The 57,362-nt window shown below is 45.5% G+C and carries 55 protein-coding genes and 1 other RNA gene (2 of these 56 only partly in view); 25 read left to right on the forward strand and 31 right to left on the reverse strand.

Annotation, left to right across the window (positions count from 1 at the left end):
• The 3 genes in view from EYQ95_RS04535 to EYQ95_RS04545 are tightly spaced (at most 9 nt apart) and all read right to left on the reverse strand, a layout consistent with a single transcriptional unit that may run on beyond the window.
• Nucleotides 1-571, reverse strand: the 5' portion of a protein-coding gene (locus EYQ95_RS04535; protein ID WP_111913895.1) for an enoyl-CoA hydratase/isomerase family protein. 572 nt of this gene lie to the left of the window's left edge; the window shows 571 of its 1,143 coding nt (coding positions 1-571); its start codon is at nt 569-571; its stop codon lies beyond the left edge, outside the window.
• 8 nt (nt 572-579) lie between these two features.
• Nucleotides 580-1,737 (reverse strand): acyl-CoA dehydrogenase family protein, encoded by a 1,158-nt coding sequence (locus tag EYQ95_RS04540; protein ID WP_111913894.1) that lies wholly within the window; start codon nt 1,735-1,737, stop codon nt 580-582.
• Between the two features lie 9 nt (nt 1,738-1,746).
• On the reverse strand, nt 1,747-3,249 hold the full coding sequence (locus EYQ95_RS04545; RefSeq protein WP_111913893.1) for a CoA-acylating methylmalonate-semialdehyde dehydrogenase: 1,503 nt from the start codon (nt 3,247-3,249) through the stop codon (nt 1,747-1,749).
• 139 nt (nt 3,250-3,388) lie between these two features.
• On the opposite strand from EYQ95_RS04545, the gene EYQ95_RS04550 reads away from it, so the two are divergent.
• The 3 genes from EYQ95_RS04550 to EYQ95_RS04560 all read left to right on the forward strand — a co-directional run bounded on the left by EYQ95_RS04550 (nt 3,389) and on the right by EYQ95_RS04560 (nt 5,669).
• Nucleotides 3,389-4,312 (forward strand): AraC family transcriptional regulator, encoded by a 924-nt coding sequence (locus tag EYQ95_RS04550; protein WP_111913892.1) that lies wholly within the window; start codon nt 3,389-3,391, stop codon nt 4,310-4,312.
• Complete coding sequence (locus tag EYQ95_RS04555; RefSeq protein ID WP_111913891.1) at nt 4,305-4,580, forward strand: DUF1289 domain-containing protein; 276 nt, start codon at nt 4,305-4,307, stop codon at nt 4,578-4,580. Before EYQ95_RS04550 ends, EYQ95_RS04555 begins: the two co-directional genes overlap by 8 nt.
• 69 nt (nt 4,581-4,649) lie before the next feature.
• Nucleotides 4,650-5,669: a GNAT family N-acetyltransferase gene (locus EYQ95_RS04560; RefSeq protein ID WP_111913890.1), complete on the forward strand. Its 1,020-nt coding sequence runs from the start codon at nt 4,650-4,652 to the stop codon at nt 5,667-5,669.
• A gap of 19 nt (nt 5,670-5,688) precedes the next feature.
• Here EYQ95_RS04560 and kdsB read toward each other — a convergent pair whose 3' ends face one another.
• The 5 genes from kdsB to EYQ95_RS04585 form a co-directional block, all read right to left on the reverse strand.
• Complete coding sequence (kdsB, locus tag EYQ95_RS04565) at nt 5,689-6,459, reverse strand: 3-deoxy-manno-octulosonate cytidylyltransferase (RefSeq protein ID WP_111913889.1); 771 nt, start codon at nt 6,457-6,459, stop codon at nt 5,689-5,691.
• The gene (locus EYQ95_RS04570) at nt 6,456-6,656 is read right to left on the reverse strand and encodes a Trm112 family protein (RefSeq protein WP_111913888.1); all 201 of its coding nucleotides are present in this window, start codon (nt 6,654-6,656) and stop codon (nt 6,456-6,458) included. The genes kdsB and EYQ95_RS04570 overlap by 4 nt, the downstream gene beginning before the upstream one ends.
• The gene (gene lpxK / locus EYQ95_RS04575) at nt 6,631-7,683 is read right to left on the reverse strand and encodes a tetraacyldisaccharide 4'-kinase (protein WP_111913887.1); all 1,053 of its coding nucleotides are present in this window, start codon (nt 7,681-7,683) and stop codon (nt 6,631-6,633) included. Before lpxK ends, EYQ95_RS04570 begins: the two co-directional genes overlap by 26 nt.
• Complete coding sequence (msbA, locus tag EYQ95_RS04580; protein WP_111913886.1) at nt 7,680-9,428, reverse strand: lipid A export permease/ATP-binding protein MsbA; 1,749 nt, start codon at nt 9,426-9,428, stop codon at nt 7,680-7,682. Before msbA ends, lpxK begins: the two co-directional genes overlap by 4 nt.
• Nucleotides 9,429-9,489: 61 nt before the next feature.
• Nucleotides 9,490-11,886 carry a DNA internalization-related competence protein ComEC/Rec2 gene (locus EYQ95_RS04585; protein WP_111913885.1) on the reverse strand — a complete coding sequence of 799 codons (2,397 nt, stop codon included), beginning with the start codon at nt 11,884-11,886 and terminating at the stop codon, nt 9,490-9,492.
• Nucleotides 11,887-11,903: 17 nt separating this feature from the next.
• Between EYQ95_RS04585 and EYQ95_RS04590 the strand changes: the two genes are divergently transcribed.
• Nucleotides 11,904-12,434 carry a DUF2062 domain-containing protein gene (locus EYQ95_RS04590; RefSeq protein WP_111913884.1) on the forward strand — a complete coding sequence of 177 codons (531 nt, stop codon included), beginning with the start codon at nt 11,904-11,906 and terminating at the stop codon, nt 12,432-12,434.
• Here the strand turns inward: EYQ95_RS04590 and EYQ95_RS04595 are convergent.
• The 3 genes from EYQ95_RS04595 to EYQ95_RS04605 are packed head-to-tail and all read right to left on the reverse strand — an operon-like array spanning nt 12,431 to nt 15,595.
• Entirely contained in the window at nt 12,431-13,681 is a 1,251-nt protein-coding gene (locus EYQ95_RS04595) for a lipoprotein-releasing ABC transporter permease subunit (protein ID WP_111913883.1), read from the reverse strand. The genes EYQ95_RS04590 and EYQ95_RS04595 overlap by 4 nt on opposite strands.
• On the reverse strand, nt 13,681-14,361 hold the full coding sequence (lolD, locus tag EYQ95_RS04600) for a lipoprotein-releasing ABC transporter ATP-binding protein LolD (RefSeq protein WP_111913882.1): 681 nt from the start codon (nt 14,359-14,361) through the stop codon (nt 13,681-13,683). The genes EYQ95_RS04595 and lolD overlap by 1 nt, the downstream gene beginning before the upstream one ends.
• Nucleotides 14,354-15,595, reverse strand: coding sequence for a lipoprotein-releasing ABC transporter permease subunit (locus EYQ95_RS04605; RefSeq protein ID WP_111913881.1), 1,242 nt, complete (start codon nt 15,593-15,595; stop codon nt 14,354-14,356). Before EYQ95_RS04605 ends, lolD begins: the two co-directional genes overlap by 8 nt.
• Before the next feature lie 105 nt (nt 15,596-15,700).
• On the opposite strand from EYQ95_RS04605, the gene EYQ95_RS04610 reads away from it, so the two are divergent.
• The 3 genes from EYQ95_RS04610 (at nt 15,701) to EYQ95_RS04620 (ending at nt 21,023) form a co-directional block, all read left to right on the forward strand.
• Nucleotides 15,701-16,285 carry a PilZ domain-containing protein gene (locus tag EYQ95_RS04610; protein ID WP_111913880.1) on the forward strand — a complete coding sequence of 195 codons (585 nt, stop codon included), beginning with the start codon at nt 15,701-15,703 and terminating at the stop codon, nt 16,283-16,285.
• Nucleotides 16,286-16,353: 68 nt separating this feature from the next.
• On the forward strand, nt 16,354-19,842 hold the full coding sequence (gene mfd, locus EYQ95_RS04615) for a transcription-repair coupling factor (protein WP_111913879.1): 3,489 nt from the start codon (nt 16,354-16,356) through the stop codon (nt 19,840-19,842).
• Complete coding sequence (locus EYQ95_RS04620; protein WP_165831906.1) at nt 19,842-21,023, forward strand: CsiV family protein; 1,182 nt, start codon at nt 19,842-19,844, stop codon at nt 21,021-21,023. Before mfd ends, EYQ95_RS04620 begins: the two co-directional genes overlap by 1 nt.
• Nucleotides 21,024-21,230: 207 nt before the next feature.
• Here the strand turns inward: EYQ95_RS04620 and asnB are convergent, their stop codons facing one another.
• From asnB to acnA, 5 genes are all read right to left on the reverse strand, one after another.
• A complete protein-coding gene (asnB, locus tag EYQ95_RS04625; protein ID WP_111913877.1) occupies nt 21,231-23,243 on the reverse strand; it encodes an asparagine synthase (glutamine-hydrolyzing) in 2,013 nt (670 codons plus the stop codon).
• 38 nt (nt 23,244-23,281) lie between these two features.
• The gene (locus tag EYQ95_RS04630; protein ID WP_111913876.1) at nt 23,282-24,352 is read right to left on the reverse strand and encodes an aspartate carbamoyltransferase; all 1,071 of its coding nucleotides are present in this window, start codon (nt 24,350-24,352) and stop codon (nt 23,282-23,284) included.
• Nucleotides 24,353-24,472: 120 nt separating this feature from the next.
• The gene (locus EYQ95_RS04635) at nt 24,473-25,903 is read right to left on the reverse strand and encodes a sodium:solute symporter family protein (RefSeq protein WP_111913875.1); all 1,431 of its coding nucleotides are present in this window, start codon (nt 25,901-25,903) and stop codon (nt 24,473-24,475) included.
• The gene (locus tag EYQ95_RS04640; RefSeq protein ID WP_111913874.1) at nt 25,900-26,388 is read right to left on the reverse strand and encodes a hypothetical protein; all 489 of its coding nucleotides are present in this window, start codon (nt 26,386-26,388) and stop codon (nt 25,900-25,902) included. The genes EYQ95_RS04635 and EYQ95_RS04640 overlap by 4 nt, the downstream gene beginning before the upstream one ends.
• 128 nt (nt 26,389-26,516) lie before the next feature.
• The gene (gene acnA / locus EYQ95_RS04645; protein WP_111913873.1) at nt 26,517-29,240 is read right to left on the reverse strand and encodes an aconitate hydratase AcnA; all 2,724 of its coding nucleotides are present in this window, start codon (nt 29,238-29,240) and stop codon (nt 26,517-26,519) included.
• Between the two features lie 209 nt (nt 29,241-29,449).
• Here acnA and EYQ95_RS04650 point away from each other — a divergent pair, with 209 nt between their 5' ends.
• The 4 genes from EYQ95_RS04650 to EYQ95_RS04665 all read left to right on the forward strand — a co-directional run bounded on the left by EYQ95_RS04650 (nt 29,450) and on the right by EYQ95_RS04665 (nt 34,419).
• Nucleotides 29,450-30,730, forward strand: coding sequence for an ectonucleotide pyrophosphatase/phosphodiesterase (locus tag EYQ95_RS04650; protein ID WP_111913872.1), 1,281 nt, complete (start codon nt 29,450-29,452; stop codon nt 30,728-30,730).
• Complete coding sequence (gene tesB / locus EYQ95_RS04655; RefSeq protein WP_111913871.1) at nt 30,727-31,584, forward strand: acyl-CoA thioesterase II; 858 nt, start codon at nt 30,727-30,729, stop codon at nt 31,582-31,584. The genes EYQ95_RS04650 and tesB overlap by 4 nt, the downstream gene beginning before the upstream one ends.
• Nucleotides 31,585-31,659: 75 nt before the next feature.
• The gene (locus EYQ95_RS04660; protein ID WP_111913870.1) at nt 31,660-33,780 is read left to right on the forward strand and encodes a protein-disulfide reductase DsbD domain-containing protein; all 2,121 of its coding nucleotides are present in this window, start codon (nt 31,660-31,662) and stop codon (nt 33,778-33,780) included.
• Between the two features lie 15 nt (nt 33,781-33,795).
• Nucleotides 33,796-34,419, forward strand: a complete 624-nt coding sequence (locus EYQ95_RS04665) for a redoxin domain-containing protein (RefSeq protein ID WP_207916216.1) — start codon at nt 33,796-33,798, stop codon at nt 34,417-34,419.
• Nucleotides 34,420-34,455: 36 nt separating this feature from the next.
• Here EYQ95_RS04665 and EYQ95_RS04670 read toward each other — a convergent pair whose 3' ends face one another.
• A complete protein-coding gene (locus EYQ95_RS04670; protein WP_207916217.1) occupies nt 34,456-34,854 on the reverse strand; it encodes a thiol-disulfide oxidoreductase DCC family protein in 399 nt (132 codons plus the stop codon).
• 74 nt (nt 34,855-34,928) lie between these two features.
• On the opposite strand from EYQ95_RS04670, the gene EYQ95_RS04675 reads away from it, so the two are divergent.
• Nucleotides 34,929-35,819 carry a DMT family transporter gene (locus tag EYQ95_RS04675; RefSeq protein WP_111913868.1) on the forward strand — a complete coding sequence of 297 codons (891 nt, stop codon included), beginning with the start codon at nt 34,929-34,931 and terminating at the stop codon, nt 35,817-35,819.
• Here EYQ95_RS04675 and EYQ95_RS04680 read toward each other — a convergent pair whose 3' ends face one another.
• From EYQ95_RS04680 to EYQ95_RS04695, 4 genes are all read right to left on the reverse strand, one after another.
• Nucleotides 35,820-36,917: a low specificity L-threonine aldolase gene (locus EYQ95_RS04680; protein ID WP_111913867.1), complete on the reverse strand. Its 1,098-nt coding sequence runs from the start codon at nt 36,915-36,917 to the stop codon at nt 35,820-35,822.
• 23 nt (nt 36,918-36,940) lie between these two features.
• On the reverse strand, nt 36,941-37,855 hold the full coding sequence (locus EYQ95_RS04685; protein WP_111913866.1) for a M14 family metallocarboxypeptidase: 915 nt from the start codon (nt 37,853-37,855) through the stop codon (nt 36,941-36,943).
• A gap of 81 nt (nt 37,856-37,936) precedes the next feature.
• Nucleotides 37,937-38,341, reverse strand: coding sequence for a YchJ family protein (locus EYQ95_RS04690; protein WP_111913865.1), 405 nt, complete (start codon nt 38,339-38,341; stop codon nt 37,937-37,939).
• The gene (locus EYQ95_RS04695; RefSeq protein WP_111913864.1) at nt 38,338-38,544 is read right to left on the reverse strand and encodes a hypothetical protein; all 207 of its coding nucleotides are present in this window, start codon (nt 38,542-38,544) and stop codon (nt 38,338-38,340) included. Before EYQ95_RS04695 ends, EYQ95_RS04690 begins: the two co-directional genes overlap by 4 nt.
• 93 nt (nt 38,545-38,637) lie before the next feature.
• Between EYQ95_RS04695 and EYQ95_RS04700 the strand changes: the two genes are divergently transcribed.
• Nucleotides 38,638-39,021 carry a DUF423 domain-containing protein gene (locus EYQ95_RS04700; RefSeq protein WP_243618862.1) on the forward strand — a complete coding sequence of 128 codons (384 nt, stop codon included), beginning with the start codon at nt 38,638-38,640 and terminating at the stop codon, nt 39,019-39,021.
• On the opposite strand, the gene EYQ95_RS04705 is transcribed toward EYQ95_RS04700, so the two are convergent.
• A complete protein-coding gene (locus EYQ95_RS04705) occupies nt 39,018-39,959 on the reverse strand; it encodes a ChaN family lipoprotein (RefSeq protein ID WP_165831905.1) in 942 nt (313 codons plus the stop codon). The genes EYQ95_RS04700 and EYQ95_RS04705 overlap by 4 nt on opposite strands.
• A 73-nt stretch (nt 39,960-40,032) precedes the next feature.
• Here EYQ95_RS04705 and EYQ95_RS04710 point away from each other — a divergent pair, with 73 nt between their 5' ends.
• Nucleotides 40,033-40,650 (forward strand): fumarylacetoacetate hydrolase family protein, encoded by a 618-nt coding sequence (locus tag EYQ95_RS04710; RefSeq protein ID WP_111913862.1) that lies wholly within the window; start codon nt 40,033-40,035, stop codon nt 40,648-40,650.
• A gap of 15 nt (nt 40,651-40,665) precedes the next feature.
• Here the strand turns inward: EYQ95_RS04710 and EYQ95_RS04715 are convergent, their stop codons facing one another.
• Complete coding sequence (locus tag EYQ95_RS04715) at nt 40,666-41,145, reverse strand: DUF4199 domain-containing protein (protein ID WP_111913861.1); 480 nt, start codon at nt 41,143-41,145, stop codon at nt 40,666-40,668.
• 162 nt (nt 41,146-41,307) lie between these two features.
• On the opposite strand from EYQ95_RS04715, the gene ssrA reads away from it, so the two are divergent.
• From ssrA to EYQ95_RS04730, 3 genes are all read left to right on the forward strand, one after another.
• Nucleotides 41,308-41,660: a transfer-messenger RNA gene (gene ssrA / locus EYQ95_RS04720) on the forward strand.
• 437 nt (nt 41,661-42,097) lie between these two features.
• Complete coding sequence (locus tag EYQ95_RS04725; protein WP_111913860.1) at nt 42,098-42,307, forward strand: hypothetical protein; 210 nt, start codon at nt 42,098-42,100, stop codon at nt 42,305-42,307.
• A 15-nt stretch (nt 42,308-42,322) separates the two neighbouring features.
• Complete coding sequence (locus EYQ95_RS04730) at nt 42,323-42,802, forward strand: hypothetical protein (RefSeq protein WP_111913859.1); 480 nt, start codon at nt 42,323-42,325, stop codon at nt 42,800-42,802.
• A gap of 247 nt (nt 42,803-43,049) precedes the next feature.
• Here the strand turns inward: EYQ95_RS04730 and EYQ95_RS04735 are convergent, their stop codons facing one another.
• The 3 genes from EYQ95_RS04735 to EYQ95_RS04745 form a co-directional block, all read right to left on the reverse strand.
• Nucleotides 43,050-43,763 (reverse strand): ZIP family metal transporter, encoded by a 714-nt coding sequence (locus EYQ95_RS04735; RefSeq protein ID WP_111913858.1) that lies wholly within the window; start codon nt 43,761-43,763, stop codon nt 43,050-43,052.
• A gap of 97 nt (nt 43,764-43,860) precedes the next feature.
• On the reverse strand, nt 43,861-44,358 hold the full coding sequence (locus tag EYQ95_RS04740) for a TonB family protein (RefSeq protein ID WP_111913857.1): 498 nt from the start codon (nt 44,356-44,358) through the stop codon (nt 43,861-43,863).
• A gap of 129 nt (nt 44,359-44,487) precedes the next feature.
• Nucleotides 44,488-44,883, reverse strand: coding sequence for a hypothetical protein (locus tag EYQ95_RS04745; protein WP_111913856.1), 396 nt, complete (start codon nt 44,881-44,883; stop codon nt 44,488-44,490).
• A gap of 108 nt (nt 44,884-44,991) precedes the next feature.
• On the opposite strand from EYQ95_RS04745, the gene pnuC reads away from it, so the two are divergent.
• Nucleotides 44,992-45,741: a nicotinamide riboside transporter PnuC gene (pnuC, locus tag EYQ95_RS04750; RefSeq protein WP_207801066.1), complete on the forward strand. Its 750-nt coding sequence runs from the start codon at nt 44,992-44,994 to the stop codon at nt 45,739-45,741.
• On the opposite strand, the gene EYQ95_RS04755 is transcribed toward pnuC, so the two are convergent.
• Nucleotides 45,710-46,174, reverse strand: coding sequence for a histidine phosphatase family protein (locus EYQ95_RS04755; RefSeq protein WP_111913854.1), 465 nt, complete (start codon nt 46,172-46,174; stop codon nt 45,710-45,712). The genes pnuC and EYQ95_RS04755 overlap by 32 nt on opposite strands.
• A gap of 282 nt (nt 46,175-46,456) precedes the next feature.
• Here EYQ95_RS04755 and EYQ95_RS04760 point away from each other — a divergent pair, with 282 nt between their 5' ends.
• The 4 genes from EYQ95_RS04760 (at nt 46,457) to rmuC (ending at nt 49,475) form a co-directional block, all read left to right on the forward strand.
• Nucleotides 46,457-47,113, forward strand: a complete 657-nt coding sequence (locus tag EYQ95_RS04760) for a LiaF domain-containing protein (RefSeq protein WP_111913853.1) — start codon at nt 46,457-46,459, stop codon at nt 47,111-47,113.
• Nucleotides 47,114-47,235: 122 nt separating this feature from the next.
• Nucleotides 47,236-47,655, forward strand: a complete 420-nt coding sequence (locus EYQ95_RS04765; protein WP_111913852.1) for a hypothetical protein — start codon at nt 47,236-47,238, stop codon at nt 47,653-47,655.
• Complete coding sequence (locus tag EYQ95_RS04770) at nt 47,648-47,863, forward strand: helix-turn-helix transcriptional regulator (protein ID WP_111913851.1); 216 nt, start codon at nt 47,648-47,650, stop codon at nt 47,861-47,863. Before EYQ95_RS04765 ends, EYQ95_RS04770 begins: the two co-directional genes overlap by 8 nt.
• A 91-nt stretch (nt 47,864-47,954) precedes the next feature.
• A complete protein-coding gene (gene rmuC / locus EYQ95_RS04775; RefSeq protein WP_111913850.1) occupies nt 47,955-49,475 on the forward strand; it encodes a DNA recombination protein RmuC in 1,521 nt (506 codons plus the stop codon).
• Here rmuC and EYQ95_RS04780 read toward each other — a convergent pair.
• The 4 genes from EYQ95_RS04780 to grpE form a co-directional block, all read right to left on the reverse strand.
• Entirely contained in the window at nt 49,472-49,657 is a 186-nt protein-coding gene (locus EYQ95_RS04780; RefSeq protein ID WP_111913849.1) for a hypothetical protein, read from the reverse strand. The two genes, rmuC and EYQ95_RS04780, sit on opposite strands and share 4 nt — an antisense overlap.
• A 591-nt stretch (nt 49,658-50,248) precedes the next feature.
• On the reverse strand, nt 50,249-51,394 hold the full coding sequence (gene dnaJ / locus EYQ95_RS04785) for a molecular chaperone DnaJ (RefSeq protein ID WP_111913848.1): 1,146 nt from the start codon (nt 51,392-51,394) through the stop codon (nt 50,249-50,251).
• Nucleotides 51,395-51,486: 92 nt separating this feature from the next.
• On the reverse strand, nt 51,487-53,409 hold the full coding sequence (dnaK, locus tag EYQ95_RS04790; RefSeq protein WP_111913847.1) for a molecular chaperone DnaK: 1,923 nt from the start codon (nt 53,407-53,409) through the stop codon (nt 51,487-51,489).
• A gap of 93 nt (nt 53,410-53,502) precedes the next feature.
• Nucleotides 53,503-54,144: a nucleotide exchange factor GrpE gene (gene grpE, locus EYQ95_RS04795; protein WP_111913846.1), complete on the reverse strand. Its 642-nt coding sequence runs from the start codon at nt 54,142-54,144 to the stop codon at nt 53,503-53,505.
• Nucleotides 54,145-54,312: 168 nt separating this feature from the next.
• Here grpE and nadK point away from each other — a divergent pair, with 168 nt between their 5' ends.
• The 3 genes from nadK to bamE all read left to right on the forward strand — a co-directional run.
• The gene (gene nadK, locus EYQ95_RS04800) at nt 54,313-55,221 is read left to right on the forward strand and encodes an NAD(+) kinase (RefSeq protein WP_111913845.1); all 909 of its coding nucleotides are present in this window, start codon (nt 54,313-54,315) and stop codon (nt 55,219-55,221) included.
• 94 nt (nt 55,222-55,315) lie between these two features.
• Nucleotides 55,316-56,977 carry a DNA repair protein RecN gene (recN, locus tag EYQ95_RS04805; RefSeq protein WP_111913844.1) on the forward strand — a complete coding sequence of 554 codons (1,662 nt, stop codon included), beginning with the start codon at nt 55,316-55,318 and terminating at the stop codon, nt 56,975-56,977.
• 113 nt (nt 56,978-57,090) lie between these two features.
• Nucleotides 57,091-57,362, forward strand: the 5' portion of a protein-coding gene (gene bamE, locus EYQ95_RS04810; RefSeq protein WP_111913843.1) for an outer membrane protein assembly factor BamE. It continues 76 nt past the right edge of the window; only the first 272 of its 348 coding nucleotides appear in the window; its start codon is at nt 57,091-57,093; the stop codon falls past the right edge of the window.

Below are 57,362 nucleotides of genomic sequence, written 5' to 3' on the forward strand. Positions count from 1 at the left end.
CGTCGGTCGCATTAACTTGCGCAGCAGTAAGCCCCAAGAATAGTCCCATACCTTCAGGTAAACGGCTTAAAAACCATGTGCCGCCCACATCCGGGTATAAACCAATGCTAATTTCTGGCATGGCTAATCTTGAATGCTCGGTAACGACACGATGGCTAGCACCGTTCATTAAACCAATACCACCGCCCATTACGAAACCATGGCCCCAAACTACGATTGGCTTTTTATAGGTTCTGATTTTGTAATCTAAGCGATATTCTTTAGTGAAGAAGTCCACAACCTCTTCTACTGGTTTTGGCTTAGTAGTATCTGCGTTTTGCGCTTTGGTCGCATGGTACATTTGTACAATGTCGCCACCCGCACAAAACGCTTTCTCGCCGGCACCTTCAAGCCACACACAAGCAATATTGTCGTCTTCTGCCCAAGCGTCAAGTTGTGGTGACAAGAGCTTGATCATTTCAAGGCTTAAAGCATTCAAGGAACGCTCAGAATTGAGTGTTGCCACTCCAATCTTCTTCCCGTTCTGAGCGTCTATTGTTGCAAACTTTACAGCTTGTTCCTGACTCATCATTCCCTCGCTTATAACAGTTCAGCGGCACCGTCAGCTAATAATCGACGCGCAATAATTAAGCGCATGATTTCATTAGTACCCTCAAGAATTTGATGCACACGTACGTCGCGAACATGACGCTCTAACGGATACTCTTTGATATAACCGTAACCGCCATGAATTTGCAGTGCTTCGTTACATACTTGGAAACCAATGTCGGTAGCGAAGCGTTTTGCCATTGCACAGTAAGAGGTTTTATCAGCGTCTTCGCTATCTACTTTAAATGCAGCTAAACGCACCATTTGGCGAGCCGCAACAAGTTCTGTTGCCATATCAGCAAGCTTAAATTGCATCGCTTGGAATGCAGCAAGTGGTTTGCCGAACTGAGAACGCTCGTGCATGTAGTCGCGTGCAGTATTTAAAGCCGCTTGCGCAGTACCTACTGAACATACCGCAATATTTATACGACCGCCGTCTAACCCCATCATGGCAAACTTAAAGCCTTCACCCTCTTCGCCAAGTAAGTTTGCAGCTGGAATACGGACATTCTCAAAAGTAACCAAGCGCGTAGGCTGTGCGTTCCAGCCCATTTTTTCTTCGGCTTTACCGTAGTGAATACCTTCTGCGTCAGCAGGCACTACGAATGCTGAAATGCCTTTGGCACCTTCTCCACCGGTTCTTGCCATGACAACTAATACGTCAGTAGAGCCAGCACCTGAGATGAACATTTTCGATCCATTCAATACGTACTCATCGCCTTCTTTTTTAGCCGATGTACGCAAGCTTGCTGCGTCTGAACCTGCACCCGGCTCAGTTAAGCAATAAGAACCAAGCTTCTGACCCATCACAAGTTCTGGGCACCATTGCTCAGAAACTTCTGGCTTAGCGAACGAGCCAATCATCCATGTCACCATGTTGTGAATGGTCATCATGGCTGTAGTTGCGGTACAACCCATCGCTAGTTGTTCGAAAATTAAAGCACTGTCTAAGCGGCTCATTCCGAAGCCGCCAGCACTTTCTGGCGTGTACATGCCCATGAAGCCCATTTCACCGGCTTTGCGGAACACTTCAATCGGGAAATGATGCTCTTCGTCCCACTTACCCGCATGAGGCGCCATTTCTTTTTCAGCAAAAGCACGCGCTGTGTCTACAAACGCCTGTTGGTCGTCAGTTAAATTGAAATTCATAACTACCTCTTACTGCAATTTAATGGTCATGTTAGGGCCTTCGTTGTCGATTTCACTTTCCGGCCAACGCGCGGTGATGGTTTTAGTCTCGCTGTAGAAACGAATCGCTTGCTTACCATAAGCATGTAAATCACCGAAGAATGAGTTCTTCCAACCTGTGAACGAGAAGAAAGGTAGTGGCACTGGAATTGGAATATTAATTCCCACCTGACCTACCTCAACTTCGTGCTGATACTTACGAGCCGAAGCACCATTAGTGGTAAAGATTGAAGTACCGTTACCGTAAGGGTTGCTGTTCACAAGTTCTAACGCTTCTTCTAGCGTGTCTACTTCAACTGCACACAATACAGGACCGAATATTTCCTGTTGGTAAATAGTCATTTCTTTAGTCACTTTACTAAAGAATGTAGGTCCAACCCAGTTACCGTCTGGGAAGCCTTCAACTTTGCAGTCAGAGCCGTCAACCAAACACTCCGCGCCCTCTTCTTTACCTTTTTGAATAAGATCAAGCACGCGCTGTTTAGCAGCGGGGCTAATAAGCGGTCCGTATGCAGCGTTTTCGTCGTCCCAAGCGCCTGGTTTAACCTTTGCCAGCTCTTCCGCTAATTCTGGAATCCACTCTTTCGACTTACCTACAAACACAGCAACAGAAATAGCCATACAACGTTGGCCTGCTGCACCTACTGATGCACCAACCAAGTTATTTACAACGGTTTTCTTGTTCGCGTCTGGCATGATTACACAGTGGTTTTTAGCACCTGCGAAAGCTTGTACGCGCTTCAAGTTTTCAGTACCTGTACGGTAGATATACTGACCTACTGGCACAGAACCCACGAATGAAATTGCGCGAATTTCAGGGTGGTTCAATAGAAAGTCTACTTGCTCTTTAGCACCATGAACCACTTGTAAAACACCTTTTGGCGCACCCGCTTCAGCAAACAATTCCGCTAAGCGTGTTGGTGTCATTGGGTCTTGCTCAGATGGCTTCAAAATAAATGTGTTACCGCAAGCAATGGCCATTGGGAACATCCACAATGGAATCATTGCAGGGAAATTAAATGGTGTAATACCTGTGCACACACCTAGCGGCTGAATGTAGCTGTAGGTGTCGATGCCGCGAGCTACGTTTTCAGCGGTTTCACCCATCGTAAGCGCAGGAATGTTCGCAGCTTGTTCAACAACTTCAATACCACGCCAAACGTCACCCTTGGCGTCGTCGAATGTTTTACCGGTCTCTTTAGCAAGAATTTCAGCAATTTCGTCGTGGTGTTCTTTCAACAATGCTTGGTAGCGCATCATTACACGCGCACGCTCTGAAACAGGAACTTCTTTCCAAGTTTTGAATGCTTCTTTCGCACTTGCAAAAGCACGCTTCATTTCGTCGTCTGTCGCTAACGGCGTTTCACACAGCACTTCTTGTGTTGCGGGGTTAGTCACTGGAATAGACTTGGTCGATGCGGATTCAATAAATTCGCCGTCGATAAAAAGCTTTACGCGTTGTTGCTGACTCATTTTTCGTTCCTTTCTTAGAAAGTAAAAACACTTTTTTAACGTGAACGTATTAAATCAGAGGCTAGCGCACTTTAGAATCGATAAAATTGGCGCTACAATGGACAATATTGCTGCACAAAGCCATTACAAAAGGAGCTGCATGAGTCAACCTTCAAATTGGCCACTTCCGTCGGGAAGTTCCAGACTTATTTTGCCTCAGCCCCTATTGCAACAATTGCAACAGCACCCTTTGTCGCGCGATTTGTATCCTATTGCCTATGGTCACTATTTAGACGCTACCGGACACGTGGTAAGAAGAAATGTTCATACCGACTACTTACTTATTTTCTGTCATGGAGGACGCGGCAAGTTCCGTATAGGTAGGCACCAAGGCTATTTAGTGCCCGGGCAAATACTTGTTTTACCTAAGGGAGTTAGCCACACTTACCAGTCAGACACGAACCAGCCATGGAGTATTTATTGGGCTCATTTTGACGGTGAACGCGTAGAGCAATTCATGGACTATATTGGTATTCCACTTAATTTAAAAAGTGCCTTCCAACGAAACTTCCGGCCCGTGATCACCTTAAGCAATTGGCGACCTCTTCTCGCTGAGGTTACTCAACTATTAAACCTCCAACATGATCGACTTTCGTTAGATAAAGGCATACTAGCCAGCTCCCTATTACGCAAACTGCTCAGCGAAATTCCTTTGCTAGCAAACAAAGAAAGTTCTGATAGAAATGAATTTGATTTAGAAGCATTAGACCGGTTTATGCGCGACAACAGTCATAAAACGCTACAATTAGAAGAGTTAGCGCGTTTTTCAGGGCTCTCGAAGTTTCACTTTAGTAAACGATTCAGAAAGGTTACCGGATTGTCACCATTGCAGTACTTTACGCACATGAAAGTTCAACAGGCTGCGCAAATGCTTAAGGAAGGCGAACACACAGTTCGGCAAATCAGCCAAACTTTAGGGTTTGACGACCCCTACTATTTTTCTCGATTATTCAAAAAGCATACAGGTTCTGCACCTCAACACTATCGTAAAAAACAACGACTAGAGGAAGCAAACAATGAGTGATCAACCTCTAGAACAAATCGAGATGTTCAAGCTACCCAACCCTTGTATAGGCGTATGTGAGTCTGGTCCAAAAGGCTACTGTAAAGGATGTCTACGATCGCGCGAAGAACGCTTTGACTGGCATAACAAGCCAGAAGCCGAACGTTCAGAGATTTTACGAAAACTCAGTTTACGCCAGAAGCGAAAAGCAGCCTTTCTCGCGCAACTACAAGCACAGGAAGACCAACAAGCTGGAGATGACCAAGAACAGCTCGTTCTACCTTGGTAACTCTTTTGCAACTCGGCCCTCCTTTCTAGTATTCTCACGCTTCAAGTTGTTACAGGAGTATTCGCCACCATGGACATTAGAGTCGCAACCCACGAAGACGTTGATCACATTCATGCACTCGCAGAGCAGTGGTTGCTGAGCAACCAAGAAGCGCCCGAAAGAACTGGATTTTTGATTTCTAACTTCAGCAAAGAAACCTACCACCAGTACGTTGATTCAGCAGAGTACTTTTGGATTGCAGAAACAGACGGCACCATCGACGCTTTTCTTCTTGCCTACAGTCGCGACAGCATCAAACCCGAAGAAGTCATTAACTCTTGCCTAAGGTTCTCCGTTATCGAGGACTTTGTTCTTATCAAACAGATCTGTGCCAATCGTGACAGCAAAGTTAGAGGAGCAGCATTCAAACTCTACAATAAGCTATTCAAAGAGATGAGACAGGATTATGCACTTGCAGCCGTCGTTAATGAGCCTCTGAATACAAAGTCGATCGAGTTTCACCAAAGAGCTGGATTTAAACATCTTTGGGATTTAACGCCGCCTCCTGATTTTGATGGTGAAATACGTACCCGCTCAATTTGGTGCTTTAGTAAAAAAGGAAGCTTACCCGAAACACGAATGGCTAGAGGCAAAGGTTCTGAAGCACTGACTCAGTTGGTTGAGAAGTCTCAAACTGCAGCCGACCTATACATGCATGAAGACAACCTAAATTGGACCAAGCTTGGTATGCTTGTCACGTTTATGACGGCACTGTTAACGGCATTCGCCATTTTAATAGAGCGGGACATGGAAAGTACCGATCCTTGGATGGTTTCCATTCTGATTATATTCGGGTTGGTAATTAACCTAATGTTTTACAATAAGATTAAAAGTGGCTTAGCGTATTTAGATTTTCACAAAGCAAATGTAAGAGCGTTTGATCAGAGCCAATGCAATTTAGACCCTCATATGCCGCGTATTTTGCATCATGGAGCAGAGAAAACTAGTGCCACCGCCAAACTGCTTCAGTTTGTACCTATATTAAGCCTTGGTTTGTGGAGTGTTTGTTCAATTATGCTTTTCGCACGTTTTATAGTGCCCAACCTTTAATAGGTCGGGCACATTGAGTTTATTGACTGATTTGTTGACGAACCAGTTTTAGGTCATCCTCGGTATCTACACCTGCCGGGGGTGTACGTATTGCGTCGGCAACATGAATTTTCTCACCATGCCAAAGTACACGAAGCTGCTCTAACGACTCCGTGATTTCGATTGGGCTAGGCTCCCATTCTGCATAACGCGCCACAAATCCTGCTCTGTACGCGTAAATACCAATATGGCGAGCCCACGTCGATTCTATTACTTCTTGCGTTACTCCAGGAGCGGAACCCTGTTTGAAGCGCTCGCGATCATAAGGAATTGGAGCCCGGCTGAAGTACATTGCATAGCCCGATAAATCACGAACCACTTTTACAGCATTTGGGTTGAAAATTTCTTCAGCATCGGTGAGCGGTACAGCCAGTGTAGCCATCGGTGCAGAACGCTGTGCTTGCAGATTTTCTGCAACTTGATGAATAATCTCAGGTGGAATTAACGGCTCATCACCCTGAACATTCACCACAACTTCATTCTCTGCCAACGCCAACTTTTCAATAACTTCCGCAAGCCTCTCGGTTCCAGAAGTATGATCAGGAGACGTCATCATGGCGTGACCGCCTAAGTCAGTCACTACTTTGAATATACGCTCATCATCTGTCGCCACTACAACTTCAGCAGCGCCACTAGCTTCAGCACGTTCCATCACATGCTGAATCATTGGCTTACCGTTGATGTCTGCTAATGGCTTACCCGGTAATCTTGACGAGTTATAACGCGCTGGAATGATGACCGTAAAGCTCATGCCTTATCTACCTTTTCTAATTCTTCAGGTGAAAGTTCGGTTGCTTCAACCCTAATTAATGCAGGAATGCCATCGCGCACAGGATACGACAAACGTTCGCCTCTACAAATTAGAGACTCACGATTTTCTCCCCACACTAACTTTCCTTTGCATGAAGGACAGGCAAGAATACTAAGCAGGTTTGCCGGAACGCTCATTCGAGTTCACCTCTGACAGTTTTGTTTGGGTTTCTAAAACCCGAGCAATTAACGCTTCTTTAAAGGTTTCAGGAAACGCCATTTCAACTTTTAAATAATACCAATGCGGTCGAGCAAAAGACTTAACCTTTACGGCATCTTTTTCAGTCATAAGCACTGGAAACTGGTTGCTCACACGATAAAAATCTTGCGAGCTGTACTGGTAATGGTCTGGATACACGCGTGTTTCAGCAATTTGAATTCCTTGCTCGCGCACCGTATTGAAAAACCGCTCTGGATGTCCAATCCCGGCAATCACAATTGCTGTTTCGCCGTCTGGAACTTCAATTTCAGAGTCGTCGGTTACTCGGCGCCAGCCAACGCTTCTGAGCTCCATAGGTACGGCAGGCAAAGACTCAAGAGACTCAGAGAAGCTTTCCGAAGGCGAATTCAATAATACCCAGTCTACCTTTTGCAAACGCTTGACCCTTTCGCGCATAGGTCCTGCCGGTAACAACCATTGATTTCCAAACTCTCTACGGCCATCCACGACACTTAGTTCAATGTCGCGACCAAGTGCGTAATGCTGTAGGCCATCGTCGGCAACAATAACATTCACGTCGCATTGCTCTAATAAATGCTGCGCGGCTTTCTTTCTTACTGGATCTACAGCTACCGGAACACCGCTTAATTTATGAAGCATCGCTGGCTCGTCACCTACGCGGCTTGGGCAAGAAGCGCTAGTCACCAGTGCAGGGTATGGCCCTTCACTACCGTACCCTCGCGAAACTATGCCTGGTTTCAAGCCCGCTTGTTTGAGCAGCTCCACAATAGACAGCACAGTAGGTGTTTTACCTGTACCACCAACCGTTACATTGCCTACAACCACTACCGGAACGGGTGCCTTCCAAGTACGTTTGATTTTGCACCAGAACAAAAACCGGCGAAGTGCAGCCAGCACACTAAACACAAACGACAAAGGCACCAACGGGAATAGTTGCCACGCTAGTTTCTTTTCATACCACCAATGTTCAATTTTGTGACTCACTGAATACCACCGAACTGCATATTGTAAAGCTGCGCGTAAGCACCCTTTTGTTCCAGTAAACTGTCGTGTGTACCACGTTCAATGATTTGACCGTGGTCTAACACCAATATTTCGTTTGCTTGCTCAATCGTAGACAACCGATGCGCAATAATGAGTGACGTACGATCTTGCTGTAAGTTGTCGAGAGCTTTTTGAATATGACGCTCAGACTCTGTGTCTAATGCGCTAGTTGCCTCATCTAGGATAAGAATAGGCGCGTCTCTTAATAACGCACGAGCAATGGCTATTCGCTGACGCTGTCCGCCAGACAACATCACACCATTTTCTCCTACCATTGTTTCTAAACCATTCGGCAAGTTGTCTGTAAATTCATCGACGTAGGCTAGCTTCACCGCCCTCTCGATGTCTTCACGGGTTACTTCTTTACCTGCGCCGTAGGCTATGTTGTTGGCAATCGTGTCATTGAATAGCGTCACGTTTTGCGAAACGACTGCAAATTGCTTACGTAAAGACTTCAAAGTGTAGTCTTGGACGTTCTTGTCATCTACGAGTATTTCACCACTTTCAATGTCATAAAAACGGGTGAGCAAGTTTGAAACCGTTGATTTACCACTACCAGAGCGCCCCACTAACGCAACCGACTTACCCGCAGGAACATTAAACGAGATGTTTTTTAATGCTGCTTCTTCACCTTCTACATAACGAAACAAAACATTGTTAAAGCTTAAGTCACCTTTTACACGCTTCGCGTCGTATGTGCCTTGGTCTTGTTCTTTCGGCTGATCCAATACTTCGAATACACTTGCTGCAGCCGCTAAACCTCGTTGTAAGTCTGCGTTCACATTGGTTAATTGCTTCAACGGTCGTAATAGCATGATCATGCTCGTCAGTAGCGTAGTAAATGCGCCTGGAGTTAAGTCTTCAAGCATAGACGGGAAGCTTGCGATAAAGAGCACCATGGAAAGGCTCAGTGACGCTATAAGTTGAATAATTGAGGTGCTGATGGTGCGAATATTGACCAGTTTTAAGTTCTGCTGACGGGTAGACTGATTAATACCCGAAAACCGAGACGCTTCTTTTTCTTGCCCTTCAAACATTACAACAACTTTATGACCGTTAATCATTTGCTCTGCAGTTGTCGTTACGTTGCCCATTGCAGTTTGAATTTTGCCACTGGTATGCCTAAATTTGCGCGACACCACGGTAACCACCTTGCCAACCACCGGGCCAATCAGCAGAAACACAAGCGACAACTGCCAGCTGTGGTAAATCATTAACGACACAAGGCCTATTACGAACGCACCTTCACGAACCATGGTGAGAATGGCTCGGCTAGAAGCTTCAGCGAGCTGCTGAGTGTCGTAGGTTATTTTTGAGATCAGATCACCGGTCGACATTTTGTCGTGATAAGACACTGGAACGCGCATTAAGTGTTCGAACAATTCTTGTCTTAGGTTTGTCACGACATGAAAGCCCACATAGCTAAGAAAGTAGCTTGAAATAAAGTTAAAGAAGCCACGAAGAATAAACACGAAAGGAACGAATATAGCCCCATACACCAATATTTTCGGGTTACTTGCACCTAAGCCTTCGTCAATGAGGGTTTCGATATGGTAGAAGAAAAACGTGTCGACGCCCGCATAGCCAATCATACCAATGATGGCTAAAGCAAAAGCGAGCCGAAAAGGTTTGATGTACTGTACTAGACGACGAAAACTTCTTTGGCGTTGTGTATTAGAGTCCATGCAATTCGCTTATTTTTACGATCTGTTTTCATTGTACATTGTCTTGCGGTGAAATGACTAGCTACTCTGCGGGAAGTTGATGAAACCACGGTGTGTTTTCTAGCGGTCGTGCCAGTCTCACTTGCCACTCATTTTCTTTAAATAACAATGAAACCTGACCATGCCGCCCTGTGTCATAAAAGTCGATATTGCGATTAGCATAGCGCGCTAAAACTTCTTGATTAGGCATACCAAACTGATTGGCAAAGCCGCGGCTAACCACCGCTATGTCAGGGGCTACCGCGTCTAAGAACTCCGGCTGACTCGACCGTTTAGAACCATGGTGAGACACCAACAATATGTCATGCTTTAACATGTCTTGGTAACGCCCATATAGCCTTAACTCATTGATATAACCACTGTCTCCGGGAAGCAAAACCCGTTGGTTTTGATACTCTACAGATATAACGCAACTGTCGTTATTTTGACCAAACCTAGGGCCGGGTAATGGCGCTAACACGCGCACAGTCACCTCCTGCCAGCGCCAATGCTGGCCAAAATAACATCCCTGTGCGGCATTATTATTATCTAACCAAAGCGCATTAGGGAAAGCTTCCTGCAATGCGGCTTGTCCTCCGCTATGATCAAGGTGTTGGTGAGACACCACGCCCCAATCGAGAATTAAACCGCGGCGCTTTAGAAATGGAATAACCGTACTTGCGCCAGCACTGTAACCGGTATGGTACGCGGGTCCTGTATCAATAACTGCACTGCGGCCTCCTTGCTCAATAACGATAGCGTTCCCCTGTCCAACGTCTAACACATGAATAGCAAAAGCTGAGGAAGATTTGTTCAGTGCATACAGGGCGGCGAAGATAACCAAAGTAACAAACACAGCAACCTTATACTTAAACCGAAAGGGTAAGTAACAGCAAAGTACTGAAGCGAAGAGCCACCAACCCCAAAATGGATCCCATACCTCGAACCAAGCAAACTCTGCTGCTGCCACACGATCGAGTACCGAAAACATAGCTTGATAGACTTTATCTAATAACCACCACAGGGTATTGGCTAACTGGGGCCAAAACCATGAAGCGACGATGGAAATTAAAGTGATAGGAATAAGTAACGCGGTAAAGACCGGAATAAGTAATACATTGGTGACTGGAGCTAGCCAAGCAATACCTTGAAAAAACAAAATAGAAACCGGCAATAGCATAATCAGTAACATGACTTCGAAGCGCCAAAGTATTTGCCATTTGCGGACTAAGTTTTGACTTGAGGCTACGCGCTCGCGCCAATGCCAAACGAAAATGCTCAGCACGGCACAAATGGATAACCAAAAGCCCGTATCCAAATAAGCTAATGGGTCTAACCATAGAATCAGCAACACCGCATAAAACCATATTTTCAGCATGCCGCTGTGTTCACGGCTAAGCATAGCAAAACCCACCACTAAAATTAGTATGAGTGCTCGAAGGGTGGTTATAGGAAAGCCCGCTAGCGCGGCATAGAAAAAGGCTAAAGCAAAACCACTAGCAAAAATAAGTATTTTTCTTACCCTGTTGAGCAGTTCTGAGTGTCTATGAAAGTAGCTCCACTTCGATAGCCACCGAACGCTTACACAACGCTTGAGTAGCAAGATGCAAAATGTGAAAACCAAACTAAGGTGCAACCCAGAAATAGCGACAACATGCGAAAGCCCTGTTCTTCGCAAAGTATCCCACTGTTCGGTTGTTAACCACTGCCGCTCTCCTAGACCTAGGGCAAGGATTAAACCGGCATAACCGAGCTCGTCACGCTCTTGCTCTAATGCTTCAAATGCATGCTGCCGCATTGCAGCAACACTCAAAGCACGTGCTGAGCTAAGCTTTTTTCCTTCTGTAACCGAACCAAGTAAACGAATACGATGACGAGCTAGGTATTTTTGATAGTCGAATAATCCAGGGTTTAATGTTGCGGCACTCGGCTTTAAACGAGCCACAAACGACCATGTTTCTCCGGCTCTCACTTTTGGTCTTTCGTCTGCATACCAATACACCCTAACTTTGAGAGGGCAGGCACGGTTAGGTATCTGCCAGCTGGTTGGAGCTTGTGTTAAACAGCCATCGAGCCTAGTTCGCAAATCGTCACTTTCCGCCAACGACTCAACCTGAAGATGAATACGTGTAGGTTCGCGCCAATGTGTATGGTCAAGTTGCCAGGAAAATTGCATGGATAGATTGAAAATTACCCACGACATACCGCACAATACGCCACCCAACAGTTTGCAGCCGTCTATAATGTAAAAAGACTGCAAATTCAGCGGTGCAAAAACAAGCTTTGAAATAATGTGTGGCAGCTTTTGTAAAGCTACACACACTGTGGCTAATAGAAGTGCAACAGTTATACCCCATAATGGGCTCAACACTGGCATTAGGGGTGAACTCAGTAAACCACCTATTGTGCCAACAACCCATGGGAAATACGTTAATTTCATGAAGAGTTTGAGCGTCCATGCCTAAAAAGTTTATTCAAGGACTAATACCCGATCCGCGCAAGCTTCAATCTGTGAAGTCATTGCGTATTTTGGGGAGTTGGGTGCACAACCCGAACTATTGGCACTTGAATAGGCGCAGTGCATCAGGGGCTTTCGCGATTGGACTCTTCGTAGCGTTCTTACCTTTCCCGTTACATATGCTTATTGCTGCAGCCCTTGCAGTCATGACACGCGTAAACGTACCTTTGTCGGTCGCGTTAGTGTGGATCACTAACCCACTCACGATTACCCCTTTTGTATACGCTTCTTACAAAGTAGGAACGTTTTTACTGCAGCAACCGGGACAGTCTTTCCAATTTGAGATGAGTATCGCTTGGTTTACTTCAGGCATTTTAAACATTCTGCCAGCCCTCATGCTCGGCAGCATCGTTATCGGTTCTCTCGCGGGCTTAACGGGCTATATAGTTGTGCGCAGCATGTGGCGACATGCGGTGAGAAGTGCATGGAATGCTCGGCGTGAAGCACGCCGGTTACGGACTGAAGGTTAACGGTGTCGTAACGATTCCGCAGGAGCCACTTGCGCCGCTTTACGGGCTGGGTGAATCGTAGCAAGTAAGCTTGCGACAATAGCCACTACGGTTACAAATAAAACATCTTGCCAGGCCACTTGCGTTGGAATTCGGCTAATAAAATAAATATCCGCTGGCAACACTGTAGCTCCGGTCAGTCGTTCTATGGCGGCAACAAACGTAGGCAATTGAATAGCGCCAATAACGCCCACAAATGCACCTACAATAGCTCCTGGAATACCACTTAACGCGCCCTGCCATACAAATGTTTGTACCAAGGTTCGGTCTTTTATACCCATAGTTTTTAAAATAGCGATCGAGGCCTTCTTTTCCTCAACCTGCATCATGAGCGTTGCCACGATATTGAATGAAGCGACCACCATGACCAATACCAGCACCAAATACATTACCACTTTAACTAGCTCGATATCTCTATAAAGGTGACCTTCGGTTCTCATCCAGTCATGCATGTAAGCGTATTCATTGGTTTGATACCCCACTTCCGATACGGTACTTGGCGCAGAAAAAATGTCGCGAAGTTTAAGTCGTACAGCGTTGGCACTATCGTCGAGCTGTGTAACTTCTTGCCCTTTGGTTAAGTGTATAAAAGCAGTGCGAAAGTCTAACTCTCCACCAAATTGAAAATACCCCGCAACTTCAGCATTAAATCGTTTTGGTTTACTTAAGCGGCTACCTACCGAACGCTGTTCACCTAATTCAGGCAACATGAGTTGTAATGTTTGCCCTATTTCAATTCCTAATTGCTCAGCTAAGCCCTGACCAATCAGAATACCTTCGCTGTTATTTTGAAAGTTTTGCCAATGCGCTGCAGACACGTAACTTTCAATGTCTGAAACACGATGTTCCAACTCAAGGTCTATTGCACGAACTTGCACGCCATGAAACTGTTGGTTTTGTTGCAGCAACCCGGTAAATCGAATATTAGGTGCAGCCGCAATAACATTGCTATGTTGCTCAGCTGTTGCAACTACATTGCGCCAGTTCAATAAACCGCCTTGCACTGCTTCAACTTCAGCATGAGGAACAACCGCCAGTAGCTCGTTTTCAAGAGAAGCTTCAAAACCGTCCATGACCGATAGCAAAATAATCATGATCGCTGTGCCTAAACCAATTCCCACAGAAGAAGACCATGAAATAAAGTTTAAGTAACGATTACTACCTTTGGTTTTTCGAAAGCGGCGAGCTAGTTGCAACGGTAAGTTCATTAAGACGCCTCAACCAATGTACCGTGATCCATAGCCATAGTTCTCGGCAATGCGCGAGCCAATTCATAGTCATGGGTAACCACAATAAAAGCGGTTCCTAATTCACGATTAAGCTCTACCATAAGCTTGTAAATTAGTGCTGCGGTGTCTTCGTCTAAGTTACCCGTAGGTTCGTCCGCTAACACCAATTTCGGCTTGTTGACTAGTGCTCTTGCAATTGCGATACGCTGACGCTCACCACCAGAAAGTTGAGACGGTAAGTGATTTGCTCGCTCGCTTAACCCTACACGTTCTAATAAAGCTAATGCTGCTTGTTCCGCGTCTTTAGGATTTAAGCCTGCGATCAGCGCAGGCATAGCAACATTCTCCAGCGCGGTGAATTCATTGAGCAAATGATGGAATTGATACACGAACCCCAAATGCTGGTTACGCCAGTTCGCAAGTTGGTTGGTATTGAGTTTACCAATTTGCTCACCTGCAACCTGAAGTTCGCCAGAGTCAGCGGTATCTAACCCACCTAGCACATGAAGTAAGGTGCTTTTCCCAGAGCCAGAGGAGCCTACGATAGCTAACATGTCGTCGCTCGCAAGTTTCAAAGAAACGCCTTTCAGCACCGGCACTTCCCTTGCTCCATCGGCATATGTTTTGAATACATTGTTAATTTCGACCAAATTATTCATGCCGTAGTATCTCCGCGGGTCTTATTTGCGCAGCCCGAAAGGCTGGGTAAATGGTTGCTAATAAGGTGAGCACAATTGCTAAACCAAAAATTGTGAGAATTTGCACAATTTGAAAATCATACGGTAATGCTTCGCCTTGACCGAAAATAGACACACCCACAGCTGTCAAAATAGGATTTAACGACACGGTAATGAGTAACCCTAGAACTAGACCCACGGTTGCACCCACACCTCCTGTGTATACGCCTTGTAACATCAGCGTGCGATAAATACGGTGGGGTGTCATGCCCAAGGTTTGCAACACAGCAATGTCACCGCGTTTGTCCTGCACTAACATAACAAGGGCGGAAATGGCATTAAAAGCAGCTACGATAACAACCAATGTCAGCATCACCATCATCATGGTTTTTTCCATTTTTACTGCAGAGAACAAACGACCGTATCGCTTTTCCCAACCTTGCACACTCATGCCACTCATCTCTGCCTCTGCAAATGCTTGGTTCAACTGTTCGACTACCGCAGGTGCAGCAAATGCATCTTTCAAATAAAGGCGAATAGCAGTGACCTGCTCGGGTTCATAGCGAAACAGCCTACGCGCGTCTTCGCCATGTAAAAATATAATTTGCTGATCAACTTCCGAGCCAGCTGAGAACAATCCCACTACAGTAAAGTTTCTTTGCGCTGGAATAGCTCCTAACAATGTATATCGTTGGCCCTCAGCGGCCATTACACGAACACTATCGCCAATCCAAACATTGAGTTGGTTCGCTAAACTTCTTCCCAGTACAATGCCATATTCCCCGGGTTCAAGGTTAGTGAGGCGGCCTTGCACCATAGAGCTTTGTAAAATGCTTTGCGGTGGCTCAAGGTCCGGAAATACACCTTGTAGCCGAACGGGTTGCATGTTCTGGGTACCTTGAACTAAACCGTCAGCACTTAAAAAAGGAGACCAAGCTTGCACTTGCGCGGGAAACTCGACTGCCTGGGCTGTGCTTTGCCAGTTCTCTAGTCGCCCAGTATCAGCTTGAGAAATAGTGACGTGCGGAACGAGCCCTAATATTCTGGCTTTTAATTCATGTTCAAAGCCATTCATTACGGAACTCACAACAATTAATGCCATCACACCTAATGTAATGCCAAAAGTTGATACTCGTCGTATAAAAGCGGCAAAGCCTTTTTTTCTTTTACTTCTGCTATAACGCAGAGCGATAAATAATTCGGCTGGTTGAAACATGCAACTACCATGTAGAGCACCGAAAATTCGGATGCTTGCTAAAAACAATCCTTCAAGGATAATGACTAGAACGGTTTGACACAACAGAGAACTATGGAGTTTCCCATGAGCGACAGCGCATTAGCACGATATCAGGAGTTTTACTGCATTGCAGAAGCCGTGCCTGTAAGCGTTATTCCTGTTACTGCAGAGCAAGTTCCAGACAGCTTTGAAGTGTTTGAATCCGAGGTGCCAGAAGTGTTTCGGTTAGCCAACGATATTCGTGCTGTGGACCAAAACAGTGCCCAAGCACTTCGTGGTCTAGGTGATATTGCGAAAGTGATTCAAGACGTACTGCACCAGCAAAATACCAAATTAAATTTACTCCTCGGCTATGTACTGAGCCGTGAGGACGACAGCGATCACCGTTTCCAAACACTCGAATACGGTGGTGGAGGATTCAAAATAGAGGCTCCCGCGAATAGCTTTAAAGAAGGTGACCTAGCACAAGTTAAGCTATTTTTACGCGACATTGCAGCGGCAGTATATGCGTATGCCGAAGTAGCTGAAGTCACTGCAAGCGGCGAGCAACAGCAGGTCACGCTAGCTTTTAACCTCATTCGAGAAGACGACCAAGAAATTATTGTTCGCGCCAGTTTGCACGCACAAAGCCGCTTGCTGAAAAAACGCGCAGAAGATCGCAAAGGTTAAACCCTCAAGGGAAGTTTCTTGTATACTGTGGCGGTTTTTTCTAAGTCGAATCATAAGCTGTTGTCCTAATGTCTAAATATTCTTTATTTGAACCGCCAGTGAGTCAGTCGAAAGAGCTCGATATTACCTGGAAAAACCTCGTGGGTAGTAGTTTGGCACTTGCGATTAGTAGTGCCCTTAAAGCAGAGCAAAAGCCTATGGTTATTGTTACTGCAGACGCCCCTTCCGCGTACCGGTTAGAAAAAGAAATTAATTTCTTTTTAGGACAAGAAGACACGCCTGTTTGTGTGCTTCCTGACTGGGAAACCCTTCCCTACGATAGCTTTTCTCCGCACCAAGATATTATTTCCGACCGTTTAAGTATTCTTGCGCAAATGACCACGATGCGAAGTGGCATTTATATTGTTGCACTCAATACTTTACTGCACCGAGTTGCGCCCACCCATTTCATTACCGGCCATGCTTTAGCCATGAAAAAAGGCGACGTCAAACCCGCCGAGGACCTTCGTGCGCAATTAGAAAAAGCCGGATACAGGCATGTAGCGCAAGTTATGGAGCATGGTGAGTACGGTATTCGAGGATCAATACTCGACATATTCCCCATGGGTAATAAAACCCCATTTCGTATTGACTACTTCGACGACGAAATTGACAGCATTCGTATATTCGACCCCGAAACACAGCGCTCTACCGAAGAAGTACCCGAAGTTAACTTACTCCCGGCGCGTGAGTTTCCAACAACTAAAGAAAGTATTGAGCTATTTCGTAAGCAGTTCCGTGAACAGTTTGAAGCACAAAATGCGAAAGACTCGATATACCAGCAAGTGTCTCAAGGCATTCTGCCTGCAGGAATTGAGTACTATTTACCGCTATTTTTTGAAAGCACTGCAACTTTGTTCGATTACTTACCTGAGGAGTGTTTGCTGCTTACACAGGGCGACATTCAAGGTCAGCTAGCAAAACTTTGGCAAGACATTCGTTACCGCTACGAAGACCGTAGATGGGACAAATCACACCCCATACTTCCCCCTGAGCAAATTTACCTGCTGGAAGATCAAGTTAATGCTTCATTGGCGAACTTCCCGCGTATTCGTGTAGACCTCCCTGAAGGTACGCGCGCCAGAGGACCAAAAGAGTTCACGTCGACAGCAATACCCGAAATTAAAATTGATACTCGGCAAAAGCAGCCGTACGACAAGCTCAATAAAGCCCTTAAGTCTGCTGAAACACAGGGTAAGCGTGTTCTTTTTATAGCAGAGTCTGCAGGACGTAGAGAAAGTGTTCTTGGTTTACTGAAGCAGGCTGGTATACGTCCGCCTACATTCGGCACTTTTGAAAGCTTTTTGCAAGCAACCGTCCCCTTAGGTATTGCGGTGGGCCAGGTATCGCATTCATTCGCTACCGATCAGCTTCTGATTATTACCGAGACAGAACTACTTGGCGCGAGACCCGACACACGCAGACGCACCGACAGTTCACAACAGCAGAACCCAGACGCATTAATCCGCAACTTAGCAGAACTACGCATTGGTCAACCGATAGTCCACATTCAGCACGGTGTGGGCGAATACCAAGGGCTCACTACACTAGACACAGGCGGCGTAGCTTCAGAGTTCCTAACTCTCGGTTATGCCGACAACACTAGACTGTTTGTACCGGTCAGTAATTTACAGATGATTAGCCGTTACAGTGGGGGCGATCCAGACTCCGTACAACTGAATAAGCTAGGCTCGGACCAATGGGAGAAATCACGTAGGAAAGCAGCAGAGAAAGTACGTGACGTAGCCGCAGAATTATTAGACGTTTACTCTCAACGCGAGTCAAAGCCCGGCTATGCATTCATATTAGAACAAGAGGAATACCAAAAGTTTGCTGCGGGCTTCCCTTTCACCGAAACAGACGACCAAGTTCAAGCTATTCAAGCTGTACTTGAGGACATGCAACGACCTCGGGCTATGGATCGCCTCGTATGTGGCGACGTGGGATTTGGTAAAACAGAAGTGGCTATGCGAGCTGCATTCACCGCAGTACATGACCAAAAGCAAGTTGCCGTACTGGTTCCAACAACGCTACTAGCGCAGCAGCACTTTGAAAACTTCCGGGACCGTTTCGCAGACTGGCCCGTGCGTGTAGAGGTTTTATCTCGCTTTCGCTCGAACAAGCAGACCAAGGGTGTTTTAGAAGACCTAGAGAATGGCAAGGTAGACATTGTTATTGGTACGCACAAATTGCTGCAGAACGACGTTAAATTTGCCGACTTGGGTCTTTTGATTGTCGACGAAGAACACCGCTTTGGCGTTCGACAGAAAGAGCAAATTAAACGCCTACGTGCTGAAGTCGATATTCTTACGCTAACGGCTACGCCTATTCCTAGAACATTGAATATGGCGATGCACTCAATTCGCGATCTTTCAGTTATTGCTACCCCCCCGGCGCGCAGGCTAGCTGTAAAAACTTTCGTGCGTGAATACGACAAAGCCACTGTACGCGAGGCCATATTGCGTGAAGTACTGCGCGGTGGTCAGGTGTACTTCCTTCACAATAATGTAGAAACCATTGCGGCAACTGCCGAGCATTTACAAGAGTTGGTGCCTGAAGCGTCTATTCAAGTCGCCCATGGACAAATGGGCGAGCGCGAACTCGAACGTATTATGTCGGAGTTTTACCACCAGAAGTTCAATGTATTGGTGTGTACAACAATTATTGAAACAGGAATCGACATTCCGTCCGCGAACACCATAATTATGGACCGGGCCGACAACTTAGGCTTGGCTCAATTACACCAGTTAAGGGGGCGTGTCGGACGTTCTCACCACCAAGCGTATGCTTATTTACTTACGCCACATCCGAAACGCATGACCAAAGACGCAGCGAAACGACTGGAAGCTATTGCTCAACTGGAAGACCTGGGTGCCGGATTCGTATTGGCAACACATGACCTTGAAATTCGTGGCGCAGGCGAGCTTCTCGGTGACGAGCAAAGCGGACAAATAGAGTCTGTCGGGTTCAGCTTATATATGGAAATGCTGGAAGAAGCTGTTCAGTCACTACAAAAAGGTAAAGAACCCTCTCTCGACAAATTGCTTGAACTGCAAACCGAAATTGAACTGCGTATTCCGGCCTTGTTGCCTGAAGACTACATTCGCGACGTAAACACGCGACTTAGTTTGTACAAGCGGATTGCCGGAGCCGCGACTAAACAAGAGTTCGACGACTTGCAAGTTGAGCTTATCGACCGCTTTGGGTTACTACCCGAACCCGCGAAAAACTTGTTCCGTATTGGCGAATTGCGTGTTGTTGCAGTAAAACTGGGCATACGTAAAATTGATATCGGCCCGCAAGGCGGGGTAGTCGACTTTAATCCATCCACACCGGTAGAGCCTGGGTCTATCATTCAATTGATTCAAAAAGAGCCGCAAGTGTATGGTATGGAAGGTGCAACCAAGTTACGCTTAAGAAAAGAAACTGAAGATACGCAAGCAAGAATAAAACTGGTACAGTCTTTGTTAAGCGCACTTGAACAAGGTGCTGACGTTAGTTCACAAGGAGCTCAATAGTGGTTTCAAGGTATTTAAAAGTTGGGGTTTTCGCGCTTCTCGCTTCGTTGTCAGCAATACCGGCTGCACAAGCTCAAGAAGAGCCACTCGACGACGGCTACCGCTGGTTTGAAGTCGAAGTACTCGTTTTTAAATACAATGACCAAAACCCAAGTATTCAAGAGCAATACCCGCTTGAAATACGCCCTATTCGTGTGAACCGAGCTCGCTCATTAATTGGTGCAAAGCTTCGTCCACAACTCGATGGCTTATTGCACGCTTTACCCCGTTGTAGCTGGATGACCGACTTACCAGCAGGTGTAGGCGACTTAAACTGGCCTATTGAAAGCTACTCTATTGAACCACTACCGGATTTCACTTCCGACATATTCTGTAAGCTACACGAAGAGCGTATTGTTACCGATAATCTTTATCCAGCGCCTGCAGAGCGAATTGGTATGGAAGTTTACAATCCGACACCGGTGGTCGTAGCTGGCGAAGGTGGCGACGTTTTTACCACGCAAATTCCATTTTTAATGCCACAAGACAACTTGCGCTTCACTGAACTCAGAAACGACCTCGTTCGCAGAAATGCAGCAACACCAATACTTCATTCGAGTTGGCGCCAACCCGTATTCGGACGAACCACAAGCCGCCCACATCGCTTATTCGGTGGTCTTAACTTTACCCAAGACTTTGACTATTTAGGCTTCGCCAAACCTGAAGAGGAAACCGATTGGCTGTTCATTGACGAGTTAGAAAACGGCATTCAAGAAGCGAGCGAACCACTAACTCCAATTGAAGAACTTATTACCGCTATTGAACGCGGAGAGTTCAGGTTTGTTGGCCCTGCGCAAAATATTCGACGCTTGCCCGAACAACCTGACACTATGCCACAGAACCTGCCTCAAGATGTTTGGGAGTTCGACGGCCTTATGCAAATTTACCTTGTCGGAAATTACCTGCATATCGATGGCGAGTTTAACTTTAGAGAACCGGCCTCGTTCTCGCAGCAGTTTAGTAGCGCACAAGAGCAAGCCGAAGCGTTTTTAGAAGGTGAAATAGAAAGTATCGACTTCCTTAGAAGCTATTACCTGAATCAAGTAAAACGCGTGATTAGCCACGAAATACACTATTTCGATCATCCTAAATTCGGCGTTGTCGTAGAAATACGCCGCACCGAACGCTCCGCTCAAAACTAATAAAATGGGGTCAGAGCACTAAGTGCTCTGACCCCACCATTCAATTGAGAAAACCCCTTTTTGAACAATGCCTTTCATGCTTAAACGACTGTAAAGCGTACTTGCTTCAATATTTCCAGAAACGAAGCTTAAGGCTTTGCTACGTATGGGTTTGAGCTTTATTACAATGGGGTCAGAGCACTGAGTGCTCTGACCCCATTTTTGGGTTTAAGCGTGCCAACCTAATGCTTCAGCTCTTTTGGCAGCGTCTGCTGGGACATCTGTCGCCACAAAGAACTCATGCAAGATTTGAACGCCCAACATGTGGTTAATTACCGCGTCTAACTGAACTTGAATTTCAGCGGTAACGTTAGGGTCGTTATGAATCTCAAAAAGTTTTTCAACTTCTTCAAAGTCCAACAGCCCTGCACTTTCTACTTTTTCTTTGTTCAGGTATTTGTCGGCAAGCTTCTTCATTGCTTGCCACTTTTTCGGGTCGGTATGCGCCGGAGGCGCCATAAACGCAAACTTCTCTCGTTTATATAAGGTTTCCGGTAGCAAACCTTTCATAGCTTCTCGCAGCACCCATTTTTCCTTATTTCCACGGATACGTAGATGAGGAGGGATTTTAAACGCATGCTCTGCTAAGTGGTGGTCAAGAAACGCAGGACGAGCTTCCATAGAATTAGCCATATCTACACGGTCGCCACCCCAAGTTAGAATTTGCCCTTCCAACATGGTTTTAATCCAAACATATTGCGCTTTGTCGAGCGGATGACGCTCTTTAAGCATGTCTTCGTCTAACGTTTTCGCTATGGCACTACCTGCATCATACCCTTCAAGGTCACTCTGCCTAGTCTTCGCTATAAGCTTGTCGGCATAGCTAGAACAAGAGAGCCACGGCTGCACGCAACTTGGCGTAAAGCCCATTTTGTCCACAAACGCGTCGCTCACGAATTCTTCACGAGCAAGCATGGCTCCTTTGAAAAGTTTATTGTTCTTTTCTAATAACTCTTCCCACTCTTTGCGCTCTTCCGGCGGTAAATGGTCTAAACCATGTAAAAATAGGTCTTTACGGAATGCCGGATAACCGCCATAAAGTTCGTCAGAGCCCTCACCCGTCATCACTACTTTATATTTGGCTTCATTCACCTGTTGGCTCATTAAATATTTAGCAACGCCAAGGGTGTTATAAATAGTGCGCTCTGTATGCCACAGTGTTTGCTCGAAATGGCTATATAGGTCGTCAGCATTCAACGTCATAATATGATGATCAGCGCCGGTTGCTTCTGCCATTTCTTTTGCTATCGGTGTTTCGTCGTAGTCCGCTGAATCAAAACCTATCGTGAAAGCTTTAATTGGGTTCTGACTGGCAGCAGCGGCTAAACCTAAAATAGAACACGAATCTATGCCACCAGATAAATATGAGCCTACCGGAACGTCGGCGGTTAAGCGGTGCTGTACAGCCTCTAATAATTTCTCTCTAACACCTTGAACATAAGCATCTTCGTCTGGGTCACTGTCATGCTCATGCTCTAAAGGAAAGTCTACGTCCCAATATTTACGCTCTATGACACTCAATTTGCCGTTATTGCGCTTCACTGTCACCACATGCCCAGGAGCTACCTGTTTAATGCCCTCAAAAGCTGTCGTGCCAGGAACCATGACTTGAATAAGCTGATGATACAAACCTTCTGAAGAGAACTCGCGTTTCACTTCAGGGTGAGCAAAAAGCACTTTTAGTTCAGAACCAAAAACAATGCCCTTCTCTGTTTCTGTGTAATACAAAGGCTTAATACCAAAACGGTCACGTACTAAGTGCAGCTCGTCTTCTTGTTGGTCGTATAATGCAAAAGCAAATTCACCACGCAAGTCCGGCAACATATCAAATAAGCCTTTGCGGGGATAAAGTTCAATAACTACTTCAGAGTCACTTTTACTGGCGAAACGTGCGCCCTGGGCCGTTAATTCCGCACGAATACGTTGAAAGTCATAAAATTCGCCGTTGTGCGCGAGTAACAACCGGTTGTCTCGTGACAAGAACGGCTGTCGACCTCGATTCTCATCTAAATCGATAATAGACAATCGGGCGTGGCTAAAACCTACACCTGCTTCTGGTAATACTTTATAGCCATATCCGTCTGGCCCTCGATGATGCATGATCGCCGCCATATTGACCAAAACTTGCGGGGATATCATGTCTTTCGGATCTTGGTAAAAAACACCTGCAATTCCGCACATCTACTCTACTTCTCCTCTGTTGGTCATAACTGGATGCTTTAAACGACGTCAATAACTCGACCTGCACGCTGAACCATGCAAGTGAGTAACGCCATACGCATAAACACGGCACCTCTCGCCTGGCTGAAGTACCAGTTGTGAGGCGTATTATCCAAGTCTTTGTCGAGTTCATCTCCGCGGGCTAACGGGTGAAGAATAATTCCGTTTTCCTTTAAAGGTGATTTTGCGCTTAATGCGAATTTTGAACCGTAAGTTTCAAAGCCATCACCTTCCCAGGCAATCGCATTAATGTAAGTAATATCTAGGCTCGGTAAAACTTTGTTGAGGTCATGGCTAATAGACAGCTTTAAACCTTGCTGCTCTAATTCTTCACGTTGCTCCTCAGAGAAAAGATCTTTCTCATCCTTACAGTCTGTAATGATGACAACTTCTTTAAAACACTCTGAAAACACTGCGAGGCTTTTTAATAAACTTCTGACCGTACGCATTTTGCGAGGGTGGCCAATAACGCCCATTTTCAATTTGTCTTTCGCCTTGACCGGTCCTTCTAATAGGTCTGGTCGCCATTTAAATATGGCGTACATGTCGGCCATAGCCTGAGTTGGGTGCTCGTCGGTACCGTTTCCTGCATTAATAATAGGAATGCGTAGAGTGTCCATCATGAGTTCAATAGAGTCCGCATGATTGTCTCGAAGCACTACACAATCACCGTAGTTATTAAACATTTCCGCGACGTCTTCTAAGCACTCACCTTTCGCAATACCCGTAGTAGAACGGTCGGTAATCGACATAATGTCGCCGCCCAACCGATGCCAAGCACTTTCAAAGCTTAAACGCGTGCGTGTGCTGGGTTCGTAAAACGCGCTTATTAGAATTTTTCCCTGCAAAGGCGTACTGAACCGTAATGGGTTGCTTTCATATTTAGCAGCCAACCGAAATAATTGACGCATGGTGTCCTGACAAAATTGGTCAGAAGAAACCACATGCTGGTTAGAAAGTTTTAGGAGAAAGTCTCCGTCTTCTTGAATAGCTCTAAGCAGTGCCTTGGGGTGCGCGTCTCCGTACACGTCCGGGCGCTCGCGATCAAACGAGGGATCATTCACTGTCATAGGGTTACCAAATCTCTTTTGCCTTTACATCAATGAAAAACAACACTAACAAAATAAGCGGAGTTGCCGCAGACAGAATAAGCGCTGTTACTACAAGGGCTGTAAGCCCGGTTACAGAAATCATTTCGGAGCCTCCTCATTTAGCTGCTCCCAATTAAACTCGACAGGGTCGAGCTTGTAGCCAATCCAGGTTACTAGTCCTGAAATAGCACAAGAAGTTAATGCGGCTACATAAAAACCAATCATGAAATAGCACGCTAAACCAATCGAAGTACCTAGGAACATAGCTAATGCAGCAGTTCTCCCCGACACTTTCTTACTATATAAGCCCAAGACTATGGGCCAAATGGTGCTCGCTACGAACGCGCCGGTAAAGTTAAGTAGCGCACCTAACGTTGCCACTTTAGGTAAGCAAAGTAACCACGTTAATAAACCTAAGCCTAAAATGACCAAACGGTTCACTTTAAACAATTTTTTATCGGTTGCGCCCTTATCAATGTGTTTGTTGTAGATGTCTCTAGTCACTAAGTCTGAAGTTGCTGCAAGCAACGAGTCGAGGCTAGAGGCCAATGCAGAAAACACCACAATAAACACAATTACAGCACCTGCAGTACCTAACACGTGAGCCGCTACACTTGGACCAACCATATCTGCACTACTCGGGAAAATACCGAGTTGAGGAGCTGCTAGCGCAATAAACCCAGTCACGATAGGAATGGGTAGCCAAAGCACGCCTCCGAGCAGAAACGCTTTAAACGCCACTTTCTTCTTAAATGCTAACGCGCGCGACCACCAAACATTGGAGTGGAATATTTCACCTAAGCCAAAAAAGATATTATTAAACAAAAACATAATCGCGGCAGGAAATAGCCAGTTAAGCAGCTCTGGGTGTCCGGTCGTGAGTTCTTGATGAACAGGTTCAATACCGTTATTGATTAAAATAAGTACAGCAACTGCAACCACACCAATAATGATAATTAGAGCCTGAATAAAGTCTGTCGCAATAACAGCTCGCAACCCACCAAATAAAGTATAAGCCACGCAAATCAATAGTATCGCACTCATTCCAATGTGATAGTCGAGCCCGCTTAATGCTTGTAAAAGAATACCGCCAGCCATACCCAAACTAATCAACCAGCCCATGGCATACACAATAGAAATAACAATGAACACGTGCCACGCCCATTTGCCATAACGCAAGCGGATAAAGTCCCCACTGGTATATCCGTTAGGCAACAACTCGCGAATACGAGCTGAGAGCGGTGCAAAAAGGATTAGCCCCAGAGCAGCAAACGAGTAACCAATCATGCCCCATATACCGAATTGGTAGGTAAGCTGCGGCGCCACAAGTGTTGTATTACTCGTTACCCAAGTCGCCATGGCTGTAGCAGCAGCAAAGGCAAAACCTACATTGCGTCCTGCCAAAGCAAAGTCTTCATGAGACTTATTAGAACGCCCTAACACATAGCCAAAAACCACCCACAACACGCCAAAAATAGCGACAATGGCTAACCCTACATTACTGTTTAATGCATACTCGGTGGCAGTCATACACTCCCCTTCGATACGCTTTGGTCAGAGCTACGAGAATGCGCGTGGAGAATGAACACAACAAGAGCAATAAAAATAAGCGCACCCAATCCGAACAGTGTTAGCGCCCTGCTTAACGGGTAATGCTGAACGGTAACGGAAACTATATTACTTGTTTCACCACTCTGTGTGTCGCGCGCACGAAAGTAATACGTACCGTTAGAAAAGCCGCTCAAAGTAACTTGGCTAAAACTACCCAAAGGAGGATAGCGATCTTCGACAACGTCGAATGACTCACTTGCCGCGCGTTCAAACACGATGGTGTTAACGCTCGAACCTTCGCTGTTGACGGACTCAAGCTGATATTCAAGTTGGAAGTAGCCCTCTGACACAGTGCCACTTGGCCCTGTTAGAGTAATGGAGGTTGCGTGAGCCACGTTTATGCTCACACACAATAAAAAGGTGCAGACAAACCACAACACACTGCGTAATCCTGTCGCGACCATAATGGGTTCCGTACCCCGCCTTTGTGAGTGCTAAACAATCACCGTAACAAGCGCAAAATGCTTTTGCAAATGCGCCCCTAGTGAGCTAGAGGCGCATACTTGCGGTTATATAAAGCAATAACTTAGGTCTAGTTGGCGTTTTCAACCAACTGACGAAGTACATAGTGAAGAATGCCGCCGCTAAGGTAATAGCGCACTTCATTTGCCGTATCAATTCGACACTTCACATTAAAGCGCGTTTCTTTACCATCATCGCTTTTCGCGACCGCTTCAAATTCTTGCCCCGGCTTAATGTCTTTATTTAAGCCCAGAACAGAAATTTGTTCTTCACCGGTTAAGCCCAGGGTCTGTACACTCTCACCATCTGCAAATTGCAGCGGTAAAACACCCATACCCACAAGGTTTGAACGGTGAATTCGCTCGTAACTTTCAGCAATAACCGCCTTCACACCGAGTAGCCGCGTTCCTTTTGCAGCCCAGTCACGGCTTGACCCTGTGCCGTACTCTTTACCAGCAAGAACCACCAATGGCGTGTCATCTTGTTGGTACTTCATTGCCGCGTCATATATCGACATACGCTCTTTGCCCGGCATAAACAGGGTGTTTCCGCCCTCTTCACCATTCATCATTAAGTTTTTAATACGAATATTGGCAAAGGTGCCACGCATCATCACTTCATGATTTCCTCGGCGCGAGCCATAAGAGTTAAAGTCTTTAACTTCTACACCCTGCTCCTGTAGGTACTTACCGGCAGGGGCGTCTGGCTTAATCGCACCCGCTGGAGAAATATGGTCGGTAGTTATCGTGTCGCCAAATAACGCAAGAACTCTAGCGTTCTCAATATCTTTCGGTTCAGGAGCCGGCTTGTCGATTCCTTCGAAAAACGGAGGGTTCGCGACATAGGTTGAGTCGTCTCGCCATGCGTACGTTTCACTGTCTGGAATCGGTAGTTTTTGCCAATGCTCGTCACCGTCAAATACTTCGGCGTACTGCTTCTTAAACATCTGGCTGGTTACACTTTGTACCGCGTCTTGAATCTCTTTGTTACTTGGCCAAATGTCTTTTAAGTACACAGGGTTTCCGTCTTGGTCTTCACCAATAACGTCTTCCGTCAAGTTAATACGTGTTGTGCCTGTAAGAGCAAATGCAACAACAAGCGGTGGTGAAGCCAACCAGTTGGCTTTTATTTGAGCATGTATACGTCCTTCAAAGTTTCGGTTACCAGAAAGCACTGAAGATACAATCAGGTCGCCTTTATCAATAGCTTTCGCTACATCGTCAGGAAGAGGACCCGAATTACCAATACAGGTTGTGCACCCATAACCCACAAGGTCAAAACCAAGCTTGTCTAAATAAGTTTCTAAACCCGCTTCATGTAAATAATCTGTCACCACTTTAGAGCCAGGTGCCAGTGAAGACTTCACCCAAGGTTTACGCGTCAGCCCTTTCTCGACCGCCTTTTTCGCAACTAAACCAGCTGCCAACATAACACTCGGGTTAGACGTATTCGTGCAAGAGGTAATCGCAGCAATAACAACATCACCATGCGCTAGCTTGTGATCTGTGCCCTCAATCGGCACTGCGGTTGAGTCGTCTAGTTCAGCTTTGCTCAGCGACTCAGCGCCTCCCATCTCATCGTCTAAAGCAACACTTGAAGAGTTAAGCAATAAGTCAAAGCTGTCTTTCAAATTCGGCAGAGACACACGGTCTTGAGGACGCTTCGGCCCTGCTAATGAAGGTTCGACGTCTGCTAAATTTAAAGTTAGCGAGTCGGTAAATTCGGGTTCATTATCGTCGTTACGCCACATACCTTGTGCTTTTGCGTAGGCTTCAACGCGTTCTATTACTTCCTTGTCACGCCCTGACAACTCAAGGTATGTAATCGTTTCTTGGTCGATAGGGAAGAAACCACAAGTAGCACCATATTCTGGCGCCATATTCGCGATAGTTGCACGGTCGGCTAAAGGTAAATGTTTCAAACCTGGGCCATAGAACTCGACAAACTTACCTACGACGCCTTTTTTACGTAGCATCTGTGTAACCGTTAACACTAAGTCGGTGGCGGTAATGCCTTCAGATAAAGAACCTTCTAGCTTAAAGCCGATAACTTCAGGAATAAGCATTGAAATAGGCTGCCCCAGCATTGCAGCTTCGGCCTCAATACCACCAACACCCCAACCTAAAACACCTAAACCATTAATCATGGTGGTGTGTGAGTCGGTGCCGACTAGTGTGTCCGGATAAACATATTTCTTACCGTCTTCCTCCGAGGTCCAAGCCACTTGCGCTAAGTACTCTAAGTTCACTTGGTGGCAAATACCGGTACCCGGCGGTACAACACGGAAGTTATCAAATGCTTTTTGACCCCAACGCAGAAATTCGTAGCGCTCTTTGTTGCGCTCCATTTCAATGCGTACGTTTTCCTCGAAAGCATTTTCGGATGCAAACTTGTCAACCATTACAGAGTGGTCAATGACCAAGTCTACGGTAGATAGAGGATTGATTTTATTGGCAGGCAACCCTGCTTTAGCGACAGCGTCTCGCATAGCAGCTAGATCGACCACTGCTGGAACGCCGGTGAAGTCTTGCATAAGAACTCTCGCAGGACGGTATTCTATTTCCTGCTTCGAGCTTTTGTTTTTTAACCAGTCGACGACGGCATGAACGTCTTCCTTGGTTACGGTAGTTCCGTCTTCATGGCGTAATAGGTTTTCTAGTAGAACCTTCAACGACACCGGAAGTTTATCGACATTACCTAGCTTCTCCGCCGCTTTAGGAATGCTGTAGTAATGAAGCTTTTCACCTGCTACTTCGAGCTCAGAGTGAGTTTGAAAACTATCTTGGCTTGCCATGTTTTACTCCGTTTTCAACTATTAGTTAACTTATTAGCTTGGTTCAAGGTCGGAAAAATTCAAGGCATTCCCATAATTTAGTGTGTGAATGTGCGCTCACTTAAGCACTTGTCGTGGATTTAAACAGTTCGTCGTAAGCGGTCATGCAATTGTCAAATGGGTTAGTTATACTCGCCCTTTGTTGATCGAAGAGAAAAAGGTTTACTGGCATGAGAAATTGGATGTTCATCGCGCTTTTCGCGATAACGCTGCTGTCGATTTCTGGCTGTGCAGAACAAAACGAGGCGAATGAGCCACAACAACTTACACCTACACTTATATTGATATCAATCGATGGTATGCGCCACGACTATATTGATATGTACCAGCCCGATAACATTCAAGCGCTGGCTCAGCACGGTGTACGTGTAGGTATGTTAGAGCCTGTGTTCCCAAGTAAAACCTTTCCTAACCATTTTGCTTTAGTCACCGGGTTACATGCAGAAAACCATGGAATCATTGGTAACAATATCTACGATCCCGAATACCAAGAAGTGTTTGGTTTGAGTATCAAAGAGGCGAATCAGAATAGCCGTTGGTGGCAAGGCGAACCTATTTGGATTACCGCAGAACGCCAAGGCGTGACCAGCGCAACATACTTTTTCCCTGGCTCAGAAGCTGAGATCAACAATCACCGCCCTACTTACTGGCATGAGTACGATGGCAGCGTGTCTAACAGAGACAGGGTAGAAGGTGTACTTGATTGGCTACGACTACCAGCCGAAGAAAGACCGCAGTTTCTCGGGCTCTACTTCAGTGATGTAGATTCAGCAGGTCATGGCTTTGGGCCTGAGTCAGCAGAAGTAGCGCAAGCCATCGAGCATGTTGACGGTGAAATTGGCTATCTGATGCATGAATTAGAAGCTATGGGGATTGCAGACGAAGTTAACATTATGATTTCTAGTGACCATGGCATGTATGAAGTGAATCTTGAAAAACATGTTGTTGTCGACACAGCATTTGATCAAAGTCTTGCCGAGTACGTAACGTTTACTCGAGAGATTATTGGCATTCACCCACTACCGGGACAAACTGAAGCCATATACCAGCAACTACAAGAGAATATTCCGCCAAGCGCCGCTACCGTATATTACAAACGAGACATACCGGAGCGTTTTCATTACCAAGCAAATGCTCGTATTCCTGAAATCTTCATTCTCGCACAACCAGGCTACGCGCTCTTGAAACAACAATGGTTAGAGGATGCACTCGCCAATGGAAAGTACGGTCAACCTATGGGTAGCCATGGTTACGACAATGCCATACCAGAAATGCAGGGGATTCTCGTTGCTGCGGGACCTCAATTTAAGTCAGGCGAACGTATTGCTCACTTGCGCATGGTAGATGTGTATAATGTGATGAGCACTGTATTGGGCATATTGCCGGCACCTAACGACGGTGACCCAAACGTTATTCCATTGATGATCAACGAGAGAAGCTTGTCAGAATGAGTCAGGTATTAGACGATTTATTAAAACTCATGGAGCTCGAAACTATCGAGCAGGGTATTTACCGTGGTCAGAGCCAAGACCTAGGTTTTAGAGCATTGTTTGGTGGCCAAGTCATGGGGCAAGGCCTGTCAGCAGCGAAAGAAACGGTAGATGCTTCTCGAGGTGTGCACTCATTTCATAGTTATTTTTTGCGCCCAGGTGACGCTAATCATCCTATCGTTTATGACGTAGAAAACATTCGCGACGGAAAAAGCTTTTCCACGCGTCGCGTGCAAGCTATTCAATTTGGCAAACCGATTTTCTACATGACAGCATCTTTTCATGGTGAGGAACCAGGTTTAGAACATCAGTCCGACATGCCCGACGTGCCGGGTCCTGAAGAATCTATTTCTGACCTCGAAGTTCACCGAGAGCATGCAGAACTTATTCCAGAACCATTGCGTTCGAAGTTCACCAGCGACAAGCCTATTTTAATGCGTTTTGTGACCGCTTATAACCCGTTTAAACCTGAGGTTATGGAGCCGGTTCGTCACGTATGGATTAAGGCTAATGGCGAACTTCCTGACGACCAACGCATTCATCAGTATCTGCTCGCTTATGCGTCAGATTTTAATTTCTTACCGACTGCATTGCAGCCGCATGGCTTAACGTTTGCGAGCCCGAAAATGCAAATGGCGACGATAGACCACGCCATGTGGTTTCATCGCCACTTTCGTATGGACGATTGGCTGTTGTATTCCATCGACTCACCAAGTGCGAGCAATACACGAGGCTTAGTGCGTGGTCAGTTCTTCAATCGTAGAGGCGAGCTGGTGGCTTCTACAATTCAAGAAGGCTTATTACGTCAACGGTAATTGTGCGAAGGTATTCGAGACGATCTAAATAAAGAGCAGTAACGTAACCCAAAAAAACAACGACAAGGTGGTTCTGTGCCTAAGGTTCAATTGAAAGCAATTCTTCCATGGTTTAAGCAATGTTTCTCATTGGCGTTCCTGCTGTTACTCGCTCCGAGCCTTCTGTATGCGCAAACTAATGCCCAAGCCAGCTCAGAGCGCGTTGTACAACCTCATGTAAATGTGCAGCTTCACAGCGAGTTCGACACTATTTCAGCGGGACATTTATACACGCTTGCTATTGAACTTGAACAAGAGGAGAACTGGCACACCTACTGGATTAACCCAGGCGATTCCGGCGAAGCTACAAAAATAGAATGGCAAGGACCTGAAGGTTCATATTTCGACGGAATTCAGTGGCCTACAGTTAACCGATACGAAGTGGGCCCATTGATTAATTATGGTTTTTCCGACACAACCTATTTACTCACCGATTTCTCAATTCCATCTGAATACAATGAAGATACGGTAACTCTTACTACCCAAGTAAGCTGGTTAGTATGTGAAGATATTTGTATTCCCGGAAACGCAGAGCTGAGTGTTACGCTTAACGTAGGAATGCCTAGTATTTCTGAAGGTAACCGTGCGCATTTCATGGAAGCTCGCCGAAGCCTTCCTGAGCTATCAGACTGGAATGTGCAGTACGACATTCAAGACGGCCAAGTCAGTATTGTTGTAGAAGATGCTGACGCCGTTGCTATGGCACAAGAACAAGACTTTTACACCTTTGTAGGCGCTACCGACTTAGTAGAGCACAACGCAGAATGGCAGGTAGAATCCACCGACGAACTTCTTATATTGCGCCGGCCGTTAAATACATTTAACAGTGCACAACCCGAAGGATTTCCTGTTCAGTTTTCATCGAGCAACCGAACCTTAGAGGCTTATGCAGCTGAGGTTGTGGCACCCGAGCCAGCAACGACGAACAATAGCACCACTACTAGCATCACCTTTGTGTCTGCGTTCATTTTCGCTTTTTTAGGTGGCGTCATATTAAACCTTATGCCTTGCGTATTTCCTGTGCTTTCACTCAAAGCATTGGCTATGGCACAGCATCCAGAAAGCAAAGTTAAAGACGCGCTATTTTATTGCTTGGGCGTTATTTTAAGCTTTATCTTCGTAGCAGCAGTTCTTATCGCTCTGCGTTCGACCGGACAAGCATTAGGCTGGGGCTTCCAACTACAAAACCCTTGGTTCATCGCGGTGCTTTCATTCCTATTTGTCGCTATAGGCTTGAACTTATCGGGTGTATTTCAGGTTGCGACTTCATTGATGAGTGTGGGTCAATCGAGTACGCAAGGCAGTGGAGCTAAGCAGTCTTTTGCTACGGGGGTTCTCGCTGTTATTGTGGCAAGCCCGTGTACGGCCCCGTTTATGGGCGCAGCACTTGGTTTCGCCATTACCCAGCCGGTTGCTTTATCTTTAATCATTTTCTTCGCGTTGGGCTTAGGTTTTGCGTTCCCATTTTTACTGATTGGGCTTATTCCACAAATTGCAAAAGTACTTCCTAAGCCCGGGCAGTGGATGGAAAGCTTCAAGCAATGGATGGCGTTCCCAATGTATATCACTACGGTGTGGTTAATTTGGGTGTTTGGTCGTCAGACCGGCATGGACAGTACCGCTCTCCTTCTGTTGTCGATGATTCTTCTTGCAGCTTCACTATGGTGGTGGGGTCAGCTGCAGCAAAAGTCGAGTAAAGGTATTTGGGGTAAGTTGACGTTGTTGCTATTAGTTGTTGGTACGGTCTTCATATTCTGGCAATCGATGATTTGGCAACAAAGTAAGCCTGCAACAGAACAAGGTGAGGTTGAAGGCAGAAATTGGCAAGTGTGGTCACAACAAAGAATGGACAGCCTTATTGGTGAGCAGCCGGTATTCGTCAATATGACTGCAGACTGGTGCATTACTTGTCTAGCAAATGAGCGTGTTGCATTAAGTGTGGAGTCAACACAGAACCTGTTTGAAAACTATGATGTGGCTTACCTGAAAGGCGACTGGACCATGCAAGACCCAGCGATAACTGAATATTTAGCTGAGTTTGGTCGCAACGGTGTTCCGTTATATGTGCTGTATTGGCCCGGGAAAGAACCACAAGTCTTACCACAAATTCTGTCGCCATCTATTGTACGAGAACACATTGAAAATAATGCCGGTTAACAGGAGGTGTCTTTTATGAAATACATCGTTAAAACTTGGTTATTAGTTCTAATCACTAGCGCTTTTATGGTTATGTCTTTTGGCGCAAAAGCAAACCCTGAAATTGGTGCACCAGCTCCCAACTTCTCAGTAATAGACAGTCATGGCGTAACTCATAGTTTATCTGACTTTGCAGGTGAAACCGTGGTGCTCGAGTGGACAAACCACGATTGCCCCTACGTTCGCAAGCACTACGAGTCAGGCAACATGCAGTCTCTACAACAACGGTTTACCGAGCAAGGTGTAGTGTGGCTAAGTGTTATTTCTTCCTCGCCTGGTACGCAAGGTCATGTGAGTGCAGAGCAAGCCAATGAACTCACCTCCTCACGAAACGCAGCGCCTACAGCCGTATTGTTAGATGAATCAGGCACTATGGGTAGAGCTTACAGTGCTAGAGTTACACCGCACATGTATGTCATTGATAGTGAGGGCGTGTTGCAGTACGCAGGTGGAATCGACAGTATTCCTAGCGCTCGTCAGTCTGACATTGAAAGAGCTGAACCTTACTTTGCTAACGCGGCAGAACAGGTGTTAAGCGGTGAGGCTGTGTCGCGCCCTATTTCTCGCCCGTATGGTTGTTCAGTTAAATACAGCGACTAATATATTTCGACGGTCTATGTGAGTGTTGTCTGTCATCTACAGCTGACAACGCTCACATCGTGCTTTACCGGTAAAAATTTTAGAAAACGTATAGCGATGACGTGCAAAAAACATATAGGCCTTATCTGCAAACCAGCGTAGCAAGGGCCAGCGCAGCGGTGCAGTCATCCAGCCCTTACCAACTAGTGACCAAGCCCGGTGTGTAACGTCTAGGCCATAAAGCATTTCTCCGTTCTCCAGCCCATGAAGAATTCGGTTTGCGTCGTTAATATTAACTCTAGGAAAACGCTCGCTGAAGTCTGTTGCAAGAATATCTTCAAACTGAATTCTTTGCGCTTCGTCTTTCAATTTCAGTTGTGTCATTTCGCGAACGCATAAAGGACACTGACCGTCGTAGAAAATGATCAATTGTGGGTAAAAAGTATTACTCATCATACATCCCTAGTTCATTACTTCTTCATACAACTAAGTTAGAATACCCATATAACCCCTCAAACGATCAACCTTTCATGCATAAAGACAGCATTGGCCGTGGCATAGTGTTTATGATTCTTGCGATCTTTTGCTTCGCAATCATGGACGTATGCATGAAACACCTAGCGGGTCATTTGAGTACTTTTCAAGTCAGCTTTTTTCGCGGCTTTATGTCTTTGCCTTTTATTCTCATCTGGTTAGCTTCGCGTAAAACCTTACATCGAATGAAACCTAACCGGATTGGTTTGCACATATTACGTGGAATTATCTCTATAGCCTTTCTTGTTCTCACCGTAACAAGCTTAAGAGAGCTTCCTCTAGCCAACGCTTACGCTATTTTCTTTATCGCGCCGCTGATTATTACCCTACTTTCAGTACCTCTATTGAAAGAAAAGGTAGGTATACATAGGTACGGTGCAGTTGCGGTAGGCTTTGTCGGTGTACTCATCATGCTTAATCCAAGTGCTATGGGTTTTGCATCAGTGGGCGTCATTACCGGCCTATTGGCAACCTTTGGCTACGCGTCAGTCATGATTATGGTGCGCATTATGCACCGAACAGAAACTAGCGAATCACTCATGGTTATGTTTGTTTTAAGCTTGTCTGTGGGGTGTGGTTTACTCTCGATTGCCAACTGGCAACCTGTTACATGGACTGACGTCCCGTGGTTATTCATGCTTGGCTTTTCTGGTGCCATAGCTCAATATTTACTGACTGAAGCCTATCGGCAAGCACCACCTTCGGTGTTATCACCTTTCGAATATACAGCCATGATTTGGGCTATTGGCTTAGGTTACTTATTGTGGGGAGAATTACCTACAACAGCAGTGGTGATAGGTGCGCTTATTGTTATCGCTAGTGGCATTTATATTAGCCACAGAGAAACCCGTAAAAAAGCTACTCATACAGCGACCACAGGCCACTAGCTAAGATTGTAATAATTGAGCAAGGTGCTGGTGCCAAAACTTGACTGGTTTAGACATCGCGGCGCGCCCTACAGGAATTTCAAAAATCAGTGAACCGTTTTTCTTTTCTCGAGGTAGCGGCAACACTTGCACATGAGAAGCTTCCAACTGCTCGACCATTTTTGCCATCAGTTCTGGCTCATCCGCGTCCACGATTAAATGGAACATTGCCGCTTGCGGTACTGCTGGCAAAACTTCTACATTCGGTACAGTGTTCAAAGCTTGCGCTAGCTCTTTTGCGTAATGCACAGCGTCATCTACTGAATCTAGATTTTCTTCTAGACCTAACTTAGCGCTAAGTATGTATGGGTGTAACGAGAATAAGTTACCACCAGCGCGACGCTGCCATACTTTCGCCTTGTCAATGAACGCTTGCGTTCCAAGCAATACAGCCCCTGATATGCCTGCTAAATCTTTGTAGAAGCTTAAATAAAGCGAGTCGGCAAGCTCGCCAATTTCAGCAAACGACTTGCCATAAGCTGCTTTACAGTGCCAGAGCCGTGCTCCGTCGATATGAAATGCTATGCCCTGCTCTTTTAACCATCTGGATTGTTTAACCAAGTCTTCCCAAGGGGGCAACTGCCCACCTATTTCACGAGCTGGCAATTCAGTAACGACAGCAGCTATGCGTGCAGGATCTAGCGTTTTAATATCAGCAAGTTCAATGGGTGCATACGCTTCACCAATTAACTCGGCCTCTAAACCCCAGAGGTGCTCAAATGCGGCTTGTTCATGCAACACAAGATGTGACGTTGGATGGCAAGCAAAGGCCGGCTTGTCCTTTTGTGTGGCGTAAATTTTCAGTGCAATATTCTGCGCCATTGTGCCACTAGGCATAAAACACGCGGCTTCTTTACCGAACAATGTCGCCATGTCTTGTTCTAAAGACTCAATAAGCTCACCAGAGCCGTATACGTCGCTCTCGGTGGTATCTGTTGCAAAGTCTGCTAGCGCTTGCAGGTGCTGCTTTAGCGTGCGGCTCGGTTGGCGAAGCATAGAGTGCTGTGCTTCGCCGACGACACGCTGATATTCTGCTCTAAGCTTTGCTATAGAAGTCATAAAGAACGAGACGATTCCAATGGTTAAGCTAAATGAGAAAGTACGTAACGCACTCCACCAAGAACAGCTGCAACCTGTGCATTAACGCACTCTTCTGGCGACGCTTTTGGACTATCTGGGTAAACTTCTGTGGTCGACACATAGGGTGCGTTTGAAAGCCCCATACATAACCCGGCATTCGTTGCGTCATAGAAAATAAGCCCTGGAATCACCACAGGCTCACCAATCAGACGATCCTGCTCGTCTGCGGGAGCAATATGCGTCACCTGCTCTACCGAGTCTAAGATAGAGTGATGAAAGTCTACCTCTGGCTTTTTCGCATGCCCTACTAGGTAAAACCCGTCCGGTATATTCCAGTTGTCGTGAACTACGCCGTCTCGTGCCGCTAGTGCCGGACGAAACTCGCTGTTATCTGTGTCTGTAGTTTCATGCAAGTCGATGTGCATGATTAAACGAGTTGAAAGACTGTTTACATAAGCCATAGCATGTTTTGCTTCTGGCGTTTCGCCGCCGTTTTTGAAAGAGCGGTTAGGATCTTCGGCCGCTGGGTTCCAGCGGTTAATCGTTTCGTATCCCCAAGGGCTAATACAAGGAAGTACCACTACATTCACTTGCTCCCCTAGCATTTCCAAATCACGGTCAATAAACGCTAATGCACCATGAACACCGCTGGTTTCATAACCGTGAACACCACCGGTCACAAGAACGGTACTGCGCTCGTCTACCCATTTCTTGCTGCGCACCGCGAACAGAGGGTAGTCTTTGTCATAGTTCAAGGTACCGTATTGTTCGACCGTAAAGCGCGACTTAAAGCCTTCTATTGCGCTAATTACGTCTTCTTCATACAAACGCTTACGAGACTGGCTTTCTAGCCACTGCTTTTTTTCGGCTTCGCCCCAAGGCTCAAACGGTTTGCCAATCGGATACTCTTGCGCCATAGAAGACTCCTTGCTTATTACGTGCGTTGAATCGTTTGAGTAAGTATACCAATGATAACGCCAGATTAATGGTCAGCTTTGTTAGAAAATATGACCATCAATGTAAAACCAACAACCATTTTCAAATACAAAACGCGACTTTTCTTCTAAACAGGCTAACCCACCGCCCGTGTTTTCAGGTAGTCGATAATAGGCTTTGAAATGAACGAAACCTTCATCTCCTTCTTGAGCTGGAGCGCTGAATGGGCTTGGAGCCGGATGAGAAGTACTGAGAATGTCGAGCTTCTGCCAGTCGGGGTTATCGTCTAGGTTAAGCGTGGGTCGCGTCGACGGATGCCAAGTTTGCAAAAGGTAATTTACGTTTCCAACAACAAATGCGCTGTAACGCGAACGCATGAGTTGCTCTGGGGTTTGGGCGACCTCGCCTAAGTGAAGCCTCTCGCAACAGCCTTCATAATTATGGTTTGAACCGCATGGACAGATCATGACTCTTGCGCAATAGGCTTCTTAAGCAATAAAACTATGAGAACAATAATACCGATAGGTTGAAAAAGCCCTCCAATAAAGCCCAAAATCGTAACTCCCATTCTGTTTCGAACTTTCCCTTTCGATAAAAAATAGGTCAACAGTGTCGTTACAAGTGCAGAAATAAATAGAGTTTGACCTACTAGAGTGACATTTAAGTTCATAATGCATTTTTCCTTTGCGAATGATTTAATGGCATAAATTATCTTACCGCGGCCATTCAAACAAGAATTGTCGAGCCCAAAAAGGAACAAGCAATGCCGATGTTTAAAAGTTTTTTAGCCCTGGGTGCCATTTTCTTGGGACTAGCCGTCATACTTGGGGCTTTTGGAGCGCACGCACTCAAGAATCAAGTTGCCGAATCTTCCATTGCCACATGGCAAACTGCGGTGCTTTATCAGGTTATTCATGCCTTTGGCTTAGTTGTCATAGCCTTTATGTTCTATCACGTCCCACAAGCTAAATTCTTATTCGCCATAGGCACATTATTCGTTCTGGGTATTCTGATGTTTTCTGGCAGTTTGTACGGCTTAGTGCTAACCCAGTGGAAGTTCCTTGGCCCCATTACTCCACTTGGCGGTCTTTGCTTTATTGCGGGCTGGTCTTTGTTGGCTTGGTCGGCGCTTAAATTACCCGCTTAATTGGCTGTACTCCCTGCGCAGGCACTGCTTTCTTGAAACCCAGGAATGAAGTAAAACAGCTGGGCGGGGTCTAAACCACTATAAGTTGAGCCCACATAATCTTGTGGGTTTTCTGAAGCAGCTACCGGTACGAGCGCCAAAGTGCGCACGTTAATGTCTTCCGCCAGCCACACAGGTACACCGTAGTCGGTTCGTATTCTGCCCTTCTCTCCAATAAATACGTTAACGGCACTAGGAACCGTAGCCCCCATGATTTGCGCAGCAATAAACTGGTCGCGGGCAATGTGCACGTCCACCATCTCAGCCGCTTGCTCTTGCGTAAACACCTGGCAGAACTGACGGTAAATTAAGTTAGCTAAGTAATCACTGTGTCCTGCAGAGTAATGCGCCACTTCTCGCTGGGAAGTTCGAACTTTGTTTTTATTCTCGTTAGACATATCAGCGCCAATAACTCGAGAAGCATAACGCAACGAAGCCTCTAATATGCCCTCTACCTCGTTCCATTCGCCTACTTGCGGATTCCAATTAAGCTCTTGTTCATCAATGTTGCGTTCGCCTAAGTGCTCGTCGAGTAATTCTTGTTGCTCCGTGTTCATGACTTCTAAAGCAACAGCACCTAACCGACCACTTCTTCCTAAATGTTCTATAAGATAAGTGGCAATTCGTTCGTTGTCCGGGTGGCCTAAACTCTCGCCAATAAATAACCAGCCACCGTCAGGTAAAAAACGGTCGACTTGCTGCCAGGAAATATAGTTCTGAGTAACGGGGCTCCAAAATTTGCCAATCAACTCATTATTTTCGTGTTCTCGAGCTTCAAAGTTAAATGAGAGTTCCGGGCCTACGTTAGCTTCTGGCTCAGGCGGCTGGTGGGATGCGCAGCCAATAAGAAAGGTAAGTCCTAACGTAAATGTCAGTGCATTTTTAACGTTCCGAATCACAAAGTTCCTCTCCAAAGCCATAACTTGATAGCATATACTTGTCTGAAATCGTAATCAGTTCAAGGGGAAACGAGTGAATTACAATAAAGTGGTTTGTGTTGGTCGTAACTATGCAGCGCATGCAAAAGAATTGAATAACCCCATCCCTGTAGAGCCCATACTGTTTATGAAGCCTGCAACAACGTTAGTACCGCTAACCGACCCTATTCCAGTTTCCGCAATCGCGCAGCCCGTGCATTACGAACTCGAAGTTGCTGTTTTGCTCGGGAAAACACTGAAAAATGCAGACGAAGTGGACGCAAGCACAGCAATTGACGCTGTAGGTTTAGCACTAGACCTTACGCTACGCGAGCTCCAAAACGAACTAAAACAGCGCGGAGAGCCATGGGAAAAAGCCAAAGCCTTCGACGGCAGCTGCCCTGTTTCAGCATTTATACCGATCGACAATTTAGACCTTACAGCCTTAAAGTTTGAATTGAAAATAAACGATGAGGTACGTCAACAAGGCGATACCAGCGATATGCTCATCCCTATTGTGCAGCTTATTCAGTATGCTAGCCGCCACTTCACCTTAAATGCGGGCGATATTATTTTAACTGGCACACCTGCAGGCGTCGGTGCGTTAAATGTCGGCGACAAAATAGAGGCTACGCTCGAGAATAAAATTCACGAGCGCACCGAAGTAAAATAATTTACGAAAGAATACTTAATGTGGTTTCTGGCGTATAAAAATAGCAACGATAGCCGTTGTAATCACGCCCATCACGAATGCAAAAATAACCGACTGAAGCACGTAGCTGGAGAAGTTAAAGTATGCTTGCGCCTCTTCTAGGGTAGCCTGTCCACTGCTTACGGTGTAAGCAATCATATTGTCAAAGAAGTTGGGCGTGATAAACGTATGCGTTATCCACTGAGTTAATGGAGACAGCACCGCTACAACCAACGAAATAATCACACCTGATATAAATGCTTCTTTGTAGGTATAAGGCGCAGGACGATTATTACGAATAGAACGAAGCGCAAATACATACACAGCAATAGCCACAATCGCAAAACCGTTGGTGTAAATTACATGCTTGTCGATCATGTCATCATGTAAGCCAGCAACTCTCTCTATAACCATCCACACCAGCATGGCAATAGAGAAAATGACACCCCATTTAATTTCTTGTTGATACTGTTTCATAAGCAAACCTTGTTTTTGTTGTTTTCATAGCCATATATATTTAATGAAGCGAAACAATTATAGACGGTTTCCAACAAAACTTAGAAAAGTGCTTAAAACTAAGTGCTACGCATATTTCAGCGGAACTTTAACTTTGTTATACTGTCTGAGTAGTAACACCAAGGGGCTGATTTGGATTCGACGGGATACATAAAGCTTAAGGTGCATGCCGAGGTGAGGCTGGCCTCGTAAAAAGCCTCAAACTAATAGTTGCAAACGACGACAACTACGCTCTAGCGGCTTAATCCCGCTAGCCATCCACTCAGGCTTTGTCTGTAGGCAGAGGTTCGGATGGTCATCTATACAGGCTCGCATGGCGGCTTCGTCCGGAGCCAAAATGTTAAACTCAATCGGACTCGCTGCTTAAAAGCCTGTCGCTCGGCGTTTAAAGCAGTTAACTAAAAGAGACGACTAAGCATGTAGGACCGAAAGTGGCGGTATAGCGGACGGGGGTTCAAATCCCCCCAGCTCCACCAAATAAAATAACCCTGAGCCGAAAGGCTCGGGGTTTTTTATTTTCGGGTGAAAACTGGTGGGATTGTATTGAACCCACGTAGGGGGTTCACTAAAACGCCGGGAGCGTTTTAGCATCGAGCGCAAGCGAGACCCGCAGGGCGAAAGCCAAGGATGGCTTTCGTACAATCCCCCAACAAAGAGCGCAGCTCTTTTGGTAACAAGAAGGATGCAGACCCCCCGTTCGGGTTCACTAAAACGCCGGGAGCGTTTTAGTATCGAGCAAAGCGAGACCCGCAGGGCGAAAGCCATGGATGGCTTTCGTACAATCCCCCCCAGCAAAGAGCGAAGCTCTTTTGGCTCTCCTCAGTAATTCTTGATTCACAAAACCACATAGATATACAAACAACAAAACATTTGGTAGTTTACTTTTTAACCTAAAGGAAAAGGAGTAAACCACATGGACTCGAATGTTCTTATCGTCTTTTTTGGCCCTATTATTCTTTTAGCTGTTTTTATAGGGTTCTTATCAGCTCTACCCACGTATTTAATCGCCAAATCCAGGAGATTGGATGCGGCAAAATGGCTAATTGTTGGTATTTTTATTCCCTATATTTCTATCGCTCTCGCGCTTATTTGGCCTACGAACTATCAAAGCCACTCACAATAAGAAAAAGGATGTCTTATGCGAAATGCACAAAACTGTTTAGCCACTCTCTTCTCTTTTATCGTGCTCACCTTTTCTTACTCTGCTGTAAGTGAGCCTGCCGAATGTATTAAAATCACGGCTTTGAACTCTTTTGTTGTCGATCTTCACTCCGCTAATAATTTCTTCAATTGCACGAATGTAAGTGAAATTCCTGAAGGGAACGAAATCATCATCAATGTCGTTTCCACCAACCAAGAAATTCCATTTACGTTAGTGGTTTACGATATGGCAGAATACACGGCAAAAGAGATAGCCCGAGAAAGCTCCCCTTCTGGTGCAACAATACAATACGAATCAATTGTGCAGACATCAGATATAGGCTTTCGAATAGTCCCTGACTCGTCGGTTTCTGAAAACATTCGAATGACGGTTTCTTTAGGTATCTCAGAAAACAGTGGTGGTTTATTCTTTGTGAACCTTGACTACGCACCTCCTTATGCGGCTCAAGCGCACTAGACCAATCAGTGCACTTGAGCTCCAGGAGGGCACGAAATTCCTAAAAACTAAACCTAACAAGAAAGCGGCTTTCGTCTCTTAAGCCTTCACGGAAATTGCTACTCTCATAGCCGATGGAGAACCTTACCCAGAAGCACTACCAGCTCGCCGCGTACAACCTACCACCGTCGAAGTGTTTCATATTATTCATAATAGCCACGCAGATATTTCAGCACCTTTATCTGAGGCGATAAGAAACAACCTAAACCTAAACAACTAACATTTTGCCTAGAATACCAAGGCCAAAACCCGCCACAGCTCCCAATGGCGGGGCCCAATGATTCCGAAGACGAACCTGTGGTGCTATATCTTGAAATACGATATATAAAATTCCCCCCGCTGCAAACATCATGATGCCAGCAATTACGATGTGACTTTCCGCAAGTAAGGTATACCCCACAAGACCTGAAACTGGCCCCAAAAGTGCCATAAATGCGAATAATAAAATAATTTTGGGACCTTGCATTCCTGTAGATGATTTTATCTCTCGGTAGGAATTAAAGCCTTCAGGTAAGTTTTGTAAGGTAATAATAATCGCGAGCAATAAACCACCGGATGTAGACACCGTAAAGGTAGCCCCCAGTGCAATAGCTTCAGGAATGAAGTCAGCTAACATAGCCACCAGTTGCCCTGCGGATGTCTTTCTTTTCGCAAGGAAAATATCCAAAAACATGAATACAGCGCCACCGGAGGCAAAACATAGTAGCGCCAGCAGTTGATTTAGACTGTCTATCGACTCTGGTACCAACACGAGTGCAACAGCAGAAAGAAGAGCCCCTCCCCCAAACGCCACTACCGTATGACGAAGTTCATTTTCCAACCACCGCGGACGAATATGTTCAAAACACGCTAAAGCAGCTCCGGCAGGCATAGCGAGACCAGCGACTAAGGTCAGAACGAGGATAAAAGTAAGTTCATGCATAACCGAAAACCCAAAGTGATGGTTACTTTACTGTAGACATAAAAAAGGCAGTTGAAAAACTGCCTAATGCTTTATGATCACGGTGCGCTTCACATTATTACATTACACGTCTACCAATCGACTGAATAATATCTTCACCAGGGCAAGTAAATGTCTGTGTTACACGTGAACATGGTTGCTCATCGCTTTCCACACAAAAGTCGAAACGCGTTTGTGTTTTTACCGGCTCAGAAATAATGCCTTGTGGTAATTGTTGCCAAGCCCAATTTTGAATGACATCTTCAGCTGCTTGACCAAAATAGCGAGCACTCTCCGCAACAATCTGAATATGGGTTACTTCATTCTCAGGGGTAATAACGTACTCTACAGTTGCGCAGCCATTCACGGACCGCATTGCCGCTTGCTCAGGGTAGCGCGCAGGAAAGCGTAGTAAATCGCCCCATTTGCTTTTCAGCAGTTCTCTAGGTGTCATTTCCATCGCCGTATATGCGTCATTATTTGCGCTTGCACTGTTTGAGTCTTGCGACATGTCGCTCGTAGATTGGCAAGCAGCTAATGTAACCGCTGCAACTAAAGTGAGAATTGATTTTTTCATGATTATCTTCCTTGTTTTTTCTACTTTTTAATCGGTCTTGAACAGCAGATACAAACTAGCATACTGCGCTGCGCAAAAAGTTCATCCAATATGGATTACCTGTACAACTCTTTTCGTATTTATTTACATTCAACCTTCGATGACTGGATACCCCAAGTCAATATACGCCAAAATGTATCCATATTGCTTGTCAGTTATCAGCCCCTTCTGATGATGCTCACGGGCTAAGTCAAAAGTCCAAGGCTGCCCTTCGGGAGATACAGGAACAGACAAATCAATATCCAATAAGCGCTGATCTTTTACCGTTAGCCCCTGTTCTTGTGCCTTTCTGGCGCAGTGTGCCAACACGTATTCAACTGCATATTTATCGACACTCGGTTGCCATGTATAAACAGTTTCGCATGCAGTTTTAAGTTGCCCGTCAGCATCGTAATATTCAAGTTTACCCTTCGTACAGGCTCCTAAAAACAGCGCAATCAGAATTGCGGTAATAGTGATTATTCTGCGCTTAATAAGGTGTTTCATACTCAAAGTCTGTACTCATTGTAAAATCCGAACTATTCAGCAAAACTAAGTAGCTTAATAAGTTAATGGCTGTACCTTGCATGTTATTAAACCAAAAAGCGAATCGGAATGAACATACTGGAAAAAATCACCAATGACTGGCAACGCCCTTGGGCGATAACTTGGTTTGTTTGCGGCGCCCTAGCCTTATTTTTAGGATTTTGGCTTACCACTGAACGTACCGGGTTAGACATATTCAAACTCTCTGTAGCGCTTGTCGGTCTATTATGCGTGCTTGCTTTGGCTTTTCGTAAAAACATCGGCGGCAATGGGCTTGGCATGCTTGCCAATGTCGGTGAGATTGTTGCTCAGGGAAGAAGTGGTGCGACCGGCTTAATGATGGCCCCGATATTCTACTTTTTTACTCACCTATTTGGCTTACTTCATTGGCGAAAACACCAAGACGACAAAGGTGACATGAAACCGCAATCAGGGAGCAAGCTGCTTTGGTTAATTACGCTGGGTTTTATAGCGCTGGGCTTGTTACTTTTTCCATGGGTAAATTCTAAGCTTCAAGCCTTTGCATTTATTCCCGCAGGTTCAAGCAGTGCAATCTCGTGGTTAGGCTTCAACATTACTTGGTATCAAATCAATGTTTTAGCTTTTGTTCTCGGCGTAACCGCCCAGACCATGATGATTTTGCGTTACGCAGCAAGTTGGTGGATTTGGATAGTCGTGAACTTCGTATGGCTAGCAGTGAACTTAGCCAACAACAACATGATATTTGCAATTCAAACGCTTATTTATCAAGTAAACGCGTTTATCGCTTTATATGAATGGTGGTCTTCTACGACTCGTCACAAACAAAACCTTGATTGAGTTCGTGCAAAAGAACTCGGTCTGTGTGCACTTCAATACTATAAAGCTTGTCGAACTCACTCTCGTCAAGCAACTCAAGTTCGGTGCCTGCCATTAAATTCGCAATAACCGGTGCGGTGTTACTGTGACCGACAATAAGCGCATCTTCCTTTTTACTGAGAACACTGTCGACTAAAGCTTGGCTGTCTCTTGCGTTATATTCTTGCACGACCAAACCTCGGTCTTGAGCTAGAGGCCGAGCTGTTCGCTGCGTACGTTGATAGCCGGTAGCATAAACTGCGTCGATATTTCTGTCTTTCAAAAGGTGAACTAAGGCTCGCGCACGCTGCTGTCCACAATACGACAATTGCGGATCGCGGTTTTCACCGTCACTCTTTGCCTTCTCAGCATGACGAATAATGTATACATGAAACTCATCAGCTTGATTATTCATACTTGAACATCCTGTCGTTATAGTTAAAGCAGTTAAAATCGCGAGAAATACCTTCACCTTACTTCCTCTTTCTTTTCGATGGCTTGCAACATTTAATAGTGAAAAAGCCTATTAGATGGTGAGAAACCACACTACAACAGCCATGTAAAAATCGTAAGCAACTGAAATATATAAAAATTACAAAGAGGCTTGAATCTTGCTTACTTTAATTCACATAAGCCATGTTGGTACAAACCACTATATTTACGCTAACGTGTATAAGATAACACGAGGGAATAAACAATGACGGTAAAGTTAGAAGACAGACCCATAGAGAAAGTTCGCGAAGAAACCATAGACAAGCTCATCGTTAACTATAGTCACGGTGTGATTTCTGCTGAAGCGTTCGAACGTAGATTAGACCAAGCATCGGAAAGTAACGATCATCAAGAGATTGTTGCCTTAGTAGAAGACTTACCTATGGAAGCAGATTCTAACTACGACACCTACAAAGAAAAGCAGTTTACACCCCATTACCGCTCGGGTAACGACGATACCCATCAAAAAATCACTACTATTTTAAGTAACACCGAAAAAAGTGGGCAATGGGTTGTGCCCAAGCGAATTAGCATCGTCGGGGTACTAGGCTCTACTAAACTCGATTTCAGCGACGCTATTTTTCAAAGTCAGAACGTCATTATCGACGTAAAAGATGCGCTGTGCTCTATTGAAATTTTAGTGCCAGAAAATGTAAATGTAGTCACTTCGGTCACCAATATTTTAAGTAATACTGAGCATCACGCCCCAAATATGGCAAACCGCCAGGCTCCAGTCATTACCATTGAAGGTTGGTCTGTACTTGGCAGTATCGAAGTAAAACTGAAAACCACAATGAAAGAAAAATTCATGGCGTTTGCCAACAGCATTAAAGAGTCTTTCTCAGGTAAAGATCTCTATTAATTTCAATAGCTAGCAATAGCCATGTTAAAAATATTTGACATGGCTATTTTCTAACCTTACACTTCCTCATGTTAAGTATTTTTAACATTGCTTGCTGTTATTTAATATCATGAGGTTTTCACATGTCATTCCAAGAACGCTCTGCATGGGCCATGCTCATTATTTTATCGGTCGCTTTTTTTGACCTCGCACACTCTGTTTACAACGCATCTATGCATGCGCAGCAGGTCATTGATCCGTCCTGGATGTTACTCGGTAAATTTGTCGGCACTATTATTGTTCTAGCCATCGCCTCGCACATCATTTTGGCGATAATTCAGCCTAAGCAAGCCGAGGGAAAGCTAGACGAGCGAGAAAAAACCATCGCACTTTTTAGTAGCCATATTAGTGGTATTGTACTCGCTATAGGTTTGTTTTTTGGGCTAGGCCATTACATGATTCACGAAGACGGCAATGCACTTTTCTATACTGCGTTTGGTTCACTCGTACTAAGTCAGATCGCCGAATACGTTATACTCATTTGGAAGCATCGCCGTGGCTAAGCTTCCTATCACCAATAGCGTACGAGAATTCAGAGAACAGCTAGACATGACTCAGGGTGAATTGGGTGACAAGGTAAATGTTACTCGACAAACGATTGCCGCCATAGAGCAACGACGTTACTCACCCTCTCTGGAAGTGGCATTTCGAATCGCTCATGAATTTAATCAACCTCTTGAAACTGTTTTTCAGTACGTTCCCGAAACATAAATTTAGGGCGACATAACCTGTCGCCCTCTTGTGTTGTGATAAGTTCTGTTATCATCAACAAGCTTTCACCCATATCGACAAGGAACTGAGTATGTGGACACCTGTTGTTCTTATTTCTATTGGCGCTAGTGCAGTTATCGGAGCCGTTATTGGCTTCTTATTTTCCCGCGCCCAAAGCCAACGCTCTATTGCTACCGTAGAGTCGGAACTTGCACATACTCAGCAGCAATTAGATACGCAAAAAGCGCAATACTCTGCAGTACAGCAAGAGCAACAAACCCTGCGCGAAAGCCTCACCAACACAGAACGCCAAGAAACTACGCTCAAAACTCAGCTAGAGGGCAAGCAGCAACAACTGAGTGAGCAAAAGTTAAGAGCAGAAGAGTTAGAAGCAAAGTTAGAGCAACTGCGAACTGAATATCACAGTTTGAATGTTACGCATACACGCCAACAAGAAGCACAAGAGAAGCAAGAAGAGTACTACCAGGCGCAACTTAAAGAGCTTAAAGAGGCACGAGCGGTGTTAACCAAAGACTTCGAAAACATCGCTAACAAGATATTTGAAGAAAAGGGAAAAACGTTCACGAGCACCAGCAAAGAAAGTATTGATGTGCTCCTAAAGCCTTTCAGAGAGCAAATCGAAGGCTTTCAAAAACGAATTAACGAAGTGCACGAATCGTCAGTGCGGGGTAACTCCAACCTGACATCGGAGCTGAAAAAAGTGCTCGATATCGGCTTAAAAATGAGTGAGGAAGCCAACAATCTTACATCCGCTTTAAAAGGTGACTCGCAGCAACGAGGCGCATGGGGTGAGGCACAGTTAGAGCGCACACTAGAAATGGGCGGCTTACAAGCAGACATCCATTATGAGAAGCAAAGCTCATTCAGAGACGCAGAAGGCAAGCATAAGCAAACCGACTACCTAATTAAACTACCCGACAACAAACAAATTATTATCGACTCAAAGGTCACCATGGTGGCTTACGAGAAAGCAGTAAGTGCCGAATCACCCGAAGAATACAACGCAGCAATGGTAGAGCACGTAAAAGCAGTAAAGCGCCACATCGACGATTTAGCGTCCAAAGACTATACCAATGTTATTGGCATGCGCAGCCCAAGCTTTGTACTGATGTTTATGCCTATTGAACCGGCTTACATTGAAGCATTGAAGCAAAACAAAGAGCTTTTTGAATACGGTTACCGCAAGAATATCGTATTGGTCTCCCATACCACGCTTATTCCAATTCTACGCACCGTGTCTAACTTATGGATGATGGACAAAAGCACCAGCGAAGCGCGCGAAATAAGCGAAAAAGCCGGTGAGATTTTTAACCAGGTTTGCTTGGTGGCAGAGCGCTTACAAAAGCTCGGTAGAACACTCAATACCGTAAGTAATCACTACAATGACACAGTAACCGCTGTTGCCGGCCAACAAGGTCTATACGGTAAGGTTGACCGCTTTAATCAACTCTCGGTGAAGGTATCTAAGTCTCTGCCTGACATGAGCACCTACCACGCAGATCACGACGTTGAAAAGCTTTCATTAGTGGTAGAAGCACTGCCTGACGAAGACGAAAAGTTAGAAGAAAAGCCTGATGAGAAAAGCGATTAATTTCGCTTTTCTAACTCAGCAACGCGTGCTTCCAACGCTTCTACTCGTGCGTTTAAGTCATCCGATTTACTCTCGTCACGAATCCATTTAGACAGCTTGGTTTCAGGCCCCACAATAGTAAGAAACACCATTACAGCAACACCACCAATAACAGCCCATTTTAAAATTTCAGCGACATCCATAATGTTTCCTCCGTTTAATCAATAGACACACTATAAACGATTTTAGGATTTCCAAAATACCGCTCGACACGCAAGAAGCACCGCTGGTGTAAATAAAAACCATATGGGGACAGGCTGAAGCCAGCCTCCTGTCCTACAACCCAAGCATAATACCTAGCAGAGTCTTTTAACCATTACCGTACTTGAATGGAATGTTTGCGGGCGAAGACTGTTGATAAAAAGGCAGATTTCGAACCAGAGGCTTGGCTTTTAGCATGAGGGAAGCACTCGATGTGCTTTTCTCATGCCGTGACATATACATTTCGGTAGCTATTGTTTGATGCAGCTTATCTTCCATGACAATAGGTGCGGATATACCTCTCACAGGGTCTCTGAGACATGGATGTCGAAGAGAAGCCCCCAGGGAAGGGTTTACGGCGTCCCTGTGAGAGGTATATCCGTGACCACATGGAAGATAAGCTGATACGTAACCAAATACCTAGCACCAGTTACTTTAACCATATGGGGACAGGTTGAAGCCAGTCCCCCTACTCAATAAAAAAGGGGGTCAGAGCACTAAGTGCTCTGACCCCCTTCCATCACGTAAAGAGTTTAGTTGCCAGTCAAGTCGTCGAAGAACTTCTTCACACCGTCAAAGAAACCACGTTCTTTTGGACGATAGCGAGCCGCTTCTTCGCCTTTGCCCATTGACTCTTCAAACTCTTGCAAAAGCTCTTTCTGCTTAGCCGACAAGTTCACAGGCGTTTCTAAAACAGCCTTACAAACCAGGTCGCCTACTGCGCCACTGCGCACAGATTTCACACCTTTACCACGCAAACGGAACATACGCCCTGTTTGTGTTTCAGTTGGAATTTTCAACTTCACACGGCCATCTAGCGTTGGCACTTGCACTTCACCGCCCAAGGCAGCTTGGGTAAAGCTTATCGGTACGTCGCAGTACAAGTTATTGCCATCACGGCGGAAAATAGGATGTTCACGTACATGCACTTGCACATAAAGATCACCTGCAGGAGCGCCATGCTCACCGGCTTCACCCTCACCTGCTAAACGAATTCTGTCGCCCGTGTCTACGCCAGCTGGAATTTTCACGCTAAGCGTTTTAGTTTTCTCTACCCGGCCTTCGCCATGACAGGTTTTGCAAGGGTTCTTAATAACCTTACCGCTACCACTACACTTCGGACATGTTTGCTGCACAGCAAAGAATCCTTGGCGCATTTGAATTTGACCTTGGCCATGACAGTAGTCGCAGGTTTCCGACTTCGAGCCTTTCTCTGCGCCAGAACCACCACAGTCGTCACATGCCGCTAACGTTGGAATTTTCAGCTCCGCTGTTTTACCAGCAACAGCTTCTTCCAATGAAAGTTCTAAGTTATAGCGAAGGTCTGAACCACGCTGAGCTCGGCTACGCTGTCTTCCGCGACCGCCGCCAAAAATATCACCGAACACGTCACCGAAGATGTCGGCAAAGTCCGCACCGCCGCCACCAAAGCCACCGGCTCCGCCTTGTGCTTGTTCAAATGCAGCGTGACCATATTGGTCATAAGCTTGGCGTTTTTGTGGGTCGTTCAAGACTTCGTAAGCTTCCTTTACTTCTTTAAATTTAGCTTCTAAGTCTTTGTCCCCTTTCGTACGGTCAGGGTGATACTTCATCGCCAAGCGCTTGTACGCTTTTTTGATGTCGCGTTCGTTAGCGCCTTTGTCTACGCCTAGAATTTCGTAATAATCGCTTTTAGCCATACTTTACGTCTTCTTTTATTCGGTTCTAAACAAACACACGGGCGTTACCTAGCGGCAACACCCGTGCAAGAACGTTCTAACAGAATCGACAATTATTTCTTGTCGTCGTCTTGAACTTCTTCGAACTCTGCGTCGACTACGTCATCCGCGGCGTTCTCTGCAGGGCCTTGCTCTTCACCTGCACCAGCTTGCTGCTGTGCGTTTTGCTGAGCAATTTCCATAAGTTTTGCAGACGCTTCCATTAAGGCTTGAGACTTCTGCTCAATCGCTTCTTTCTCACCCTCTTTCACTGCTTCCTCTAGCTCGCTAATTGCGCTTTCGATTGCAGTTTTGTCTTCTTCAGGAAGTGCATCACCTGCTTCTTCCATTTGCTTGCGTGTAGCGTGAATCAATGCATCAGCTTGGTTGCGAGCCTGAACAGTTTCTTCAAACTTGCGGTCTTCTTCTGCATTCAATTCTGCGTCACGAACCATGCTTTCTACTTCATCATCACTTAGGCCTGAAGAAGCTTTAATGGTAATTTTCTGTTCTTTACCTGTGTCTTTATCTTTCGCAGACACATTCAAGATACCGTCCGCGTCGATGTCGAAAGTAACTTCGATTTGCGGCTGACCGCGCATTGCTGCACGAATACCTTCTAGGTTGAATTGTCCCAATGACTTATTGTCACTTGAACGTTTACGCTCACCCTGAAGTACATGAATCGTTACCGCAGACTGGTTGTCTTCCGCAGTCGAGAATGTTTGCGACTTCTTCGTTGGAATCGTCGTATTTTTCTCGATAAGCGTAGTCATTACGCCACCCATAGTTTCGATACCAAGTGACAGTGGGCACACGTCTAGAAGTAGTACGTCTTTCACGTCACCTTGTAGTACACCCGCTTGAACCGCAGCACCAATTGCAACAGCTTCGTCTGGGTTCACGTCTTTACGTGGTTCTTTACCGAAGAAGTCTGTAACCAATTCTTGAACTTTAGGCATACGTGTTTGACCACCCACCAAGATAACGTCTTGGATGTCGCCTACTTTCAAGCCTGCGTCAGATAATGCTGTTTTTACTGGCTCAAGTGTCTTCTTGATCATGTCTTCTACTAAGCTCTCAAGTTTTGAGCGCGTTAGTTTGATAGCCAAGTGCTTAGGACCAGAACCGTCTGCTGTGATGTATGGCAAGTTCACTTCTGTTTGCTGCGCAGAAGAAAGTTCAATTTTCGCTTTCTCACCCGCTTCTTTTAAGCGCTGCATTGCCAAAGGATCTTTACGTAAGTCGATACCTTGGTCTTTCTGGAACTGTTCTACCAAGTAGTTGATTACACGGTTATCGAAGTCTTCACCACCTAGGTGCGTGTCACCATTAGTTGCTAGTACTTCAAACGTGTGCTCGCCTTCTACTTCGTCAATCTCGATAATTGAGATATCGAACGTACCACCACCTAAGTCGTAAACCGCTACTGTACGGTCACCAGCTTTCTTGTCCATACCGTAGGCAAGAGCAGCCGCTGTTGGCTCGTTGATAATACGCTTAACTTCTAAACCTGCGATGCGGCCAGCGTCTTTGGTTGCTTGACGTTGTGCGTCGTTGAAGTACGCAGGTACTGTAATTACAGCTTCAGTAACTTTCTCACCGAGATAGTCTTCTGCTGTTTTCTTCATTTTCTTCAAAACTTCAGCAGAAATTTGAGGTGGAGCTTTCTTCTCACCTTTCGACTCTACCCAAGCGTCGCCGTTGTCAGCTTTAACAATTTTGTATGGCATAATGCCGATGTCGCGCTGAACTTCTTCGTCTTCAAAACGACGACCGATAAGACGCTTAATTGCAAACAATGTGTTCGCTGGGTTAGTAACCGCTTGACGCTTTGCAGGAGAACCTACTAGCGTTTCACCGTCTTCTGTAAAAGCTACAATTGAAGGCGTTGTACGATCGCCTTCTGCGTTTTCAAGAACGCGTGCTTTGTCACCATCCATGATGGCAACACAAGAGTTTGTAGTACCTAAGTCAATACCAATCACTTTGCTCATAATAATCTCCCAAACTACCAATTCTTTCCGGGTTAACCTTTATGTGGGGTCACCCTGTTAAATTTCAATGAAATAACTCAAATTTCTTTGCAATTAAGCCTGAGTATCTACACCTTCGGTCGGCGCTCTAGACACCATCACCATTGCCGGACGTAAAAGTCGGCCATTTAGGGTGTAACCTTTTTGCATAACAGCAAGCACTGTATTTGGCGCGACGTCTTCGCTTTCCTGCATACCCATTGCTTGATGTAATTGTGGGTCAAACGCTTCACCTTCAGGATTAACCGGTTGCATACCAAACTTCTCGATAGTTTGGATAAAGCCTTTGTAGGTCATTTCAATGCCTTCATAGACACTTTTCATTGCATCGTCTTCGTTATCGATGGCTTGCATTGCACGCTCAAGATTGTCGATAACCGAAAGCAATTCACCTGCAAATTTTTCTAGCGCGAAGTTTTTAGCTTTTTCTACTTCCTGCGCTGAACGACGTTTCACATTTTCAGCTTCGGCAGCAACGCGCAACGCTTTGTCTTTTTCCGTTGAAGCTTGTTCTTGAGCAGCCGCTAAAGCCGCTTCCACTTCAGCAAGACGAGTTGCTAAATCGTTTTCACCTTCCGGTGCTTGGCTTTCTTGCGCGTCAGAAGTTGATTCTTCAACTTGCGCTTCGGTTTGCTCAACTTGAGCTTCTTCTTGCGGTTGTTCTTGTTGAGAACCGGGCTTAGCAGCGTCTGTCATGTGTTAAACTCCATTATTGGTCAATCTAATGAAGCCTATATGGGGCTAGCTAAAAATATTTCAATACAATTCGTAAGGGTTTTTATTGAATTTTTTTTAGATTCTTTTTAGCGTTACCCCATTAAACCTTTTCGTTCAACATTGAAAGGCGATTTGCAGGAATACCCGATGAGTCAGGATTTGATTACTACGCCAGCGCAAAATTCAACGTTCAAAACCATTGGACTGTTGGGTATTCCGTCGACCGACAAAGCTCGAGCAACATTTGAGTCGCTCTGCCAATCATTGTCAGACGCGGGTTACACCATCCTCGCAGAAGACAGAGCACACCAACAATGTTCAGTAGCGTCTATTGAGAGTGTGTCCACTTCAGAGTTAGGCAAGCGCGCTGACTTAGCTGTTGTGGTGGGTGGTGACGGCAATATGCTTGGCGCCGCAAGAGAATTGAGTTTGCATGATGTCGGCGTTATTGGTGTAAACCGAGGAAAGTTAGGTTTTCTTACCGATTTAAGCCCTGAGGACGCCACGAAGTATTTAAGTGAAGTGCTCGCGGGTGAATACACAACGGAAATGCGCTTCTTGTTAGACGCTCAAGTTAACAAAGAAAGTGGAGCATGCGAATATGGCAATGCCATGAACGAAGTCGTACTGCACTCCGATAAAGTTGCTCATATGATCGAATTTGAAGTGTTTGTTGACGACCAGTTTGTGTTTTCGCAACGCTCAGACGGTCTTATTATTGCTACGCCTACCGGCTCTACTGCATACTCATTGTCGGCTGGTGGCAGCATACTGCACCCCGGTTTGGAAGCGATAAACATCATCCCTATGTTTCCTCACACCTTAAGCAGTCGACCTTTAGTTGTTCCTGCAGAAAGCAAAATATCGCTTCGGGTTGCCCCCGACAACGAACCCCTTCATTTAAGCTGCGACGGTCATAACACCCTAGCTGTGAAACCTGGTTCAACGATAAACATTCAGCGTCAAGCTCAACATTTGCGTTTAATACACCCAAGAAATTACAACTATTTCAATGTTCTAAGAAACAAGTTGGCTTGGGGTAGCCGCCTCTTTTAAAGATTTTCTCTTAACTGACTTGCCATACTGTACAAACACTGTATATTTATACTGTACATATAAACAGTGCGGCATTTTCTATGGAGACTTCTTTATGTTAACGCAACTCTGTATTCGCAATTTCGCTATCGTCGATGACATGAGTATCGACTTTAAATCAGGCATGAGTGCTATTACAGGTGAAACCGGTGCCGGTAAATCCATCGCCTTAGACGCGCTAAGCCTTTGCCTAGGCGCACGCGCGGAAGCGTCTATGGTGCGCGACGCATCAAAAAAAGCAGAGATAAGCGCGAGTTTCCATACAGAAACCCTTCCCGACGTACAGAAATGGCTAGAGAGCCGTGAGCTTGAAGCCGACGAAGAGTGTGTTATACGCCGTACAATAAGCGCGGAAGGCCGCTCTAAAGCTTATGTGAATGCAGCACCTGTACCCGTTGCCTTACTGAAAGAATTAGGAAGTCTACTCGTAAGCTTACATGGGCAACACGATCACCATTTACTGATGAAGTCTGAGCAACAACTTACACTTCTCGATCAGTATGGAGATCATTCAAGTTTATTAGCGAAAGTAAAAGAGTCATGGAAAGCTTGGCAATCTTTACTGAAAGAAAAGAAACAGCTCAGTACAGAGAGCGAAGCTACACTCGCCCAGCGTCAGTTACTGGAGTATCAAGTTCGTGAACTCGAAGAGTTTGATATTCAAGAAGGTGAATTCGAACAGCTAGAACAAGATCATAATCGTTTAGCGAATACCACTCAGCTACAAGAGCACGCGCTTTATGGCTTAAATTCACTTTACGACGGTGAGCATAACAACGCTTATGGTCTGGTAGAGCAAGTTATTCAAAGACTCCAAGAAAGTGTAGAGCTAGACGACAAACTAGCCCCGATCGTTGAGTTACTCGAACAATCCAGCGTGCAAATAGAAGAGGCTGTTCGAGAATTAAGGCATTACCAAGATCATTTAGAAAGCGATCCACAAGCTTTCGCAGAAGTAGAGTCTCGGCTAACCAACGCTATGCAGTTGGCTCGCAAGCATCAAGTTGCGCCAGAAGAGTTAGTGAACCACTACCATGCTTTGCAAGGTGAACTAGCGGGTTTAGCCAATAGTTCTGAACGACTTGAAACGATAGACAAAGATATTGAAGCAGCGGAAGCTGAGTTTAAAGCTCATGCTGAAAAGCTGTCGTCAGCTCGCAAAACTACTGGCAAAAAGCTGTCGTCGCAGGTGCAAAGCACTATGCGAGACTTAAATATGAAGGAAGGTCAGTTTTTAGTTCGCATTGAAAGCTCGCTGCAGCAAAGCTCTGCGAAAGGATTTGATAGCGTAAGTTTTGATGTTGCCATGAATGCAGGTCAAACATTACAGCCTCTGCAAAAAGTAGCTTCTGGAGGTGAATTATCTCGCATAAGCTTAGCCATACAGGTACTCACAGCGCAGCACGACGGGTTACCTACATTGATATTCGACGAAGTAGACGTTGGCGTAAGTGGGCCAACCGCGGCAACCGTAGGAAAATTGTTGCGTAAGCTAGGTCAGGCCAATCAAGTTATTTGCGTTACTCACCTCCCTCAGGTTGCGGCGCGCGCGCACCAGCAATTAGAAGTGGAAAAGGTGAACCAAAATGGTAAAACAACAACGCAGATGACGCCATTGAATGACGACCAAAGAGTAAAAGCGTTAGCGCGCTTGCTCGGTGGCGACAATATTACGGCAAACAGCATTGCGAATGCGCAGGAATTACTTGCCGGTTAGGGAACTTTTTTGCATTAGATTAACCAAAGGCTGTGGTTCTCATATAGCGAGCCACAGTCTTTTTACGTTATGATGAACATTGTACTTTTGATGATTACACCAATGGATACCTTATGAAGTTTTTGGGAATTGCAGTATTTGTTATGTTTTTGGCGGGTTGCTCTGTGTTTGACCCGTTAGTTTATAAAATAGACATTCCGCAAGGGAACTATTTAGAGCAACGTGACGTAGATAATTTAAGAGTAGGAATGACGCACGAGCAAGTTACCTATGTTTTAGGCTCTCCAGTTGCAGAAGACGCATTCCGAAACGATACTTGGCATTATATATACCGTTTAAAGCCAGGTCGTGGTGACATCGTTACTCGTGAATTATTTGTCCACTT

This window comes from Lysobacter sp. N42 (assembly GCF_004344885.1).

What these genes read in the sequence shown, in the direction of transcription:
- EYQ95_RS04780 (WP_111913849.1), bottom strand. Translation starts at nt 49,657, where the DNA reads ATGGATGTCGCTGAAATTTTAAAATGGGCTGTTATTGGTGGTGTTGCT.
- EYQ95_RS04590 (WP_111913884.1), top strand. Translation starts at nt 11,904, where the DNA reads ATGCCTAAAAAGTTTATTCAAGGACTAATACCCGATCCGCGCAAGCTT.
- lolD (WP_111913882.1), bottom strand. Translation starts at nt 14,361, where the DNA reads ATGAATAATTTGGTCGAAATTAACAATGTATTCAAAACATATGCCGAT.
- EYQ95_RS04560 (WP_111913890.1), top strand. Translation starts at nt 4,650, where the DNA reads ATGGACATTAGAGTCGCAACCCACGAAGACGTTGATCACATTCATGCA.
- EYQ95_RS04555 (WP_111913891.1), top strand. Translation starts at nt 4,305, where the DNA reads ATGAGTGATCAACCTCTAGAACAAATCGAGATGTTCAAGCTACCCAAC.
- EYQ95_RS04675 (WP_111913868.1), top strand. Translation starts at nt 34,929, where the DNA reads ATGCATAAAGACAGCATTGGCCGTGGCATAGTGTTTATGATTCTTGCG.
- EYQ95_RS04605 (WP_111913881.1), bottom strand. Translation starts at nt 15,595, where the DNA reads ATGTTTCAACCAGCCGAATTATTTATCGCTCTGCGTTATAGCAGAAGT.
- EYQ95_RS04640 (WP_111913874.1), bottom strand. Translation starts at nt 26,388, where the DNA reads ATGGTCGCGACAGGATTACGCAGTGTGTTGTGGTTTGTCTGCACCTTT.
- asnB (WP_111913877.1), bottom strand. Translation starts at nt 23,243, where the DNA reads ATGTGCGGAATTGCAGGTGTTTTTTACCAAGATCCGAAAGACATGATA.
- EYQ95_RS04610 (WP_111913880.1), top strand. Translation starts at nt 15,701, where the DNA reads ATGAGCGACAGCGCATTAGCACGATATCAGGAGTTTTACTGCATTGCA.
- recN (WP_111913844.1), top strand. Translation starts at nt 55,316, where the DNA reads ATGTTAACGCAACTCTGTATTCGCAATTTCGCTATCGTCGATGACATG.
- EYQ95_RS04755 (WP_111913854.1), bottom strand. Translation starts at nt 46,174, where the DNA reads ATGAATAATCAAGCTGATGAGTTTCATGTATACATTATTCGTCATGCT.
- EYQ95_RS04745 (WP_111913856.1), bottom strand. Translation starts at nt 44,883, where the DNA reads ATGAAACACCTTATTAAGCGCAGAATAATCACTATTACCGCAATTCTG.
- EYQ95_RS04715 (WP_111913861.1), bottom strand. Translation starts at nt 41,145, where the DNA reads ATGAAACAGTATCAACAAGAAATTAAATGGGGTGTCATTTTCTCTATT.
- EYQ95_RS04730 (WP_111913859.1), top strand. Translation starts at nt 42,323, where the DNA reads ATGCGAAATGCACAAAACTGTTTAGCCACTCTCTTCTCTTTTATCGTG.
- tesB (WP_111913871.1), top strand. Translation starts at nt 30,727, where the DNA reads ATGAGTCAGGTATTAGACGATTTATTAAAACTCATGGAGCTCGAAACT.
- EYQ95_RS04670 (WP_207916217.1), bottom strand. Translation starts at nt 34,854, where the DNA reads ATGATGAGTAATACTTTTTACCCACAATTGATCATTTTCTACGACGGT.
- EYQ95_RS04740 (WP_111913857.1), bottom strand. Translation starts at nt 44,358, where the DNA reads ATGAAAAAATCAATTCTCACTTTAGTTGCAGCGGTTACATTAGCTGCT.
- kdsB (WP_111913889.1), bottom strand. Translation starts at nt 6,459, where the DNA reads ATGAGCTTTACGGTCATCATTCCAGCGCGTTATAACTCGTCAAGATTA.
- EYQ95_RS04585 (WP_111913885.1), bottom strand. Translation starts at nt 11,886, where the DNA reads ATGAAATTAACGTATTTCCCATGGGTTGTTGGCACAATAGGTGGTTTA.
- EYQ95_RS04570 (WP_111913888.1), bottom strand. Translation starts at nt 6,656, where the DNA reads ATGAGCGTTCCGGCAAACCTGCTTAGTATTCTTGCCTGTCCTTCATGC.
- EYQ95_RS04545 (WP_111913893.1), bottom strand. Translation starts at nt 3,249, where the DNA reads ATGAGTCAGCAACAACGCGTAAAGCTTTTTATCGACGGCGAATTTATT.
- EYQ95_RS04680 (WP_111913867.1), bottom strand. Translation starts at nt 36,917, where the DNA reads ATGACTTCTATAGCAAAGCTTAGAGCAGAATATCAGCGTGTCGTCGGC.
- rmuC (WP_111913850.1), top strand. Translation starts at nt 47,955, where the DNA reads ATGTGGACACCTGTTGTTCTTATTTCTATTGGCGCTAGTGCAGTTATC.
- EYQ95_RS04540 (WP_111913894.1), bottom strand. Translation starts at nt 1,737, where the DNA reads ATGAATTTCAATTTAACTGACGACCAACAGGCGTTTGTAGACACAGCG.
- EYQ95_RS04700 (WP_243618862.1), top strand. Translation starts at nt 38,638, where the DNA reads ATGCCGATGTTTAAAAGTTTTTTAGCCCTGGGTGCCATTTTCTTGGGA.
- nadK (WP_111913845.1), top strand. Translation starts at nt 54,313, where the DNA reads ATGAGTCAGGATTTGATTACTACGCCAGCGCAAAATTCAACGTTCAAA.
- EYQ95_RS04725 (WP_111913860.1), top strand. Translation starts at nt 42,098, where the DNA reads ATGGACTCGAATGTTCTTATCGTCTTTTTTGGCCCTATTATTCTTTTA.
- EYQ95_RS04630 (WP_111913876.1), bottom strand. Translation starts at nt 24,352, where the DNA reads ATGACAGTGAATGATCCCTCGTTTGATCGCGAGCGCCCGGACGTGTAC.
- dnaJ (WP_111913848.1), bottom strand. Translation starts at nt 51,394, where the DNA reads ATGGCTAAAAGCGATTATTACGAAATTCTAGGCGTAGACAAAGGCGCT.
- EYQ95_RS04650 (WP_111913872.1), top strand. Translation starts at nt 29,450, where the DNA reads ATGAGAAATTGGATGTTCATCGCGCTTTTCGCGATAACGCTGCTGTCG.
- EYQ95_RS04550 (WP_111913892.1), top strand. Translation starts at nt 3,389, where the DNA reads ATGAGTCAACCTTCAAATTGGCCACTTCCGTCGGGAAGTTCCAGACTT.
- msbA (WP_111913886.1), bottom strand. Translation starts at nt 9,428, where the DNA reads ATGGACTCTAATACACAACGCCAAAGAAGTTTTCGTCGTCTAGTACAG.
- EYQ95_RS04665 (WP_207916216.1), top strand. Translation starts at nt 33,796, where the DNA reads ATGAAATACATCGTTAAAACTTGGTTATTAGTTCTAATCACTAGCGCT.
- EYQ95_RS04765 (WP_111913852.1), top strand. Translation starts at nt 47,236, where the DNA reads ATGTCATTCCAAGAACGCTCTGCATGGGCCATGCTCATTATTTTATCG.
- dnaK (WP_111913847.1), bottom strand. Translation starts at nt 53,409, where the DNA reads ATGAGCAAAGTGATTGGTATTGACTTAGGTACTACAAACTCTTGTGTT.
- EYQ95_RS04735 (WP_111913858.1), bottom strand. Translation starts at nt 43,763, where the DNA reads ATGCATGAACTTACTTTTATCCTCGTTCTGACCTTAGTCGCTGGTCTC.
- EYQ95_RS04685 (WP_111913866.1), bottom strand. Translation starts at nt 37,855, where the DNA reads ATGGCGCAAGAGTATCCGATTGGCAAACCGTTTGAGCCTTGGGGCGAA.
- grpE (WP_111913846.1), bottom strand. Translation starts at nt 54,144, where the DNA reads ATGACAGACGCTGCTAAGCCCGGTTCTCAACAAGAACAACCGCAAGAA.
- mfd (WP_111913879.1), top strand. Translation starts at nt 16,354, where the DNA reads ATGTCTAAATATTCTTTATTTGAACCGCCAGTGAGTCAGTCGAAAGAG.
- EYQ95_RS04760 (WP_111913853.1), top strand. Translation starts at nt 46,457, where the DNA reads ATGACGGTAAAGTTAGAAGACAGACCCATAGAGAAAGTTCGCGAAGAA.
- acnA (WP_111913873.1), bottom strand. Translation starts at nt 29,240, where the DNA reads ATGGCAAGCCAAGATAGTTTTCAAACTCACTCTGAGCTCGAAGTAGCA.
- EYQ95_RS04695 (WP_111913864.1), bottom strand. Translation starts at nt 38,544, where the DNA reads ATGAACTTAAATGTCACTCTAGTAGGTCAAACTCTATTTATTTCTGCA.
- EYQ95_RS04635 (WP_111913875.1), bottom strand. Translation starts at nt 25,903, where the DNA reads ATGACTGCCACCGAGTATGCATTAAACAGTAATGTAGGGTTAGCCATT.
- EYQ95_RS04690 (WP_111913865.1), bottom strand. Translation starts at nt 38,341, where the DNA reads ATGATCTGTCCATGCGGTTCAAACCATAATTATGAAGGCTGTTGCGAG.
- EYQ95_RS04595 (WP_111913883.1), bottom strand. Translation starts at nt 13,681, where the DNA reads ATGAACTTACCGTTGCAACTAGCTCGCCGCTTTCGAAAAACCAAAGGT.
- pnuC (WP_207801066.1), top strand. Translation starts at nt 44,992, where the DNA reads ATGAACATACTGGAAAAAATCACCAATGACTGGCAACGCCCTTGGGCG.